The sequence below is a fragment of the Winslowiella iniecta genome (assembly GCF_001267535.1).
GTDB classification, from domain to species: Bacteria; Pseudomonadota; Gammaproteobacteria; order Enterobacterales; family Enterobacteriaceae; genus Erwinia; species Erwinia iniecta.
This window is the reverse complement of record NZ_JRXE01000012.1, coordinates 102985-146748: the sequence shown is the minus strand read 5'-3', so window position 1 is coordinate 146748 and position 43764 is coordinate 102985. Positions and strand designations below refer to the sequence as shown.

The 43764-nt window shown below is 50.7% G+C and carries 36 protein-coding genes; 14 read left to right on the top strand and 22 right to left on the bottom strand.

The window, feature by feature from the left end:
- Positions 1–88: 88 nt before the first annotated feature.
- The 7 genes from ccdA to NG42_RS10365 all read left to right on the top strand — a co-directional run bounded on the left by ccdA (position 89) and on the right by NG42_RS10365 (position 5400).
- Complete coding sequence (gene ccdA, locus NG42_RS10395) at positions 89–298, top strand: type II toxin-antitoxin system antitoxin CcdA (RefSeq protein WP_052899238.1); 210 nt, start codon at positions 89–91, stop codon at positions 296–298.
- Between the two features lie 2 nt (positions 299–300).
- Complete coding sequence (gene ccdB / locus NG42_RS10390) at positions 301–660, top strand: type II toxin-antitoxin system toxin CcdB (RefSeq protein ID WP_053115738.1); 360 nt, start codon at positions 301–303, stop codon at positions 658–660.
- Between the two features lie 679 nt (positions 661–1339).
- Positions 1340–2116 carry a helix-turn-helix domain-containing protein gene (locus tag NG42_RS10385; RefSeq protein WP_072133200.1) on the top strand — a complete coding sequence of 259 codons (777 nt, stop codon included), beginning with the start codon at positions 1340–1342 and terminating at the stop codon, positions 2114–2116.
- A 9-nt stretch (positions 2117–2125) separates the two neighbouring features.
- The gene (locus NG42_RS10380) at positions 2126–2566 is read left to right on the top strand and encodes a GNAT family N-acetyltransferase (protein ID WP_052899226.1); all 441 of its coding nucleotides are present in this window, start codon (positions 2126–2128) and stop codon (positions 2564–2566) included.
- The gene (locus NG42_RS10375; protein WP_052899225.1) at positions 2563–3021 is read left to right on the top strand and encodes a putative pterin-binding protein; all 459 of its coding nucleotides are present in this window, start codon (positions 2563–2565) and stop codon (positions 3019–3021) included. The genes NG42_RS10380 and NG42_RS10375 overlap by 4 nt, the downstream gene beginning before the upstream one ends.
- Positions 3018–4283 carry a sensor histidine kinase gene (locus NG42_RS10370; RefSeq protein ID WP_052899224.1) on the top strand — a complete coding sequence of 422 codons (1266 nt, stop codon included), beginning with the start codon at positions 3018–3020 and terminating at the stop codon, positions 4281–4283. Before NG42_RS10375 ends, NG42_RS10370 begins: the two co-directional genes overlap by 4 nt.
- Before the next feature lie 121 nt (positions 4284–4404).
- The gene (locus tag NG42_RS10365; protein WP_052899223.1) at positions 4405–5400 is read left to right on the top strand and encodes a LacI family DNA-binding transcriptional regulator; all 996 of its coding nucleotides are present in this window, start codon (positions 4405–4407) and stop codon (positions 5398–5400) included.
- Positions 5401–5451: 51 nt separating this feature from the next.
- Here NG42_RS10365 and NG42_RS10360 read toward each other — a convergent pair whose 3' ends face one another.
- The 4 genes from NG42_RS10360 to NG42_RS10345 all read right to left on the bottom strand — a co-directional run bounded on the left by NG42_RS10360 (position 5452) and on the right by NG42_RS10345 (position 12123).
- Positions 5452–6714: an MFS transporter gene (locus NG42_RS10360; protein WP_052899222.1), complete on the bottom strand. Its 1263-nt coding sequence runs from the start codon at positions 6712–6714 to the stop codon at positions 5452–5454.
- Between the two features lie 60 nt (positions 6715–6774).
- The gene (locus tag NG42_RS10355) at positions 6775–9852 is read right to left on the bottom strand and encodes a beta-galactosidase (RefSeq protein WP_052899221.1); all 3078 of its coding nucleotides are present in this window, start codon (positions 9850–9852) and stop codon (positions 6775–6777) included.
- A gap of 202 nt (positions 9853–10054) precedes the next feature.
- Positions 10055–11125: a LacI family DNA-binding transcriptional regulator gene (locus tag NG42_RS10350; RefSeq protein WP_052899220.1), complete on the bottom strand. Its 1071-nt coding sequence runs from the start codon at positions 11123–11125 to the stop codon at positions 10055–10057.
- Between the two features lie 107 nt (positions 11126–11232).
- A complete protein-coding gene (locus NG42_RS10345) occupies positions 11233–12123 on the bottom strand; it encodes a LysR family transcriptional regulator (protein WP_052899219.1) in 891 nt (296 codons plus the stop codon).
- 134 nt (positions 12124–12257) lie between these two features.
- Between NG42_RS10345 and NG42_RS10340 the strand changes: the two genes are divergently transcribed.
- Positions 12258–12983 (top strand): pirin family protein, encoded by a 726-nt coding sequence (locus NG42_RS10340; RefSeq protein ID WP_052899218.1) that lies wholly within the window; start codon positions 12258–12260, stop codon positions 12981–12983.
- A gap of 218 nt (positions 12984–13201) precedes the next feature.
- Positions 13202–14017: a lipoprotein NlpA gene (nlpA, locus tag NG42_RS10335; RefSeq protein ID WP_052899217.1), complete on the top strand. Its 816-nt coding sequence runs from the start codon at positions 13202–13204 to the stop codon at positions 14015–14017.
- 95 nt (positions 14018–14112) lie between these two features.
- Here the strand turns inward: nlpA and fetB are convergent, their stop codons facing one another.
- Both fetB and fetA read right to left on the bottom strand, forming a co-directional pair.
- Positions 14113–14886, bottom strand: a complete 774-nt coding sequence (gene fetB / locus NG42_RS10330) for an iron efflux ABC transporter permease subunit FetB (RefSeq protein ID WP_052899216.1) — start codon at positions 14884–14886, stop codon at positions 14113–14115.
- A complete protein-coding gene (gene fetA, locus NG42_RS10325) occupies positions 14873–15541 on the bottom strand; it encodes an iron efflux ABC transporter ATP-binding subunit FetA (RefSeq protein ID WP_052899215.1) in 669 nt (222 codons plus the stop codon). Before fetA ends, fetB begins: the two co-directional genes overlap by 14 nt.
- Positions 15542–15955: 414 nt before the next feature.
- Here fetA and NG42_RS10320 point away from each other — a divergent pair, with 414 nt between their 5' ends.
- From NG42_RS10320 to NG42_RS10310, 3 genes are read left to right on the top strand one after another with little or no spacing between them, the layout of a single operon-like run.
- Complete coding sequence (locus NG42_RS10320; RefSeq protein WP_052899214.1) at positions 15956–17077, top strand: MFS transporter; 1122 nt, start codon at positions 15956–15958, stop codon at positions 17075–17077.
- Positions 17070–18296 carry an aminotransferase class I/II-fold pyridoxal phosphate-dependent enzyme gene (locus NG42_RS10315; protein ID WP_052899213.1) on the top strand — a complete coding sequence of 409 codons (1227 nt, stop codon included), beginning with the start codon at positions 17070–17072 and terminating at the stop codon, positions 18294–18296. Before NG42_RS10320 ends, NG42_RS10315 begins: the two co-directional genes overlap by 8 nt.
- A gap of 56 nt (positions 18297–18352) precedes the next feature.
- On the top strand, positions 18353–19570 hold the full coding sequence (locus NG42_RS10310; RefSeq protein WP_052899212.1) for an aromatic amino acid transporter: 1218 nt from the start codon (positions 18353–18355) through the stop codon (positions 19568–19570).
- Positions 19571–19588: 18 nt separating this feature from the next.
- Here the strand turns inward: NG42_RS10310 and NG42_RS10305 are convergent, their stop codons facing one another.
- The 10 genes from NG42_RS10305 to NG42_RS10260 all read right to left on the bottom strand — a co-directional run bounded on the left by NG42_RS10305 (position 19589) and on the right by NG42_RS10260 (position 31801).
- A complete protein-coding gene (locus NG42_RS10305) occupies positions 19589–20830 on the bottom strand; it encodes a phospholipase D-like domain-containing protein (RefSeq protein ID WP_052899211.1) in 1242 nt (413 codons plus the stop codon).
- On the bottom strand, positions 20823–21473 hold the full coding sequence (locus NG42_RS10300; protein ID WP_052899210.1) for a MotA/TolQ/ExbB proton channel family protein: 651 nt from the start codon (positions 21471–21473) through the stop codon (positions 20823–20825). Before NG42_RS10300 ends, NG42_RS10305 begins: the two co-directional genes overlap by 8 nt.
- Positions 21474–21492: 19 nt before the next feature.
- Complete coding sequence (locus NG42_RS10295; protein WP_052899237.1) at positions 21493–23736, bottom strand: TonB-dependent receptor family protein; 2244 nt, start codon at positions 23734–23736, stop codon at positions 21493–21495.
- 37 nt (positions 23737–23773) lie between these two features.
- Positions 23774–24520 (bottom strand): energy transducer TonB family protein, encoded by a 747-nt coding sequence (locus NG42_RS10290; RefSeq protein WP_052899209.1) that lies wholly within the window; start codon positions 24518–24520, stop codon positions 23774–23776.
- A 1-nt stretch (position 24521) separates the two neighbouring features.
- Positions 24522–24926, bottom strand: a complete 405-nt coding sequence (locus NG42_RS10285) for an ExbD/TolR family protein (protein WP_052899208.1) — start codon at positions 24924–24926, stop codon at positions 24522–24524.
- Between the two features lie 289 nt (positions 24927–25215).
- Complete coding sequence (locus tag NG42_RS10280; protein ID WP_052899207.1) at positions 25216–27438, bottom strand: TonB-dependent receptor domain-containing protein; 2223 nt, start codon at positions 27436–27438, stop codon at positions 25216–25218.
- Positions 27435–29537, bottom strand: a complete 2103-nt coding sequence (locus tag NG42_RS10275; protein ID WP_072133201.1) for a S9 family peptidase — start codon at positions 29535–29537, stop codon at positions 27435–27437. Before NG42_RS10275 ends, NG42_RS10280 begins: the two co-directional genes overlap by 4 nt.
- 50 nt (positions 29538–29587) lie before the next feature.
- Positions 29588–30379, bottom strand: coding sequence for an energy transducer TonB family protein (locus NG42_RS10270; RefSeq protein ID WP_052899236.1), 792 nt, complete (start codon positions 30377–30379; stop codon positions 29588–29590).
- Between the two features lie 8 nt (positions 30380–30387).
- A complete protein-coding gene (locus NG42_RS10265) occupies positions 30388–31251 on the bottom strand; it encodes a ChaN family lipoprotein (RefSeq protein ID WP_241488339.1) in 864 nt (287 codons plus the stop codon).
- Positions 31252–31453: 202 nt separating this feature from the next.
- On the bottom strand, positions 31454–31801 hold the full coding sequence (locus NG42_RS10260; protein ID WP_052899205.1) for a hypothetical protein: 348 nt from the start codon (positions 31799–31801) through the stop codon (positions 31454–31456).
- Positions 31802–32058: 257 nt separating this feature from the next.
- Between NG42_RS10260 and NG42_RS23755 the strand changes: the two genes are divergently transcribed.
- Positions 32059–34005, top strand: coding sequence for a family 10 glycosylhydrolase (locus NG42_RS23755; protein WP_162231025.1), 1947 nt, complete (start codon positions 32059–32061; stop codon positions 34003–34005).
- Between the two features lie 74 nt (positions 34006–34079).
- On the opposite strand, the gene NG42_RS10250 is transcribed toward NG42_RS23755, so the two are convergent.
- Genes NG42_RS10250 through NG42_RS10230 form a run of 5 tightly spaced genes read right to left on the bottom strand, consistent with a single transcriptional unit; the run spans position 34080 to position 42064 of the window.
- Positions 34080–36278 (bottom strand): TonB-dependent siderophore receptor, encoded by a 2199-nt coding sequence (locus tag NG42_RS10250; protein ID WP_052899234.1) that lies wholly within the window; start codon positions 36276–36278, stop codon positions 34080–34082.
- A gap of 29 nt (positions 36279–36307) precedes the next feature.
- The gene (locus NG42_RS10245; RefSeq protein WP_052899204.1) at positions 36308–37630 is read right to left on the bottom strand and encodes a lysine N(6)-hydroxylase/L-ornithine N(5)-oxygenase family protein; all 1323 of its coding nucleotides are present in this window, start codon (positions 37628–37630) and stop codon (positions 36308–36310) included.
- On the bottom strand, positions 37627–39375 hold the full coding sequence (locus tag NG42_RS10240) for an IucA/IucC family protein (protein WP_052899203.1): 1749 nt from the start codon (positions 39373–39375) through the stop codon (positions 37627–37629). Before NG42_RS10240 ends, NG42_RS10245 begins: the two co-directional genes overlap by 4 nt.
- On the bottom strand, positions 39372–40319 hold the full coding sequence (locus tag NG42_RS10235; protein ID WP_173581480.1) for a GNAT family N-acetyltransferase: 948 nt from the start codon (positions 40317–40319) through the stop codon (positions 39372–39374). Before NG42_RS10235 ends, NG42_RS10240 begins: the two co-directional genes overlap by 4 nt.
- Positions 40319–42064: an IucA/IucC family protein gene (locus NG42_RS10230; RefSeq protein ID WP_052899201.1), complete on the bottom strand. Its 1746-nt coding sequence runs from the start codon at positions 42062–42064 to the stop codon at positions 40319–40321. Before NG42_RS10230 ends, NG42_RS10235 begins: the two co-directional genes overlap by 1 nt.
- 440 nt (positions 42065–42504) lie before the next feature.
- On the opposite strand from NG42_RS10230, the gene ftnA reads away from it, so the two are divergent.
- Positions 42505–43017 carry a non-heme ferritin gene (ftnA, locus tag NG42_RS10225; RefSeq protein ID WP_052899200.1) on the top strand — a complete coding sequence of 171 codons (513 nt, stop codon included), beginning with the start codon at positions 42505–42507 and terminating at the stop codon, positions 43015–43017.
- Here the strand turns inward: ftnA and NG42_RS23475 are convergent.
- Positions 42999–43764, bottom strand: a 766-nt coding sequence (locus NG42_RS23475; protein WP_241488338.1) for an aminotransferase-like domain-containing protein, incomplete at its 5' end; no start/stop codon positions are given. The genes ftnA and NG42_RS23475 overlap by 19 nt on opposite strands.

Here is a 43764-nt window from a genome sequence, read left to right as displayed (position 1 = left end):
ATCTCGGCGGCGTCAGTCCGCAGGCCTTTGAACAGGCCTCGTCGTGAGGACAGAATTTGTCTACTGGCGTGGGGTCAGTCCACTTAGCCTGTTAGTGCGTTTGCCGGGGTGGGGTCAGTCCAAAGTTTTGAGTGCTGCCGGAGTCAATATCTCTGGACTGGTGAATGATGCCATTAGCAAAGAAGCCCGCCGTATAAAGGCTGAACAGTGGAAGACGGAAAACCGCGAAGGGATGGAAGAAGTTGCGAGATTTATCGCACAGAATGGTTCCTTTGCGGATGAAAACAGGAACTGGTGATCATGCAATTCATTGTTTATCAATACAAACGAGCCAGCCACTATAAAATGCTTGTCGATGTACAGAGTGATATTGTCGAGACGCCAAAACGACGCATGGTCATTCCGCTTATCGAAGCGCATCACCTGTCTGAGAAAGTGAATAAAATGCTGTTCCCTCAGATTCGCATCGACGGCGAAGATTATCGGCTGATCACGACTGAGCTATCGCGTGTTCCTGTTGAGATGATTGGTGAAGTTCTCGCGGATCTTGGGGAATATGCGGATGAGATCAAGGATGCTATCAATCTTATGTTTTGGGGGATTAGAGAGGCATTTAGTGTGTTCGTATCGCGCCGTACGCATAGCGCTATGCACACATGAACAGGCGAAAAAATTTTCGTAAAAGCTTACTACCAAACTTGCGCTCTGCTGTTCCTTATCATTTTTCGATACGATGGTCTGCCTGCTGCTGACGGCGTCATCTAAAGCATCAACAGTCGGTAAGGTGGGTTTAAGAGAGTATTATATCAATCTATGGTCTGGCACCTGAGCCTCTGGAAAGCGTGGCCGTTTTCGAGGTTGAAAACAGCCAGATGAAAACCGCGTGGTTTTATTTTCCTTCTTAATTTGCATGTGCCGTGTCTTGATCCTCCACTCCAGCTGACCCTAAACACTCAGGGTTAGTTTCTGGTTAACTGCCCCCGGACTGACTCTCTTTTTCAAAATTTATGGAAAAAGTGCGTTTTTAATTGAATTTCCCTGGTGTTAAGCAATAAAACATTCCCTGGTATTGGCATGTCTTCCTGGACTTATCACTTCATTTTTTTATTTCCTCTTAGTTTAAAATCATACTAACACCAAAAATAATCACTTATCGAGTGTCTTTTGAGTGTTATTTTTATCTGAATTGAAGATATTGGTTAATTGTCATTAATATCAACACCCTATAGCATTAAAAAAGTAATTTTCACACTCCTGACAATGGTGTACGATTTATTGACAAATGCACATATACACTAATTATTAACAAATAACATAATTTATAGAATAAACAATAATCATGAACATTAAACAAACGAACATACAAAAAATCCAGGAGTTACTTGCACGGAGAGGTATTGATAAAAGAAAACAATCCTCAACGATAGCCGAGGTTCTTGGCATAAAATATAACAGTGCCAAGCAAAAAATTGATGGTAAACGAAGCATTACGCTAGTTGAAATCAAAAAGATATATCGCTATTTTAACGAGTCATTTGATGGTGGACGGGAATACAATTGTGTTTTTATAATGAATGACATGCATGTAAGATGCAATGTAGAGATTGAGACAGAAATCGCAGAATTTATCGAGCAAGGGGTAAACTACGCTATCAATTACAACGATAACTATATCATAAACACTAATATCAAAATTAATAGTGAAAATGCTTATAGAGTCAGAAAGCTTGATTTCTTACCCGCCCCTAAAATCGCCATACTGGATAATGATGCAGAGCTACTTGAACTCCTAAAATCCGTTTCAGCAAGATTTGGCATAGACGCGCAAACATTTCAGAATAGAGATGAAATACTGGAGGCGATAAAAAAACAGCCTTTTGATTGTTTCATTATTGACTGGCTATTAGATTACGGAATGAACTCTGAAAAGGTTATCAATGCCATCAGAGATATCAATGAAGCTTGTACAATCATCCTGCTAACAGGACAACTAAATCGACATGAAAGAGAAATTGGTGAAACGATAATGAAATATGGCGTGGATGTTATTGAAAAACCAACAAGGACATTCATCATATCGTCTATACTGCTGAATAATCTATTTTTCAAAGATTGAGGATCGTAAATGGACATTACTTTTCATAAACTACAAGAACAACATCTCAAAGAAATTTACGAGATAAGATTCTCAGTACGAGAGAATGTGGTCCACAGTCACCAAATCCAGTATTTGCTTAGAGATCAGGCAATAGAGGATATAAATCAGGCAGGTGGCTGGATCTGTAAATCAGGTGAAGAGTACGTCGGATACGGCTTTGGTATCTTTATCCCTGAACCTCTTATTGGAGCGCTGTTTGTAAAACCAGAATTCCATAATCAGGGGATTGGTTCAACAATACTTGAGCGGGTGACTCAATGGTTTTTTGAACAAGGCGTCGCAGAAATTAGTCTGACGACTGATCAAGGTTCAAAAGCGGAAATTTTTTATCAGCGGCGGGGATGGAAATCCTCAGGTCTCGATGAATTTGGACAGCTGATTTTAAAAAAGGCTAAGAACATCCTATGACAAACGCCATCCTGTTAGCCATGGCACTGGCCTTCAGCACCCTGTGTTTAGCGCATGAAAACTCGTTCAGGTTAATCAATAACGGGAATGAAATCAGCATCACCACCGCTGATTTGGAACAAATGCCGTCTTCTGAGATAAGGACGTCAACGAACTTTACGCCATTAAGTGTTTTTACCGGCGTCAGATTCAGCGAGCTGGCTGAAAATTATGCCATCGGCTCGGGAGAGATACGCGTTTTTGCGTGGGATGATTACAGCTATACCATGCCGGTTGCGGAGCTTTTACAATATAATGTAATACTGGCTTATAAAAAGAATGGCAGTTATATTGATATTTCTGCACTCGGTCCCTACGTCATCATTTATCCCAGAGATGATTATCCTGAGCTGGAAACACTGGATGTGAATGCAAAAACCGTCTGGCAGATTAAAACACTTGAGATCATAGAATGAAAATAAAATATTTCTACATTCTGATTTTGATCCTGTCATTCCTCACTATAATATTTATCACAACCAATAAATTCAATGGCATTAAAGAACAATATAATACTATAGAGCCAAATCTTGATAACTATTCTGCTGCTGAAGTTTTATTCCTTTCTTTTGAACGCATGAAAGTTGCTTTACTCTCCCCGATGAAAAACGACGATTTTTTACTCAAAAAGAAAATATTTGATTCAAAAATAATGATCCTTGAAAACAAATCAAATAATCACGAATCGTTTTTTCATGATACGTATTTCCTTACCTTAATTTATAAAATAAAATTGCAAAGTAGTGAACTGAGCGTGTTGTATGCTGATAACGTTGATAGCATAGATCTAACCTCTGATGCTATTGCTTATATGAATAAGATGCACTCTACCCTACTTGATATTCAGGAAGTTGCCTACAGAATCCAGATAAGAAATTTCAACAGAACTAAAGACATTATAAAAGATAACTCGTCTGATACTGAGTTTTATTCCCTGCTGTGCATAGTTCTTTCCTTTATACTTATTATGCTTTTATGGCGACACATTACAAAGCTCAAGGATACCTTACTGAAAAAGAACATCTTTATTTCAGCAATCTACCATGAGCTTTCTGGTTCAATTCAAAAAATACAAATATCATCTGAAATGATCGATGTACACAGTAATGTTGTTATGGCAGATAAATACATCAGCACTATCAAACTTCACTCAAATAAAATATTTCATCAAACCAGAGAGATACTGGAGTATTCTAAAATTGAAATTGGAAATTCAGAGCTCAATAACTTGCGATTTTTTATAGAAGATTTGGTAAATGAAGCCAGAGTATTCTGCGAAGAAAAAAACAAAAACCAATTGATAGTCAAAAGCAACTCTGACAAGAAAATCATCAACGCCGATAAACAAAAGCTGCTCTCAATCATAATAAACCTCATTGACAACGCTAACAAAAACACCCAAAACGGAACGATAATCCTGACAGTTAAATTATTAAACTCACGCCTTTATATGCGTGTGCAAGACAATGGATGTGGCTTTGATATAAAAAATCTGGCGTCGCTTTATCACCCTTTTAATCAGGGGGCTGAAAAAGAAACGCGACAAGGCCTTGGTTTGGGACTGACGATAATCAAGAGTTACGTTAAAATATTCAATGGGAAAATCAACGTTAAGTCAAAGCCAGGTTCTGGCTCCTCATTCCTGATATGTATTCCGGTTATTGTCATCACGGGTTAGCATCCGCAAAATGCAGCCTGAACAGCCTTGTCCTCGAGAATATAGTGACTTAGCATCACTGCGGCGTCAGAATAGTATCAGTGGCTCAGGCTAAGATTGCGCGTAACCAGGACAGATATTTATGGCATCGTTAAAAGATGTGGCGAAACTCGCCAATGTTTCATTGATGACAGTATCACGGGCGTTAAACACCCCGGAAAGGCTCAGAGCTGATACCCTGACCCGCGTGCAGGCTGCCATCGATAAACTTAACTATGTCCCCGATATTTCAGCTAAAAAAGTGCGAGGTTCGCACGCGACGCAAAACACTATCGGCGTGCTGGCGCTGGATACCGTTACCACTCCGTTCTCAGTAGAGATAACCCTTTCCATTGAAGAAACCGCCAGGGCACATGGCTGGAACAGCTTCGTCGTGAATATGTTCTCTGACGACTGCCCGGAGATGATTGTCGATCTGCTGCTGTCCCACCGCCCTGGCGGCATTATTTACACCACCATGGGGCTGCGTCAGGTGCCGGTCCCCGCCAAACTGCTCACTCTTCCCTGTGTGCTTGCCAACTGCGAAAGCCTGCACGAGGCAGTCGCCAGCTATATTCCGGATGATCAACAGGGGCAATATGATGGCGTCAGGGCGTTAATGGCGGCGGGGTATCGTCATCCGCTCTGCCTGCACTTACCGGCAAATCACATTGCCGCCGCGCGCCGACGTCAGGGGCTGGAACAAGCCTGTCGCGAAGCTGATATCGATCCAGACCGGTTGACTCACTGCTATATGGAGTTAGGGGACGAACATTATCGTGATATCCCCGCCATGGTGCTGGCCAATTTCTCGCAGGGAAACCCGGCTTTCGATTCCGTTATTTGTGGCAATGATCGCATGGCATTTCTGGTTTATCAGACGCTGTTAGCCCAGGGCGTGCGTATACCTGAAGATGTGGCCGTCCTTGGGTACGATAATATGGTAGGGATTGGCGATCTGTTTCTGCCGCCGCTATCGACGGTGCAACTTCCCCATTATGAAATTGGACGATTGAGCGCATTGCATATTATCAACGGCGACGCGCACAAAAATACCGTCTATGTTCCCAGCCCCTGGCTGCCACGAGAATCGATTTAATACAGCCCCGAAACCACGCCCCGGCTAGCCGGGAACGTGGCTCCCTCACACTTATGCCATTTTCTGTTTTTGTTTACCGAATGAGCGCAGCACGGTCAGCGGTCCGTCACCGGACAAGGTAAAGACCGACAGCACGGTAAACGACAGCGCCACCAGCCCCAGTACCAGGTAGGCACCATGGAAGCCGACGCGGTCATACATATATCCGGCAAACAGCGACATGAAAATCATTGCCAGTTGTTTGAAAAAGCAGAAACAGACCAGATAAATGGTGGCTGAGAAACGGACTTCAAACTGGCTGGTGATGTATTTAAAGCATCCGACAATCAGGAATGGAATCTCAAACATATGCAGAGTTTTCAAAATCACCACTTCTGTTGCCGTAGTGGCAAATGAAGAGCCGATAATGCGTACCGACATAATCATCCCTGCCAGCAGCAACGCATTCTTACCGCCAATCCGGTTAACAATCAGCGGGGCAAAGAACATGATGCTAGCATTAAGCAGTTCGCCCATGGTGGTGACATAGCCAAAGACACGGGTCCCCTGATCGTTGGTGCTGAAAAATGAGGTAAAGAAGTTGGCAAACTGCTGATCAAACACATCATAGGTGCAGGACACGCCGACCACATACAGCGACAAAAACCACAGTTTCGGTTGCTTAAACAACTCCAGTGCCAGACGGAATTTAAACGGCGAGTGGTTAGCCCCTAAAGAGTTCGCCACTTCCGCCGACGGCTGCGTCTGCGGCTTCGCCATAAACAGCAGAATGGCGAGGATGACTGCACAACCCGAGCCCAGCCAGAAAACAAACTGATTATTAATGGTAAACATAATGCCGGCGATAGAAGCACACAGCGCCCAGCCGATGCAGCCAAACAGACGGGCGCGGCCAAATTCAAACTCGCTGCGACGGCTGACCTTTTCGATATAGGCCTCAATCGCTGGCGCTCCGCCATTATAGATAAAGCCCAGGTAGATGCCGCCGATAATTGAACCGAGCAGCAGATTGGTTTGCAACAACGGCCCAAACACATAAATAAAGAAAGGCGCAAACATCACCAGCATGATGGTAATAAACCACAGCAGATGTTTTTTCAGGCCCAGCTTATCGGAAAGCAGACCAAAAATTGGCTGGAACAACAGCGAAAAGAACGAGATACAGGCAAAGATAATCCCGGTATCACTTTTGCTGACATGGTTAATATCATGCAGCCAAATCGGGAAGAAGGGAAAGTAGGCTCCCATAATAAAAAAGTAGAAAAAGAAGAACAGCCCGAACATCCAGAAATTGCTGTTTTTTAAGTAGTACATGGTTTTTATCCTTAGGGTACAGTGGGCAGACTGACGCCTGCCCCTGAGAAACCGGGCCGGTTAGTTACGCGCCCAGTTCACTGTGTAGTGGTAATGTTGTTCCTGTAATAAAAACTCAGGCGAGACGCTGGGACTCCAGGAGTCATCGCCGCCCACTCCCATGTGGAAACCGTCGATATTCAGCCAGCTGCCCTGCTCTTCCTGTAACAGATGGCGGTGCGAGGCTTCAAGCAACTGCTGTTGGCTGTAGCGGCTGATATTAAAGTGGAAATTACCGCGCCACTGGTTGTCACCATATTCCAGCTGTGTCGTGCCGCAGCGCAGACCGTTCTCAGTCGGGAAAACATAGGGCGTATACATCTCTGCAAGCGGGCGCTGCCAGCGGTCATAGCGTGCTGACGCGAGGCGATCCGGGTAGTTTTCATGCGGTCCGAGGCCAAGCCAGCTCACCTGCGGCTGAACCTCTGCCAGCTGGCAAGTCAGGCCGATACGCGCCGGAGCAGGCACGCCATACGCCACCTCCACATCGACGCTAATCTGCAACTGACCCTGCTGATTAATGCGATAAGTTTTGCGGCTGATAAACAAGGTTTTACCCTGCGCAATCCAGCTGTGGACGGTGCGCAGCTGCACCTCATTATGCAAAGTTTCGGCTTCACAGCTCACCAGCCGGGATTCCATTTCATACATACCCGCCGCTTTCCAGCGCTCCACCCAGGCATTTGGATCAATACGCGTCACTTCGCTGACGCCGATATCGTTATCCAGCGGCGCGCGGGTAAACTGATCCTGCAATGGCGTCAGCAGCAGATTGTTGTCAGCGCTTTTCCACTGTGTAAGCAAGCCGCTGGTGCGACTGAACTGCCAGTGCTGCGCGCCATGACGGATATCGAAAGCGTGCTCACTGCTTTCCAGCTGCGGACTTTCACCGTGCGCGGGCTTCACCGGCTCAGTTAATAATTCTGGCAGACGCCACTGCTGCCAGGCGCAGACATGTCCGGCATCGCTCCAGTCTGTGGCATCAATCTGCTGCACTTCGACATTCAGCCACAGCTGACCACTGCGAGTTGCGGTCGGCAAATTCAGTTCGATAAGCTGCTGGCCTTGTGGCGCGATATCCAGCGTCACTTCACCGCTGGCGAGCACTTCACCTTCCAGTTTTACCTTCCACACCAGACGTTCGTTATCACTGTGACGGAACAGATACTCGCTGGTCACCTCCAGTGCGGGGTTGCTGTCGGTCAGCAGACGAAACTGGAAGAACTGTTGCACCTGCTGTGCTTCATACAGCGCCGGATGCGGGGTACGATCGGCAAACACCAGACCATTCATGCAGAACTGGCGGTCGTTAGGTGTATCGCCAAAATCGCCGCCGTAGGCGGAGAAAGGCTGGCCATTCTCATCGCGCTTAATCAGTGACTGATCCACCCAGTCCCAGACAAACCCCCCCTGCAAACGCGGATGCTGACGGAATGCTTCCCAGTATTTATGGAAGCCGCCAAAGCTGTTGCCCATGGCGTGGGCGTATTCACAAAGGATCAACGGGCGTTGCTCGTCCGGCAAGCCAATCCATTTTTTGATCGACCATTTTGGCACCTGCGGATGCGGCTGATCCTGATCCACACGGGCGTACATTGGGCAGATAATGTCGGTAGCCGCACTGTTGGCACCGCCACCTTCGTACTGCACCGGCCGCGTCGGATCGTTTGACTTGATCCAGTTATACAGCGCGTCATGATTACTGCCATGACCGGATTCGTTACCCAGTGACCAGATAATGATCGACGGATGATTGCGGTCACGCACCACCATGCGGGTGACACGTTCAGTCATCGCCGGAAGCCAGCGCGGATCGTCACTTAAGCGATTCATTGGCACCATACCGTGGGTTTCAATGTTCGCTTCATCCACCACGTACAGTCCATACTGGTCACACAGGCGATACCACATTGGATGATTAGGATAATGTGAGCAGCGCACCGCGTTAAAATTATGCTGTTTCATCAACAGGATATCGCGACGCATGGTCTCGACATCCATGACCTGACCGTTTTCCGGATGATGTTCATGACGATTGGTTCCGCGAATCAGCAGCGGCTTACCATTGACCTTCAGCAGCCCGCCACTGATGTCCACCTGACGAAAACCGACATCATAAGCCTCGGCTTCAATCACCTCTTCACCGCGCTTTAATACCACCACGCCGCGATAGAGCTCAGGCGTTTCGGCACTCCACAGCAGCGGGCGATCCAGCGGTAATTTCAACGTAGTACGATCGTGGTAAGCACCGCGCTCATCAATAATCTCGCTGCCGATAACCTGCTGCTGCTCAGCAACCAGCTGGTCGCCGCGCCACAACTGGACGCCGATTTGCAGGTCAGCCAGTGCTTCGCCTTCAACCACCACTAATGCTTCCAGCTCGGCGCGACTGAAATCTTCATTAAGATGCGTCACCAGCCGCACATCGCTCAGGCGAGTCTCAGGTTTATGCAACAGCGACACATCACGGAAGATGCCGCTCATACGCCACATATCCTGATCTTCCAGATAAGAACCGTCACTCCAGCGCAGCACCATCACCGCAATACGGTTGCCGGACGGCTTTAACACCGCGCTCAGGTCAAATTCGGAAGGCAGACGGCTGTCCTGGGCGTAACCGATCCACTCGCCGTTACACCACAAATAAAACGCTGAATTGACGCCATCGAATACAATACGCGTCTGTCCGGCGGCCAGCCAGCCTGCATCGACATCAAATGTGAGCGAGTAACATCCAGTGGCATTTTCCTGCGGGACAAATGGCGGATTGACCGGGATTGGATAGGTGACATTGGTATAAATTGGCGCGTCATAACCCAGCATCTGCCAGTTGGAAGGCACCGTCAGCGAATGCGCATCGTCCAGATCGCCATTGACCCAGCTGGCAGGCACCGCTTCGGGTTGTGAGAAGTAGCTGAATTGCCACTCGCCGTTCAGACTCCGCAATGAAGTGGAAGCGGCGTCATCTCGCGCCTGTTCGGCAGAGCGCCAGCTGGCAAATGGCGGGTGGGCATTCAGCTGATTCAACTGAGTTACGGCGGGATTTTCCCAGTCACGGCGTTGCAGAATGGCGTTTAAATGAATAGCGTTGTTAGTCATCGTCGGGTTCCTTTAACATATTGCGATGCGCTCACAATTTTAAAGTAATATGATTTTGGCTAACTACGCTGTAAAGCTGATTAAGGTTATTCGGTGATAGTCGTCACAAATAAACTGCGGATTGCCGCAAATTGGACTGGCTCTCGTTCTGATGGCCGGGGCATGGGCGGCGAGAACGCCGCTCTTCGGGATGGAAGCCGGATTATTTCAGGCGCGCAACCTGCTTAGCCAGACGCGAAAGCGCCTCCGCCAGCAGATGTGGCGTGATGGCAGAAGGTGCGGCGGTAGTTTGTCGCTCAACCAGAGTGACCGGCAAGATTTCCGGCTCAATCTCTTCTTCCCTGATCAACGCCAGCAGATGGTCGACGCTAACCTGGCCTAACGCTTTGAAATCCTGCTTGATGGTGGTCAGGGGGGGAATAAAACAGGCGCTGTCTTCGGTATCGTCATAACCGACCACTGACACATCGGTGGGTACCGCCAGGCCAAACTCTGACAACGCCCGCAGCGCACCCAGCGCCATCTGATCATTTGCCACCAGAATCGCGCCCGGGTTTTCCCCGTCGCGCAATAACTGGAGCACTTGCTGATAACCCGAAAGGGAGCTCCAGTCGCCATGCATAATCGCGGCAGCGGTTAACTGATGCGCCGCAAGACACTGCTGCCAGCCTTCGAAACGCAAACGCGCCGAGATCGAGCTGAGCGGCCCGGTCAGTAATGCAATCTTCTGGTGGCCCAAGCCGACAAGGTGCTCAACGCCGAGCGCAGCGCCCATTGTTGGATCGAAAACAATATGATCGGCGGCTAACGACGGTGAAACATCCAGAAAAAGCGCCGGAACCTCGCCGCAGCGCCGCTGAATCTCCAGTGCCTCCGCATCTTCCAGCGGAATATTAACGATAAGCCCGTCCACCCGCTGAGAAAGCAGGCTGTTTACCGCCGCTTTACTCGCTTCCAGCCCTGGCTGTTCAATCATCGAGATCACCACGTTAAACTGCATTTCTCCCGCTTTGGATTTAATTGCCGCGACGATCTGCGACGGCGCATGCAGCGAAAGATTGGTGGTGGCCAGCCCGATGGTATGACTGAGTTTGCCCGCCAGCTGCTGCGCAACGCGGTTTGGCACATAGTTCAGCGCATTCATCGCCGCTTCAACTTTCAGCCGCGTTTTATCGGAAACGTGGCTGGCCTGGTTGATCACGCGCGAAACGGTCTGGTAAGAGACGCTGGCATATTCTGCCACATCGTACAGGGTCACAGACTTTGGTTTCATCACGGGCTTCCTTATCAGACAGGCTCTGGTAGCCGCTATTTTACACATTCTGCCTCGGGGTAGTGCAAACAGTGGCGTTTTAGTTCCCGAGGCGCGATCGGCAACCGTTAAAACAGCTGCGACGTTTTCAGCTGTTCCTCAAGGTATGTCAGGAAGGTTCGGTTGATTTCGCTGCGCTGACGGTGCTGTGAATAAACCGCATAAAGCCCCAGCGGCGCAGGCTGGAAAGCTTCCAGTACCGTCACCAGTTCACCGCGCTGAATCGCCGGACCGACAATAAACTCCGGCAATAACACCAGCCCCAGCCCGGCCACCGCGGCATCACGCAACACTTCGCCATTATTACTGACCACCGGACCGCGCACATCAAACATCTTGCGTTTGCCGTCCTGGAGCAGTTCCCAGCCGTTCTGCCCTTCCCGCCCGTAACGCAGGCAGGCGTGATTCAGCAGCGCTGACGGGTTTTCCGGGTGCCCGGCGCGGCTGAAATAGTCCGGGCTGCCGCAGATAACGCGTTTCAGTTCGCCGAGACGACGGGCAATCAGTGTTGAATCAGCCAGCGTGCCAATGCGTATTGCAATATCAAAACCTTCACCCACCACATCCACATATCGGTCAGCCAGCTCAACCTGAAACTGCACCGCCGGATGCTGACGCAAAAATCCGGCGATCAGCGGTGAAAGGTGGCTCATACCAAATGACATCGGCATGCTGATTCTGAACGAGCCATGCAGCTCCTGACGGCGCTCTGAGACCGCCTGTTCCGCTTCATGAATATCATCAAGAATGCGCTGGGCGTGGCGGGAAAACAGCTGCCCCGCTTCGGTAACAGAGAGTTTACGGGTATTGCGTATCAACAGACGCACGCCGAGCGAGGCTTCAAGCGCCGCCATCCGGCGGCTGACATACTGTTTGGACAGCAGCACTTGCTCTGCTGCGGCGGTAAAGCTCCCGGCTTTCACCACTGCCAGAAAAATCGTCAAATCTTCCGTCTGCATATTGTCCACCAAAACGTGACAGTCATTGTCATTTCAGCCCATTGTTGAACAAATCAGTTTACGTGTAATCTTTGTTCATCGGAAGCGCAAGCGCACTTCACTCTGATTAACGAAGAACATTTCAGGAGCACACCATGATCGAGCAACGACTTTCAGAACAACGCGGACTGGGTGATCACGGCTGGCTGCACTCCCGCCACACCTTCTCTTTTGCCAGCTACTGGGATCCAAAACAGACCGGCTTCTCCGATCTGCTGGTGATTAACGATGACCAGGTGGCAGCGTCCCGCGGTTTTGGTGCTCACCCGCACAGCAATATGGAGATTATCTCTTACGTGCTGGAAGGCGCACTGGAGCATAAAGATTCGATGGGTACCGGTTCGGTGATTGTCCCTGGTGATGTTCAGCTGATGAGTGCCGGTTCCGGCGTGACGCACAGCGAATTTAACCACTCAGCCACCGAAGGCGTTCACTTCCTGCAAATCTGGGTGGTGCCGTCTGAAAAAGGCACTGAGCCGGGCTATCAGCAGGTATCGATTCCGGCAGAAGAAAAACGCGGCAAGCTGCGTCTGATTGCCTCACCGGACGGCCAGCAGAATTCATTGCGTATCCGCCAGGATATCAAGATTTACAGCGGTCTGTTTGATGGTGATGAGCAGCAAACCGTTACCCTTGCAGAGAATCGCTATGGCTGGATTCAGGTGGCGCGCGGCAGTATCACGGTTAACGGCATCGAATTCAGAACCGGCGACGGCGCACGGGTTCGTGAAGAAGATACCCTGACATTCAGCAACGGTGACAACGCAGAAGTGCTGTTCTTTGATCTGCGCCCACTGGAAGTGAATCATCCGACCCGCTAAGTCCGTTTAGATTAGCAAAGTCATCTGCTTACCAGCAGGTGACTTTTTTTGCTGTTTAACGCGTGAATATTCGCGCCATCAGGCAAAAGCGTCACTTCCGGCACGGCCTTACAATTATTACTTATAACCGGTGCTATTTTGGCATAAGCGCGCCGTTGACTCTGCCACGTTTTTACGGTTGTTTAGAGCAGCTACCTGTCTGAATTTAAGGAAAAAACGTGAAATTTTCACTGGTTAAACCAGCAACTGTTGCCGCCTTGCTGGTGGGCTTACTGGTCAGCGGCTGCGATCAGCATAAAAATGATAATAACCACATCAAGGTCGGCGTGATTAATGGCGCCGAGCAGGATGTTGCGGAAGTTGCAAAGCAGGTCGCCAAAGAAAAATATGGGCTGGATGTCGAGCTGGTCGGCTTTAGTGGTTCTTTACTGCCAAACGATCCCACCGCGCACGGTGAGCTGGATGCCAATGTGTTTCAGCATCGCCCTTTCCTTGAGCAGGATAATAAAGCCCACGGTTATCAGCTGGTGGCGGTGGGCAATACCTTCGTGTTTCCTATGGCCGGTTATTCGAAGAAAATTAAACAGGTTTCTCAGCTAAAAGAGGGCGATACCATTGCAGTTCCTCTTGATCCGACCAATCTTGGCCGGGCGCTGCTGCTGTTGCAAAAAGAGAAGCTAATCAAACTGAAAGCCGATACCGGGCTGCTGCCAACCACCGTGGATATTGTCGAAAATCCGCTGCATCTGAAAATAATCGAGCTGGAAGGCGCTCAGCTACCGCGCGTGCTGGATGATGCGCAGGTTACGGTGGCGATTATCAGCACCACGTATCTTCAACAAACCGGCCTGAACCCGGTGCGCGATAGCGTGTTTATCGAAGATAAACAGTCGCCCTATGTCAATATCGTGGTGTCGCGCGAAGAGAATAAAGACGCGCCCAATGTACAGAATTTCGTCAAGGCTTATCAGTCACCGGAAGTCGCACAAGCGGCGGAGAAGATCTTTAATGGTGGCGCAGTGCCAGGGTGGTAGTATCCGTTTTTTTGTAGTGGCGGCGTTCTCGCCGCCTGTGCCGAAGGTTTGCACCCCGCATGCCATCAGGACGGGAGCCGAACACGGCTCCCCCACTAGCTCTTACCCACCGGATTTAACTGCGCCCGCGCATTAAAGAAACGGCGGTAAGCCAGGTAACCGGCAATGATAGTCGACAGACTGGCGGTACCCAGCAACATAAAGGTCACCATAATCTGATACTTGATCGCTTTGACCGGGTCGATACCAGCAAAAATCAGTCCCGACATCATGCCGGGCAGGCTGACCAGCCCGACGGTTTTGGCTGCATCAACGGTGGGGATCATTGCGGCGCGAATACTGTCGCGGATAAGCTTCGCCGAAGCCAGTTTAACCGATGCCCCAAGACTCAGCATTTCGAGGATTTTTTGCCGGTTATCGGCAAAGCGCTGATTAAGATTGCTGTAACACAGCCCGACCGCGACCATCGCATTACCGGCAATCATGCCGGAAATCGGGATCACCTGCATCGGCATAAATTCGATGGAGCCACTCAGCACCAGAATCGCCAGCGTCGAGGTGGTACTGACGGTGATGGCGATAAACGATATTACTAACGCGTTTTCAATATTGCTGCTGCGCTTGCGGGCATTAAGCGAGGCATTAACGCAGATAAACAGCACCATCAACACCGTCAGCCAGCCATTGTTGAGGTCGAAAATGTACTTCAGCACATAGCCAACAATAATCAGCTGAACAACCGCCCGCGCCACGCTCCAGATAATATCTTTACCCAGCCCCAGTTTCTCTTTGCCGCTGACCAGCAGGGCTATCACCACCAGCATCAGCGCCAGCGCCAGGGAATCATTCGTAATATTATGCTGGCTCATGTTCACTCCTCAGACCGGCAGATGTCAGCGTCAACACCCGCTGCGCCTGGCTTATCTCCGCGCCGTCGTGGCTGATCCACACGACGGCAACGCCCTGCTCCGCCGCCAGACTGGCAACCAGCTGATTAATAATCTGTTTGTTTTCTTCATCCAGCGCACTGGTAATCTCATCAAGTAGCAGAACATCCGGTAAAAATTGCAGGTTACGCAACAACGCTACCCGCTGTTTTTCACCGCCGGAAAGCTGTTCGGTTGTCTTATCCAGTATATCTGCTGGTAAATTGACCTTTTGCAGCCAGCTTTGCAGTTTATGCCGGTCGATTTTCTGCTGGCGGATTTGCCACGGCAGCGCGAGGTTATCAAACACCGTATCGCCAAACAGTACCGGCGTCTGGAAACAATAAGAGACCTGCTGGCGGTAGCGTTCCGCCTTGAGCTGAATAATCGGCTGGCCGTTAAACAAGATATTGCCCGTCGTGGGGGTTAACAGCGAGGCGATAATCTTTAGCAGCGTACTTTTCCCACTGCCGGAAGGGCCAGTCAGCAGCACAAAGTCGCCGGCATTCAGTGTCAGAGATACCGAAGCCAATAACGGGCTGCCGTCAGGGGAATAGCTGATTTCCTGCACATCAAGCAGAGGGAAATGGGTCAACATTTGTCGTCATCCTGAAGAATAATCAGCAAAATCATAACGCTAAAATGACTGCCCATGGCACCTTTTTGTTTCGCACCAACTTAAGCCGTTTGCTCAAATGTTTTTCTTCGCGCGGAAATAAGCCGCCACGCCGCGCAGCTTAAAAAGAGAGCAATCACATTAGCTTTAATTTCAATATCATCAGAAAAACTCATGAAATCAATAAATAAAAATAGTATAAAAAAACAAAAACCAAAAGATCAAAAAACAACCACAACCCATCAACACACTGTTTTTCAAGAAATAAAGATATAACATCGCCAGCTATTTACTGAAGTTATTATTTAATTACATTAAATTAACTAAATTTGTATTTGATAAGAATTATTACTATGATAAGTTTTTCTTATTACAAATGGACTTACTGCTTAAAAAATGAACTCACGGTTTCACATTTATTTAGTTCTTGCGGCATCAGTTTCAGCTCTTGCAACTGATATGATCGTTCCGGCAATACCCGATATTCAAAAAGGATTTGATGTACCTTATACATATGTACAATTATTGATAAGTGGTTTTCTGATTATCTATGCCCTGAGTCAACTGGCAGCAGGTTTTATTGGTGAAAAGCTGGGCAAGTTAAAAGTTCTGACCTGGAGTTTCCTGATATTTACCGCAGGGAGCCTGACGTGTTTTCTGGCAAAAGATGTTAATGGATTATTTATCGGAAGGCTTATTCAGGCTCTGGGAGCCGGCGCTGGCCCGGTTCTTTCAAGGGCGTTAGCCAAGGATAACTTTCCTGAGGAAAGTTTAAAGAAAACCCTTTCAGATATCTCTTCAGCAAGTGCAGTGGTTCCCCTGATTGCACCATTACTTGGTGGATTTTTATTGGGCTACTTAAACTGGAATTTCATTTTCTTATTTATGTTTATTTTTGGTATAGGCACGGTACTGCTTACACCACGCGAGTTAACTTCTCATAAAATAGAGGCTGAAACCAGCAGTGAGAGCTTCGTTACCCCAAGCTTTATTACCGGAACGGTGCTGGTGTCATTGATGCTAAGCTCGCTCTTCTGTTTTATCTCTTTATCTCCGGGTCTGTTTATCGGAGAATTGAAATTAAGCCCTTTAGCATTCTCATTTGTTTTTTCCGCCTCTGTTCTTTTCTTTATCATTGGTAACCAACTATCAAAAATTAGTTTTTTTGAAAAGCCATTATTTCTGTTTATTATCAATGCTTTAACTGCTATACCTTTTCTCCTTTCGATTAATAATATCGCCATATACCTGATTTCTCTGGTTATTTATAATGTGACATTAGGCATTTATTACCCCAGTGCCTGGTTCTTGTCACTAAAAATAAAAGGTAACAAAACCGGTATTGCATCAGCCATCACTGGATTTACCCAAACCGTCAGTGCTGGGGCGGTTAGCCTGATATTTGTTAGCCTGGAAGGGAGTCATTTCTCTTTTGATAAAATATTAGGATTCAGCATTTTTATTATGGCAAGTGTTTCATTGTTAGTCTGTGTTTACAAAAGGAAATTTAATGAGTAACTGGCAGAAAGCGAAGATAGAGAAATCTTATAAATATCAATCCAGGGTTTTTTCCGAAAATATCAATGATCTTACGGTCGTTTCCAGAGAGGGTAAAGAAATTACCCTGAATGACGGAAGGAAAATGACCGAGTTTGTTTCCTGTTCTTATCTGGGGCTGGAGACTCATCCTGATTTAAAACAGGCAATTATTGAGTCAGTCGAACGTTTTGGCGCGCAGTTGTCGGTGGCAAGAACAAGAATAAAAGTCGACCTTTTCCCCTCGCTGGAAAGCAAACTTTCGGAAATCATGTTTGGTGCCCATACGTTAACCTTTAACGCCGTCACCCCTTGCCATCTTGCGGTGCTGCCATTGCTTGCTTCGGGTGAGTTACCTGAATACAAATTCAGCAACACGCCCTATTTTATTATGGAGAAAACCGCGCATGCTACATTGCAAATTAACCGCGGTCTGTTGCAGCAATTTGGCGAGGTTAAACGCGTCGACTTCCAGGATAAGAACGCCATTAGTGAAGCTTTTGAGTTTGCGCATAAAAACGGCTTAACACCAGTATCAATTTCAGACAGCGTAGGTTCCATGGGCGGCGTTGCACCCGTAAAATTTATTGTCGAAATGGCGCACACGTTTAACGGTTATGCTTATATCGATGATGCGCACGGCACTTCAATCTTTGGCAAAAATGGCTCAGGCTATGTGATGGAATGTCTGGATCATAAGCTTGATGATCGGGTCATTATCGCTGGCTCGTTATCGAAAGCCTTTGGATCACATGGCGGGTATATCGCCTGTAACCATAAAAGTACTATCGACTTTATCAAAGCCTATGGCACCACCTACACCTTTGGTGGCCCGCCAAGCCTTCCGGGAATCGCAGCTTGTGTCGCTGCCGCCGATCTCCATTTAAACGGCGTGGTTGAGCGCAGACAGCAGGATCTTAATAATCGAGTCCGTTACTTTGATGAAGTTTTCAATGATGTGGAAGTGATCAATAAAGGTACAGCGATGCCAATCAGAGGGATACTGATTGGTAACGAAGATAAAGCGATCAGTATGTGTGCCAAAATGCACAGCCGTGGCTTTGCGACAACCGTGGCGATGTATCCTACGGTTGAAGAGGGTCGTGCCATTCTTCGTTGTGCTCTTTCGGCGATCCATACCAGAGAATCAATCGATGCGCTCTATTCAAATTTCAGCAGTGCTTTAAGCGAATTGAGTTAGAATAAAGAAATAATGCCTGGTTTCCAGGCATTATTTCTTCAGGCAATAGGTTGAGTATGAAAGATAAACCAGAAAAAAAGATCGGTACAGTGAGTGGTGTTTGCCTGATTGTGGCAACGATTGTTGGCGGAGGCATGTTCTCTCTCCCGGTCGCATTAGAGGGTGTATGGTTCGTTAAAGGCATTATGCTGTTGATATTTTCCTCAGTCATCATGCTCCTCACCGGGCTAATGATCTATGAAGTTAATTTAAAATTCCCGCTGGGAAGCAGCTTTCATTCATTCTCAAAAGTGTTACTGCCGAGAAGCCTGAATATTATTACTGGAATAAGCTTTGCTTTCGTCCTTTATTGCGTCACTTACGCTTATATTTCCGGCGCGGCATCATCTCTGGACAACACACTTCATTATCTGACCGGCGTCAACTTAGGTCGATGGTCTGTTGCTGTTATCTTTCTGCTGGTCGTTTCAGTTATGCTCTGGGCGGGAAAACGGATAGGGAAAATATTATCCGTGCTGATTATCGGTAAGTTTACGTCCTTTATTTTGACTTTCTCGGGCATGATCGGCAGTGTGGATACGAACTTGCTGTTCAGCCAGTATTCAATCCCTCACTTATCCACCTGGTTAATCGCCTTACCCTTCTGCATTATTTCCTTCGGTTTTCACGGCAGCATTCCCAGTCTGGTGAACATCTACGGCAAACAGAACAGTAAAAAGATCATCAAATCGATTGTTATTGGTGTCTTTATCTCCTTGTTTATCTATGTTTTCTGGTTGTCCGTCACCATGGGTAATCTGAGTAAAACCATGATCGACACGGTGGTCGCCAAAGGGGGCAACATTGGCGACTTCCTTGACGCATTGCGCGCCGATTCGCAAAGTAGCTATTTCAAAATACTGTTACTGTTTTTTGGTAACTTTGCTATTTCTGCATCCTTACTCTCCGCCACAATCGGGCTTATTGATTATATAAAGGATTTATTTAAGCTTCATCTACGGAAAAATGGCAATAGCACGGCGCTCATGATCACTTATCTTCCGCCCTCTGTTTGTTGCTTTTTCTTTCCGAATGGCTTTGTTCCGGCAATCGCCTATGCCGGTATCGGATTAACCATCTGGAGCATTTTATTGCCGCCTTTACTGGTAAGAAAATCCAGGCAGACGCTGACTGATGGTCAATATCGTCTGCCCTTTGGCAATAGCTTCTTTGGCCTGTTCTTTATCATCGGCTTATTGATTTTTACCATGGTTTGCTACGCCACCTTTGTCTGAGTTTCGCCAGACCCAGCATTACCCACCCGGCTTTAGCGGTGGATAGTCATAATCAATGCGCAACGGAGCAGCGTAATTGCTGCTCCACAACTGTTGATACAGTTTATCCACCCGCGCAGCCATTGATGGGTTATTCAGTATCAGCTCCAGATTACGTGAATTATCCAGGTAACCGCCGCTCCAGTTGCTGGTACCAATCCAGGCAAGCTCGCCATCGATTGTCATAATTTTACTGTGAATCACCCTGGCAAACGGAATAAAACCGCTGCTGGCGGGCGGGATGGTCACCACTTTAATCTGGATATTGGGCAGCAGCGCCAGGCTTTTCAGATAATCAATCGCCGGTTTTTTGGTATTCCAGTCTGCGACCATCAGCTCAATCTGCACGCCACGCGCCGCGGCACTGCGCAGAGCATTATCGATAAGGGCATAGTAAGGCCGGGTGCGCTGCGGGCCATATGAAAGTGGAGCATACTCCATCACCTGCACGCGAATTCGCTGCTTAGCCGCCGCCAGCAGACGCGGCAGTTCGCTTTGCGAGTCGATAACCCCTGGCGGATTAAAGGCGCGCGGGCTGGCAACCAGATAATTATCATATGTCTGGCCATCGGACTGATCACTCCGCTCGGGCACCGTTTGTTGCGCAGCCAGTAATGCCTGCGCCTGCCAGTCCTGGTCAAAGATCGCCTGAATCTGCGACACTACCCGGTTGTCGCTAATCAGCAGGCCGGTTTCCTGGATATGATCGAGGGCGCGCCAGTCAAAATTCTGACTGCCGACAAAGGCTTGTTTACCGTCCACCAGCAGATATTTGGCATGCAAAATACCGCCGCTTAGCTGACGATAATCAATCACCCGCATTTCAAGGCCAGGGATGGTTTTCAGCTGTTCCAGCGTCTCGGCGGTCGACATTGTCACGCCTTTCTGTTCCAGCAGAAAACGGATTTTCACCCCGCGCTCGCCGGCGGCGCGCAACTGCGCCAGTACGCCATCCAGTCGCGCACCGGATTGATTCGCCACGTAAAACTGCGCAATATCAATCTGCTGCTTCGCCCCGGCAAACATCTGCTGCCAGACGTCGGCACTGTCGCGCAGGTCATCATTTTGCAGTGTGGTTTCCTGCGGCGCGTTGTACACCAGCTCATAGCCAGGAACGTCAAACCGCGCGGCGGCGTTGTGGCTCAATATCAACAGGCCACTCCCCCATAGTGCGGCAATCAGGCGGCGCAATGGCCGCCGCAAGTTATGATAATCAGGCATAGCGCTGCGCCCCATTTTCCAGCCACTGTCCGTCGGCTTCACTGTCCGGACGGCTGCCCGGCGTGCCGGCACGAATCAACAGCACTTTCAGTAGTTCGTTAATTCGCTCCATGCAGCTTTGCAGGTAATTGTTGCCCACCAGGCACAGCAGCGCAATGGCAATTCCCAGACCGGTAGCATAGAGCGCCGTGCCCATTCCGGCAGAAACCAGGCTCGGTTCGGAAACGCCGGAAGCCGCCAGCGCTTTAAAGGTTTCAATAATCCCCATCACCGTGCCGAGCAAACCCAGCAGCGGCGCGGCGGTGACGATGGTTTCCAGCAGCCACAAGCCGCGCCCCATCATCGGTTTACTTAACAGATACTGCGCATCAATGGTATCGCCCAGCGCCTCGCGATCGCCGGCATAACGCTTCTGTTCCAGCACCGGCAGAATAACCGCTAACGGCAGGCTGTTACGCTGCGTCAGGCTGTGCGGCAGATCGGCCGCATGGCGCACCTGCGGCGTCAGCGCCCGCTCCAGCTTGCGCGCCTGCCGTTGGGTGTAAGCAAAGTACAGCGCACGTTCGGTCATAATCACCAGCGCAATCGCCAGCGAGGCATACATGACGTAGAAAATAATATCGTGTAATAAGTTGGCATCCATCAGGCTACTCTCCGGTTAATTAAAAGGTGGCTTCCAGCGAAACACTAAACGTCCGCTCTTCCCCAACGTTGTAATACGGCGTACTGGCGCGCACGCCGTCATAAGGCGCGGCATTGAAAGTGGTGGAGCGCACCGAGGTCAGATACGCCTTGTCAAACAGGTTGCTGATGCCAAAACGCAGCGCCGCACTTTTGACAATCTTTTTGTCCACCGGCAGATGCACCCCGGCCGCCAGATCGAAAACCGTGCGGCCACCGATCTTCTCGTCATTGGTCAGATCGCCGTAAAACGCGCCGACATATTTGCTGCTGATGCTGCCGTAATAGAGGCCATCGTCATAACCGAGCGTCAGGTTTAGCAAGTTATTCGGCACGTTAGTGACATCTTTGCCGGACGTCGGCAGCGGTTTGCCGCCATTGGTCACCAGGTCATCCTTCTGACGCGAATCGGTATAGGTGTAAGAGGCGTAGTAGTTGAAGTTATGCGGCAACAGACCACTCAGCTCCAGCTCCAGCCCTTTATTCTCGACGTTGCCGATATTCATCATCTCGTAGTCGCCATCGGCGTTGGTGGTGGAAACCTGCCGGTCGCTGTAACGCATATAGAACAGCGTGGCGCTGAACAGCATCTGATCTTGCTGGAAGCGCCAGCCCAGCTCGTGGTTCCAGCTCAGTTCCGGTTTGGTGCTGATGGAGTCGCCGACGTTATACAGCACGTAGTTTGGCGGCGTGCGCATATTGCGCGTCAGGTTATAGAACAGTTGGTTTTGCTGGTTCACCTTATAGCTGGCGCTGAAATTCGGCAGGAATTCGTGATAGCTGGCGCGACGGTTTTCCGGCGCGTTATACAGACTGCCGCGATTTTCACCGATACGTTCCACATGCTGATAAGCCAGCCCGGCGACCAGCGTCCAGTCCGGCGAAACAAACCAGGTATCCTGCAACCAGATTTTCTGCGCCGGTGTGACGGTGTACTGATTACGGCCCTGCACGGTTCTGCCATTAGCATCCTGTACCTGATTGCCACTCCCCGGCTTACCCCACAACTGCGACGGATTACCGTCCGGGTTGATGCTGATAAACGGCTGGGTTTGCAGCTGACGCGCGCGCTCGTACCAGTAACCAATATCCAGACTGTGCTCTTCGTTGATATCCCACTTCAGCCTGGTGGTCACGCCGGGACGCCAGGTCTGCGTCCAGGAAGGCCTATAATAGGTATTGGAGGTCAGGTTGCTCAGGTCATATTGCCCGGCTTTGTCCGACGTCGATGAGAGCACCGAGGCGCTCTGACCGCTGAAACTGCCGCCGTTGCCCCAGTAATAATAGGGTTGCAGCGTCAGCGCGAGGTTATCGCGCAGTTGCAGCTTCTGGGTAAACGACAGGGTAAAGTTTTCAAACGGGTTGCGATGCAGTTTGTAGTATTTGGTCAGCTGACCATTGCTGTTGTATTGCGGCGTGGAGGAGTAGTCATAATCGCGGCCTTCCTCGTCAAACTGCGCCTTGCTGACGGTGTTGTAATTGGTGTTATCCTGGCGGTTGTACTTCATCACCAAATTACTGCTGTTGCCGTTACCGTCCTCATACAACGAGTTCATCTCAAATTTATCAGAATACTGTCGCCCTTCACCGCGCCATTTTTTGGCTTCGGTATGGGAATAAGAGAGCCAGTTGCTGAAACCGTTATATTCGCCGGTTTCCAGGCGGGCAAAGGTTTTGCTGAGATTATTGCTGCCCAGCGTCTGTTTAACAAAGCCACCAAACTCTTTCGCCGGACGTCGCGTAACCAGCCCGATATTGCCGCCGCTGGAACCAATATGCGGGCCATCCACTTCTGATGCCCCCTGAGTGACAAATATCTCTTGCAGGTTTTCCGCATCGCCCAAGAGATTGGGGTAAACGTTATAGTTGCCGGAATCGTTAATTGGAATGCCGTCCATCGACAGACCGATTTGGTCAGAGTTCATGCCACGCATGCTGTAATCGACGCCGCTTAGCCCGCTGGCATCGTTACTGTTTACATTCAGGCCAGGGGTATATTTCAGCTTATCGATGGCGTTACCGGCGGCGGGCATTTTATCCAGCGCATCCTTGGTGACAGTCGATCGCGCTTTGGCGCTGTCATCCTGCACCATCATGCCGCCGCCGAGCACTTGCCCCTGTACATTAATGGTACCGACGTCGGTACCCTCTTCCGCCATCAGTACGCCCGGCCACAATGCCGACATCACCGACAGGTAAATCCCAGAGTGTTTGAACGCTTTCATGGTTTCCATCCAATAAAGATAAAAGTGAACTCAGGTTTCAGGGCGCCTGATAGTTAAAGGTTGCGGTAAAACGTTTTTTTGCCTGCCCGGCAAAAGCCTGTTCGGGGAACGGCTTCACCTGGCTGATACTCTGTAAGCTGCTGCTGGCGGCGCGGTTCAGCAGCATGCTGCGCGCTTTATTGGCAATGCCCGAATCCAGCACCCGACCGCTGCGATCGACCTCCAGCCAGATTTCCACTTCTCCTTCCGGCCGCTCCAGCGAAGACTGTCGCCCGGTCGGATAGCGTTTGCGCTGCTCCAGCTCGCGGCGCATCGCCTGCAAATATCCGTTTTCCACCGCCTGAGCATTGACCGGCGGCGCAGCCGGGCGAGCCGGTGCGGCAACTGCGGGTTTCGACGTCGCCGTCACCGCGCGCGGCGCAGGGGTAACCGGACGCGGTTTTTCTACCGGCCGCGTTTTCTCAGGCTGTGGTTTAGGTTTTGGCTTCGGTTTAGCCGCGATAACCGGTTCCGGGGCGACAACTACCGCGTCGACGACCGGCTCCGGCTCGGGGACTGGTTCTAATTCTGGTTCTGGTTCTGGTTCTGGTTCCGGCGGGGGTGGCTCAGGCACTTCTGGCTGCGGTATTGACGGAGGTTCCACCAGCGCCAGTTCCATAGTGGCTTCGTCATAATGTGGCTGAATCTTCAGTGCCGCCTGCTGGCTGGCAATCAGCAGGCTTCCGGCAACCAGCAAGGCGGGCAACCAGCTAAACAGATGACGTGAACGATAGAGCAGATACATGTCACAGCTTCCGGGTTGCAATGGAGACGGAGAAAAAACCACCCTGACGCAGGTTATCCATCACGGCCACCAGCCGCTCTACCGCCACGCCCTTATCACTGTTGACGATAATGGTGGTCGTCTGGTCGCCCTGTTGCTGTTTTAAGCTGGTGACCAGCGCATCCAGCGCCACCGGCTGACCATCCAGCTGTAATTGTTCATCCGCCCCCAGGGTAATAATCGCCTTCTTCTGCGGTTTTAACTGCTGTGCGCTGGCCGCGCCGGGCAACTGGGTTTTCAGCCCCAGAGCAGGGATAACGTTCAGACTGATCAGCACGAAAAACACCAGCAAAAACATCATCACGTCGATCATCGGAATCAGTTCGATATGAGCTTTGTTCTTCTTTGGTTCATTCCAGTTACGCATGGCACTCCCTCCCAAAAGCAAAGCAGTCAATATAGAGAGGGTTTGTTTATTTTTTGTTACAGTTAAGTGATCTTATTTTCACAGTGAAGGTTTTTTTGCGAGAATTTTTTCAACCGCAAGGGGGAACAGCGCAGGAAGAAATGCCTTAGCAGACAATCAATTTCAGCATCAGAACAAGGTTTGACGCGGTATTAGCAGGATTAAGCCTGTGGGATTAGATGTTAGAATTACAACATCCGGTTATGCGGTTGTCAGCTTCCCTGCTGACAACCCGCAGGGTAATAATCTGTCAGAAACGCACCTCACCGCCAAACACCCAGGTACGGCCACGTGCGCTGGTGTTTACCGACTTACCGTCATCGCCACTGTAGTAATAATCCTGATTTAGCTTGTTCAGCGCCTCAGCATAATTTTTATTACCGAGGTTCTGTACGCTTAAGCGCAATAACACATTGTCTGTCAGCTGATAATTACTGTAGAGATCAATGATGGTCGGAATATTCGGCAACTGTTCTTTTGGCAACTGCCCGGTCTCATAGTCATAGCCATTAACACTTAAACGCTTTGATTTACCGGTGAATTTAAACAGGCTGCCCACCACCAGTTTTTTATCGAGAAAGCGCGCACCAATATCCAGCGTGGCATAGCTGTCAGGTAAATCACTGATATCACCGTAACCCATACCACCTTGCGTGCTGCTGGCGACCGACGTCGGTTGATCGGTGTGCTGCTTACTCCACGACAAATTGACATAGGCATATTCAACGTCATAACTGGCCTCAATTTCATAGCCATCGCTGTGAACTGGCGTCAGCGAGTTGGTATGCAAATAGGCGTTAAAATCCGCTGAAGAGTTGTCGATATCGTGACAGAGCGTACCGTCATAACAGAGGAAGAAAGACTGACTGCTGATGTAATTTTTAATCCGCGACTGGTAAGCCAGCGCTTTCAATCTGAAGGTATCCTGCTCGAACAGCAGGCCGTTTTTAATGATATTAAACCCGGCCTGATAAGTTTCGGCTTTCTCTGGTTTCAGGAACGGGTTCATTGAACCGCCGCCTTCGTTAGCAAAAAATACTTCCTGAGGATTCGGCGCGCGTGAAGAGTGGCTGTAGCTAACAAAAGGCTGGAGCCAGGGAGTCACTTGCGCCGATAATGCCACCGAAGGGTTAAACGCCCGATCATTCAGATTTAAGATTCCCTCGCCCTGGGGGAAACATTTCTGCTTAGCGGAGCAGGCGGGCTTGAAACCGTTAACTTTAGTCTCGCTGTAATTTAAATTCAGGTCCAGTTGATAAATATCTTTATTAATCGTCAGCCCCGTATATAACGCTGCAATGTTTTGCTTACCCGAGGGAGCGAAACCATTGGACTGGTTAGTCTCACTGTTATCAAAAGCACGGGTATATTTTGTATCCATCACCTTGCCACCGAGCTGCCAGGAAAAATCATAATCGCCGAGCGAAAAACGGCTGGTATTACTTAAATCGACAGCTTCAGATTTATTGGTGGTTGAGGCATGGTTGGTACTGCTTAACGAGCCGGGATTGTAGGTCTGACTGGAACGACTGGTACTGAGCAACATCTTCACATCGATTAGCTCAGACAATGGCGTATAATCATATTTCAGATAGTAGTCATCGCTGGTGATATTACGCTGGGTAAAATTGTTATGGTAATTACGGCCGCCAAACTCAAACTTAGTATAACGGTCGGGGTTAATATTCAGCTTATACAGCTGTGAATTCGGCTTCTGTTTCATAAAACTGTTATCATTGCCGAGAAACTCATCGCTTTTTATTCCGGCACCATTCTTATAGGTCGCATACTGGACGTTATCACTAAAACCAGCCAGCCCACCAATACTGCCGCCATCGCCGAACACTTCAGATCTGCCGGCGACGGCAATCATGCCACTGCGGCCAAAGCCATTATCGCCAACGGTAAAACGTGTCAGGACACCGGTCTGACGATTCTTCCGCACTATATCGTCAATGCCAATGGTACGCATATTGGCACTTCCCGCCAGCGCATTAACCCCCTGCGATCCGGCACTGTTACCACGGCTTATATCGACACCGGCGAGAAAATTCTGGTCAATTAACACTCCGGAGGCGCTGTTAGCGCCACCATGATAGCTGGAAGGTGCCATACCGTAATAAGTCTGACTGACACCATCGACCATGGTATTGACGCGGCCAAAGCCGCTCATACCGCGAATATTTACATTCACCGCCCCTTGCAACGCATCCTGCTGGGTAAACGTCCCTGGCATGGTACGTAAAGTCGCATCCAGACTTTGCAAGTTTTTATTCATTTTACGCGAGCTAAAAGCTCCCGGTTTGCTGTAGGTTTCCGCATCGGAACCGGCGTTACCGTCCTCCTGCTGCGCATTATCAGCAACATTTAATGTTGAGAAAGTCGATTCCCCTTTCTGTTCCGCGGCATGAGTAATACAAGGAAAAATAACACAGCTGGCCAACGCACAGTTGGCGATATTTTTATACTTCAAGGTAATGCTCCTGAGGTTTTATTTTTTTCTTTATCAAGGTAAAGCAGAAAGCTGAATGCGCTGGCCGAGTCGCGCAGCCGGGAATAGCGTCCGGCATCGCCACCATGCCCGGCGTGCATATTGGTAGTAAGCAGAATTTTCGCAGCGCGGTTTTGATTAACGGCACGCAGGCGCGCAACATATTTCGCGGCTTCCCAGTAGGGTACCTGTGAATCATTTAATCCGCTGGTCACCAGCATATCGGGATAGTGTTGAGCAGAGAGATTCTCATAAGGGCTGTAAGCTTTAATCACCGGATAATCGGAAGCGGTCGCCGGATTGCCCCACTCTTCATATTCCTGCTGCGTCAGCGGTAGCGATGCGTCCAGCATGGTGTTCAGCACATCAACAAATGGCACCTGTAATACCACCGCGGAAAATAGTTCAGGAGCCTGATTCAGCGCGGCTGCCAGCAGCAGGCCACCGGCGCTTCCCCCCATGCCATAAACACGTTTTTTCGCACCGTAGCCCAGCGCTACCAGCCCGCGTGTGGCATCGATAAAATCATTAAAACTGTTTTGCTTATGTGCCTTCTTGCCGTTGAGATACCAGTCAACACCCTTCTCGCCGCCGCCACGCACGTGAACCAGAGCAAAAACAAAACCCCGGTCGAGCAGACTCAGACGCGGCGCGCTGAATGCCACATCAAGACTGATGCCATAGGCACCATAGCCATAAACCAGCAACGGGTTATGCCCTTGCTGAAAGCGATCCTTGCGATACACCAGTGAAACCGGGATTTGCTGACCATCACGCGCGTTAATCTGCACCAGCTCACTGGCATAGTGTTGTTGCTCAAACTGCGCAATATGTTTCTGATGCACCAGTCGGGTGCGATGGGTGGCTAAATCCCACTGGTAATAGCCCAGCGGTTTATCCAGCGATGAATAGAGATAATTAAATACTGCTGCGTGGCTGGAGGGATTATTTCCCACCCGCGCCATATAACTGGCGTCGGGGAATGGCAGACTTTGCCATTCCCCGCTGGCAAATTCCATGCTGGCAAACGCCGTTTGCCCCTGCGCGCGCTTGACCACCACCAGCCAGCGCTCGAACAGGTTAAAACTTTCAATTTCGACATTTTCTTGTGCGGCGACCACCGTTTGCCAGCGGTCACCCGGCTGGCGCACAGAATAAATCCCGAAGTTTTTATTCAGCGCATTACTGCGGATAAAGAACTGCCCGTTTAAATGGTCAACATAGTACTCAATGCCTTTGCGGCGCGGCTGTATCAGTTGAGGTGTCGCCTGCGGCGTGGCGAGAGGTAATATTCTGACTTCAGAAGTGTCGTTACCACTGGAGGTAATCAGCAGATAGTGGTCCGATGCCGAACGTGAAATGCCGGTATACAGCGTGTCATCCGGCTGCTGATACACCCGCTTATCCGGCCCGCTATCATGCAGACGATGCTGCATCACCTTATACGGCGTCAGGGTTTGCGGATTATTCAGCACATAAAACAGCGTCTGACCATCCGCGCTAAATACCATATCGCCCGAACTGTTGGCGATAGTGTCAGGCAGCCATTTACCGCTTTGCATATCCAGCAATGCCAGCTGATTCTGCCCGTCGCCACGATAATCTTCGGCAATCGCCAGATAGCGATTATCCTCACTGACGACATAACGCGAGAGACGGTAATAATGGTGCCCCTGGCTACGCTGATTCAGGTCAACTACGCGTTGCCAGCCCGCTGCACCCATTTCCTGGCGCATCAGTTGTGGATAATTGGCCTGCTCCGCGAACTGACTCTGGTAGCGATACCCCTTTATTTCATAGGGTGGGGAATATTTATCCTGTGCTTGCCGCTGGCTCATTTCGGCATAAACTTGCTCACTCAGTGGCTGCCAGCGTTGTGAAATTGTGGTGGCGTAATTATTTTCTGCCGTAAGATAATCCAGCACGGGTTTATTTTTCCGCGAATCATCGCGTAACCAGTGATAGTTATCCGTGCGGGCTTCTCCCTGAGTGACGATGATTTCTGGTTTAATTTCTGCTACCGGCGCAGCTGGCTGAGCGGCAGCCACGGCGAAATGCATGGCTAATAATAAATTAGCCATAACGACCCAACGAATATTCAGCATTAAATAAAACTCTTAGATAGAAATAATTAATTAGCCTGATTCAAGTCAAAACTTACCGGCATGGTCACTTTATAAATACCGCCGGTTAATATTTCAGCCGGAGGCTGAGGAAAAGGCTGGGCACGATCAATCATCGCCAGGGATTCTCTGTCGAGCGACAGCGTTTCTGCTGAACGAACAAGCTGCCGGGAAATCACGCGACCATCGGCAGCGACCACAAATGACACCAGCGCAATGCCCGATCGGCCACGTCGTCTGGCGTCTGCCGGGTAGGCTTTAACCAGATTCAGCTTTCCTTTGACTAAACCTTCCCAGCTCAGTTGGCTGTTGCTGACTTTAGCCGCATCACTGGCTACCGGTGCCGCAGTGGTGCTGGCGATCTTTAGCTGAGGTTTGGGTGCCGCGCGGTTAGTCACCTTTGCATTACCTTCCACCGCTTCCTGCGGTAGCAGGTTGTTCTGCTTCACATCATGTTGTTTGGTCGGCTTTGGCGTAGCCTTTTGCGGCGTAGACTGATGGATCTCAGCATTATCCGCCATCACCACCCGATGCATCTGTTGCTTTTTCGGCGTGTTTTCCACCCTGGCGGCGTCCACCTTCTGCTGCTGATTAATCCCCAATGGCATATCTGGCTGACGGCTGGTGACCTGAAATTGTTCGGAAAATTCCAGCATCACCACCGCCGGAGGCGTAATTAGCGGCGTGTTATTGCGCCAGGTGGTGATAAAAAGCGCCACCAGCAATAAGTGGGCGATCACACTGCAACATACACCGGCGCTCCAGCGCGGACGGTGTGGATAATTTTCGTTGACCAACATCATCGACATCAGCGCGCAACGACGGCGACGTACCAGACATAATCCGCTTGCCCGGCAGTGATCTTCATCCCCTGCTCCGCAAGCATCAGCACCAACGGACGGGCCTGTTTATCCAGGTCCCGCAGGTGTAGAGGCACGCCAAGATTGCGGGCTGCGTGATAACCGCCAGCGATCAGCAGCGCCGGTTTTGGCGCAGCCAGTAGCTGCTGTGCCATAAAGCGATCGCGGTTCTGCTGCACCGCCAGCATGGATGCCAGACGATCGGCATCGATCTGCCCGTCATGCATCGTCACAATCAGCGTCGACAGTGCATCAAGCACCGGTTGCTGCGAGGAAAGTATGCCTGCCGGCATCTGCTTAGTTTGATAAATCTGCTTCACTTCGCTGGCGCTAAGGTTGGCGGCCAGCAACGGAGCGTTGCCTTTTAGCGCAGTCGTCACCACTGCGCCATACAGCGACCATGGCCAGCCGTTATTCCACTGCAACAGCTGTTGCAGGCGCTCATCACGAATATAGGGAGAACTTTTCAGTCCCTGTTGCAGTTGATTCACCGCATCCTGTTGATCGCTGGCGATCATCTCCATCAGCACACTACCTTGCGGCCTTTTGGCCGCCAGCTGGCTGATTAACCACTGTTCAATACGATGGTGATCGGCGTTGTCATGCTTTTCACCGACGATCACCATAGGCGCAGCGCTGAGTCTGTTCACCAGTTCAGCAGTGGAAAGCGGCTGATTATCTCGCAGTGATTCAATGCGCGAAGAGAACGCCAGGGACTGCTCCAGCTGCGGTTCAGATTGCCTGGCGCTCTGCTGGCAGGCAGACAGCAGTGAAATCAGTAACCCTGCGACTAACAACTTAGTCTTTATCATTGTTTGTATGGCCTGAAGAGAGGTGCAAGTGAAGTTGGTGTTAACAGTCAAATACGGAAGCGAATGATAATAATTATCATAATCACGATCAATATAATTATCATTTCCATACGGAATCTTAACAGATCGGCTCAGGAGAAGGTTCAGAACGGAGTGGCTATGGGAAATCAGAAACAGTGGGAAACTAAGGGTGAATGGCCGGTTACCCGGCCATTTTTGCGCTAATCAGCTGACGACAAGCCGTTGCATTGTCTTTCAACATGCTGCGCTGCGCGTCTGTCAGTTTACTGACGGTATTCAGCACATTATCTGCCGCTCGCAAATTAAATTTTTTACGATCCAGCGCGTAATCACTGTTGCCAGCGTCAATCATTGCGCGCATTGCATCACGGTATGATGGCGTATCAGGCGTTTTGACTACCTGACAATACACCGCAACGTAATAAGCCTGTTCCTGACTTTCCACGCGTGATAACGACATATAACCCATTATCGCAGCCAAAATAATCACCGGCAGGATAAATTTTATCAGGGCATTTCTTTTATTCATCAACTTTACCAAATCAGAGAACCTGTATTCGACATCGGCACACAGGGTAGCGCATTGCGCACCCTAAAGTGAGAACTTTCTTGCTTTTATTATAAATTCATTGAGGAAAAATATCACGTTATGCTAATCCTATCCATTTAATAAACCAATAGTATCAGCAAGTCATCACTTTTCAGAATACGCAGCTGATTGATTGCACCATTCAATATAAAAGGTGTTAACTGCAGTCTCCATAGCTAATGCAAGGATGTATTAATATGTACACTATTGACTATAACAGTTACCGTTCCGTCAAAGGTTTTAACTCGCGCGTCCGCTTTTTGGTTATCCACTATACCGCGCAGAATTTTGCCTCTTCGATGGTATCGCTTACCGGACCTTTAGTGAGCGCTCACTATCTCGTTCCCGACCCTGAAGATAAAAGCTATATTTCTGCCGGTTTCAAAAACCTAAGGATTTTTAACCTGGTCAGCGAAGAGCAGCGCGCCTGGCATGCTGGCGTCAGTTCATGGGCAGGACGCAGCAATATTAACGATACCTCAATCGGAATTGAAATCGTTAACCTCGCGACCGATAATCAGGGCGAATTGACTTTTCCGCCCTATAATAAAGCGCAAATCGAGGCGGTTAAACAGCTGATAATTAATATTATCCAGCGTTACCCGGATATCACGCCAAATAATATTGTGGCGCACAGTGATATTGCCCCCAACCGAAAAAGTGATCCCGGACCTGCATTTCCATGGCAGGCGCTGTATGAAGCCGGTATAGGTGCCTGGTACGATCAGGCGACGCAACAAAAATATCTGCGAGAATTCAGCAATAAGCTGCCGGACAAAGCACAGTTGATCAATAAATTGCAACGCTGGGGCTATGATATTACTCTCGCCAGTAATGAACAGGGATATTGGCAACTTATCCGCGCCTTTCAGCTGCATTTTCGCCCGGCTAATTATGACGGCGTGGTCGATGCTGAAACCGCAGCCAACTTATTCGCGCTGTCAGAAAAATACTTTCCTGCGGAGAAACCCGTCGTAAAGGAGTTTAGGGCCAGCTGGGTTGCCACCACGCTTAACCTTGACTGGCCGTCAAAACATACTCTGACGCTTGAAGATGACCAGCAACGAATGGCGGCGCAAAAGCAGGAGCTGGTAACCCTGCTTGATGATGCCAGGTCATTGAATATCAACGCGGTAATCTTTCAGGTGCAACCCTGTGCAGATGCGCTTTATGCTTCCCGGTTGCTCCCCTGGTCACGCTGGCTGACCGGCAAGCTGGGCAAGGATCCGGGTTTTGATCCACTGGCTTTTGCCATCGAACAGGCGCACTGCCGTGGCATCGAGCTGCACGCATGGTTAAACCCTTATCGCGTTTCGATGGATGCCAGCCAGGCCACCATTGATGAGCTGAACAACTCTTCCCCGGATTCGCCTGTCAGCGTTTACCAGCAGCATCCGGAATGGATCAAAACCGCAGCCAATCGCTTTGTACTGGATCCGGGCATACCTCAGGTCAGAGGCTGGCTGAGCAATATCGTTGCTGAGCTGCTGCAACACTATGATGTTGATGGTATTCAGTTTGATGATTACTTTTATAATGAATCGGCAAATTCACCACTCAATGATGAAGCCAGCTATCAACAGTACGGCGCAGGCTTTGCCAGTAAGGGTGACTGGCGGCGTAATAATACTTACCGTCTGATTTCTGACGTGTCGCAATGCGTTAAACGCTTTAAGCCGCAGGTTCAGTTTGGCATCAGTCCCGCTGGCGTCTGGCGTAATAAACAGGATGATGCGTTGGGATCCGATACCCGCGCGGGCATACCCAGCTATGACGTGGCCTATGCCGACACCCGGCAATGGGTACTGGAAGAGCTGATTGACTATATTGCGCCGCAAATCTACTGGCCATTTGCTCAGCCCGCCGCACGTTATGATGTGGTGGCAAAGTGGTGGGCAGAGACGGTGAAAACCAGCAACACCAAACTGTATATCGGCATGGCGCTGTATAAAGTCGGCAGCCAGAGCAACAGCGAACCTGACTGGGCAATTGACCATGGCGTGCCAGAAATCACGCGTCAGCTCGATCTTAACCAGCAATTACCGCAGGTCGCGGGATGCCTGCTGTTCCGCCATCAGTTTTTGCATCAACCGCAGACCCAGCCGGTGGTTGAGACTCTGCGTCAGCGATGGAAAGAGAGCTAAGCATCTTCGTTTGAGGCGGGTAAATCAGTGAAATGGGCGACATTTCGTCGCCCACAGAAGATGTGTTAATGCGCTTAAAACACCACTGAATAATTCAGACCAAAGGTACGGCCACGCCCTTTGTAGCTGTATAGATCGGGCGAACCATAAGTCGGGCTGTAAAGCAGCGGTGCGCGCTGCCCCCAGAGCGTGGTGTAATCCTTATCCAGCAGGTTTTCCACACTAAAGCTGACTTTGCCCACCGCTAATGCATAGCTACCCAATAGGTCGATGGTGTTGTAACCCTCAAGCTTATTGCCTTTTTCATCTGATACATCAAAGGTCTGCTGTGATTGCAGCCGCAGGTTCCAGTCGCCCGGAGCCCAGCCAATATACGCGGTAGCCTTCGACGGACTGGCGCTGTCGACCGTCAGTTTATTCCACTGCCCATCCACCCGGGTCTGCGACTTAATCAGATTAAAGGTGCTGCCAACGCTCCATTCGCTGTTATCAAAGAAATAATCCAGCGCCCCTTCCATTCCATAAATACGGCGTTTGTCGTCGTCGAGGTTAATGGTCATATCGGTTTTATTGATGGAAATGGTTTTATTCGACAGGGAATAATACGCCGCCAGCTGAGTCCGCAAATTATCGCCGGTATAGCGCCAGCCCAGTTCCCACGAATTAACCTTAATTCCGTCGAGTTTCGAGTCGTTAACGTTGACGCTGTTTTCCAGCTGATAATGACCGTTCACCAGCTTATAGTTGCCGGAACCATAATATTTCGCCAGATCGGGGATTTCAAAACCCTGCGAGAAATTAAACCACGCCTGCTGACGCTCAGTCAGATGCGCCAGCAAACCGGCATTCAAAAGTACATTGTTGTAACTGGTCTTGCCGCCAGGCACCGCATCGGCCGAGGTCGCCAGTCCGTTCGCAATCGCCTGCTGCTGGGCATAACCAATAAAATCATCCACTTTGTTTTCGGTGTACTGATAACGCGCCCCGCCGCTCAGCGTAAATACCGGATTGATGTCGTAGCTGGCCTGCATAAACGGCGCGAGATTCGTGGTGGTATAACCCGGATATCGGCCAACTCTAAAGGCATTCTCCAGCGTCATCCCGCCGGACTGCTGCGCCTTCGCCAGATTGAAAAATTGTTGATTGGCGTTAAAGCTCTCATGCTCTGCGTCAACTCCCCAGGAGAGCGTCAGGCTGTCGATCGGCTGACTGTTCAGCGTCAGCTTGCCACCCCAGAAATCGGTTTTCTGCTGCGATGCGCCAATGCTGGTGACCTGGCCTTTGCTCAGAGTGGGAAACGGATAAAAGGTTAGTGATTCATCGCGATAAAATATCTGCGCCACTAAATCCTGGCCCCAGAACTCAGTGTTGGAATACTGCAAACTCAGCAGATGACGTTCAGTACCGGGAATGCGGTCTGAGTTAAGTTTATTGCTGTTGGCAGCCGTGCCGGAACCGGTCACCGCCGAAAAGTTTTCGCCGAGATAAAGCCCATGTTTGCCATCCGACTCACTGTTAAAATATTGTGCGGTCAGCTGGAGCTGCTGGTGCTCATCAATATTCAGCGTCCCGGTGCCCATCAGGTCAATACGGTGCGAATACTGCAAACCGGTCTGAGTATTATCGATTAAAACTTCATTGCCTTTACCGTCATACCAGCCGCCATAGCGTTGATATGACAGCGACAGCCGCCCTGACGCCTTTTCATTACCGCCGCCAATCGCGGCGGCAATATTCTCATCATGATCGTTATGGCTGCTAAATCCAGTTTTGCCGCCCAGTTGCAGTTCAACCTGCTTTTCCGCCTGACCTTTTTTGGTAACGATATTGATTAACCCGCCGGTACTGCCGCCGCCGTACAGCGAGGTCGCACCGGAAATCACTTCAATATGGGCGATATTAAACGGATCGATGGCGTCCAGCTGACGGCTGTCGCTGCGTGATGAGTTAAGCCGTACACCGTCAATCATCACCATCATCGCGCGGCCACGCATATTCATGCCGTAGTTGGTGCGCCCCTGGCTGCTGACGTCCATGCCCGGAATTAACTGGGCGAGGATCTCTTTCAGCTCTTTGCCGCCCTGCACCTGCTGCTCAATCTCCTGACTTTCAATCACCCAGCTGGTTTGCGCCATTTCTGCCACGGTACGGTGCGCACGACTGGCAGAAACCACCATCTGATTTTCACTACTGGCTGGCGTTTCTGCCGAGGCAGCGGGTGACAACATCAGCAGTAAGCAGGGGTTAACGACCCAAAGCGTATTTCTTTTTATCATTTTCCACTTTTCCCTTAAAAGTATGGTTACAAAGGCATGTTTTCAAACTGGCTCGGGTCATTACGGGTAACCGGGCACTGGCTTCGCCAGTGGATCAGCGATGGGCTGGGGGTCAAATCGAACTGCGGACGCCCCAAAACCCGGTTGAGAATACGTGCCGAACGCCAGGCCATCAGGCTGAGCTGCGGTTCGGCAATGCCATGACTGTGCATGCTGGCATTGACGGCAAACAGGCAATTGTCCTGCGGGCCATCCCAGTGCAGGGTGAAATCCGGGGTAATCTGATACTGCCGATCGGCGGTCAGTTGCAGCCGATGCGCTATCGGGTTGAGGAATGCCGGGCGATACTGCTGATAGCCGGTGGCAAAGATCACCACATCACTGTCGAAATGCTCGCGGCCCTGGTCGAGATGATGCTGCGTCACCAGCCGATAACCCGTTGACTGCCGGTGCAACGCGGTCAGGCTGCGGCTCGGCAGCAGGTGCGCCCAAACCGGCTCACGCAGTACCTCAAAACGATGGTACATGGCGCGGTAAATCGTCAGCAGCGATTCACTGGTAATGCCATCGGAGGTCATCTTTTGCTCGGCGAGGATCTGCTGTTTCGCTCCGTCGTTCAGGGTGAAAAAACTCTGCACATAGTCCGGCGTGAAATACTCATTGGCGAACGCCGCTTCATCCAGCGCCTGATAGTTATTACGCCGGGATAACCAGTTAAGCTGCTGCGGCAGCCCCCACTGTGCGCGAAAAATATTGAGAAACAGATCGGCACCGCTCTGCCCACCGCCCACGATAGTGACCCGTTTTCCACTGAGATCCGGATTACGCAGCGCCATTTCACTGGCATGAAAACAGTGCGCACTTTGCTCGCTGACGCACTCCGGCAGCAGCGGCTTTTTGCCGATGCCGAGACAAATATGGCGCGCGCAATGCTCCCCCTGCGGCGTGGTCACCACAAACAGCCGCTGCCGATCATCAAAATCCACGCGCTCAACCTGCTGACTGAAGGCCAGGGAATCGAGGCGGCTGGCGACCCAGTCAAGATAGTCGGCGAACTCTTCACGCGACACGGTGCGCTGCTCGGTGGTCAGGAAGCGGTAGAATTTTTTGTGCTGTACCAGATAGTTAATAAAGCTGTAGTAATTGGTGGGTGATACCGCGCTGACCAGATCTTTGAGAAAGCTGGTCTGCATCTGACACTCCGGCATCATCATGCCGGGATGCCAGGAAAACTGCGCTTTGCTTTCAAAAAACTGACCGTTGAAATCAGCGACTTCGCTGCCGAGCGCAGCGATACTGAGATTGAACGGTCCAATACCAATACCAATAAAATCAAGAGGCTGCTTCAATGATCCTGCTCCATGCTGATCAAATACAATGGGTTATCGAGATCCTGTCGATACTGCGGCAACATACGCTGGCCCTGATCCTGCTCTGACCAGGTCAGCTTCACCGGATTCAGCACTACCCGCAAAATTTGTGGTTTAAACAGATCAAACTGCGCAAAACGATCCGCCAGCTGCGGATGCTGCGCCATATATTCCCGAAGTACCTGCGCCAGCAGCTGATAGAAACGCACTTCGCTGATACCGCCAGCGGCCATCAGCGGCGAGATAAATCGTAAGACGGTAACAAAATGCCCGGTTTGTAAGTCATGAATCAGGTAGTCCGCCGGGAGGCGCGTGGTGACCTCTCTGACCTGCGCGGGCAACGAGGCAGCCTGCGGAAAATCCTGATCCACTAACCGCATATCACCCTGAAAATCTTTCAGAAAAATACGCTGAGGCTGATGGTCTTTTATCACCAGCGTGATGTTTTGCCCATGGGCAATCAGCCCCACGCCGTAACAACACATCAGGTGATAAAGCGGCACAACCACGCAACGAAACAGTTGCAGCAGCCACTGTTCCGCACTCAGTGCTGACGCGGTGATCCACGCTTCAATCAGCGGATTGCCCTGGTTATCACACTCCATCAGAGCCGCCATCAGCACCGCCCGCTCCCCTTGCTTCAGATAACTGCCGGGATTTTCACGCCAGATAATGCCGAGCATCTCCTGATAGCGATAGGGCGCGTGCCTGAGCATGGCGTAGGTCGGATGCGCCATATAGCCCGCCGCCGGTTCGGCAAGAATCGTCGCGCCGCTACTACGCAGGGTACTGTCCTCGGCAAAAATCTGTTGCAGCCAGTGGGAAGCGGCAGGCCCGGCGCTGATATATTTACCGGGAATACCGCGATAACAGGAAGTGTTATAGATCGTCAGCGGCAGCTTGATGTCGAAGGCGACATGACGGCTGATATTGGTCAGGGTGCGCAACGATTGCTGAGCAAGATAAAGATCGCCAAACTCCCCCAGTTCCACCAGATCCCCCTTTGCCAGCTGCGGCAAAAAATGCAGCGCGATTTTTTGCTGCCATTGCCACGGATGAACCGGCAGTGGGATCCACTCATCATCCAGCTTCAGCTGACGCCAGCAGTAGTTGAAGCGCTGACGCTCAGCCTTATCCATTGCGCTATTGAGCAACGCATCCAGTGAGTGAAGCCGGTCCGCACACCAGACAAAATGCGTGCGCCGCGCCGCCAGCCAGCACAGACGGAACTGCCCCTGATATTCCGGAGCATACTGCTGTAAGGCGCTCAGCCCCCAGCCACGCCGCGCTTTGTTAAAGATAAATTTCGGATGCCCGGCCAGCAGGCACTGCAACGCGTCAGGATCGAGGGCGATCAGATCCGCAGCACTCATCCCGTGGCGCGTAAACAGCAGCTGTATATCACCGCGCAGCGTGGCATAAAGATCTTCCAGGTGCTCGGCGATCTGCGCATCATTCATGTTCAGCATGCTCGCCAACTGGCACAGCAGCTGATCGGCTTCCAGCGGAGAGCGATCGCAGCTCAGGCTGGCCACCTCAATATGCAGCCATCCCCAGATGCCACGTGCCGCACTGAAACGATAATCCGCCGCACCGACCCTGATTTGCCACGCGCCGTCGCGCTCAACAGCCTGCAACAGTTGCTCATATTCCAGTTCAGCCAGCATCCGCGCGATCATCTGGCGGTTAACCTGTTGCCAGTCAGGGTAGTCAACATTGTTCATCGGCCGATCCCCCGAAAGAAGGCTTCGCGCTGATTGATAATCAGCCGCGAACGCTTATGGGGAAAATCGAACTCTTTCACCGTTTTATAACCTGCGGCAGGCAAGTGACGGAATAATCGCTGATTATCGGCACGCGGCTCTGCCACTACCCGCGTGGTGCGGATCTCATCAAGATAAAGGTAATGGGTCAACCCGCTCAGCCAGCTGCGAATATACTGCGCACCACGCCAGTTCTCTTCGCCGACCAGCATATGCAGGCCACGGTCAAACGGTAGCCAGCGATAGTGCTGACCAATACGATCTTCCGCCGCCCAGTAAACCTCGAAATAACCAAATGGCTGGTCATCGAAACAACCCAGTAGCGGATAACCGTAGCCTGAATCCAGCTGGCGTTGCAGATAGGCAACCTGCTGCTCCAGCGGCCCGCTCATTTCCCAGAACGCCTCAACGCGCGGCGCATTCATCCAGCGGGTAAACTGCTCAGCATCGTGCGCCACGTCCGGCAAGCGGAAGCTTAAGCTGCGTTTGATCTGTGGATCGAAGCGGCGATACACCTCACCTTCGGGCCGTGGCGCACGTTGTGGCAACCACAGTTCACGGCTGGCGTTGTAGTGCATCGCATCCGCTGCCGGTTGTGGCGCTGCCGTCAGCCACAGCGGCAGCTGGTAGAATTGTTCGCGCGGCAGATAATCGCCGTAAACCAGGCTAAACAGCGCCTGTGCCTGTGGCTCATTACGCCACTCGGCATACGGCAGCATAATGCCGCTCAGCTCGGGGGCAGCCACGAGCAATTGATCGCATGCGGCAACCAGCCAACCCGCAGGCAATACGCCCGGCGAGTGCAGCACTGCGCTGCCATCCCGCCCGAGGCTGAGCGCCAATTTTTTCTCCAGCCGCTCACAGTAAAAGCCACTGCTGGCATGCACCACTCTGGCAGACGGCATCACAGGGTCACCTCCGCATGCAGTGGATTTGTCAGCGAAAAGTAGATATCAGCCGGTTCGAGCAGCGTGTTTTCATCGTGTCCACGCAGATAGCAGAAAAAGTTGCCTTTACAGCGCCACTCGGCGCTATCCAGCACATAATCAAGGCATAACGGATTGCTGACCGTCGTCCGCAGCTGGCTGAGTGTATCGCGTACCCGCGCGATCAACTGGCTTTCCGCAGCAAACCCGGCGGCAGCCAGCGCCGCAGTGACGGCCAGTGCCGAGTTAACGATCAGGTAATAAGGGAAGTAGCGCAGCAGTTGCTGTTCGCTGAAGCAATTTTCCGCGCTGGCATCATCAATCTGCGCCAGCCAATTGCCAGCGACGGCGCTAAAACCACTGCCCTGACAATCGCGATACATCATGCCAACCGGTAGATCCTGCTGCATCACCACCAGGATATTCTGTTGATGCGCCAACAGCACCAGCCCGTCATCTGCTTCACAGCTGAACAGCGGCACCAGCACCTGCTGGCACCAGGCATCCAGCCAGCGCTGAGCCGCCTGCAACAAAGAAATCTCCAGCCGTGACGCCAGCCGACGCACCGTGGCTGCCAGCAGGCTGTCGCCACCATCCGGAGCCGCCTGGGTCAGGCTTGCCAGCACATTAATCTGGCTTTGTGGCTGCTCAAACAGCAAATTAACCCGCAGCGCCAGCAGACTTTCCGCCTGTAAATGGCCCTCCGCATCATATAACCCCGCCCAGCCATCTTCCTGCATCACTTGCAGCGTGGGAAAACGCGCCTGTAACTGTTGCCAGCGCTCAGTGCGCGCCAGCCGTGCCAGCCGCATCCCGCGCTGTAACTCTTTTAACGATAATGTCCGCACTGAATTGGTCAGTTGTACGCTAAGAGAAAACTTCACCATATCGCGGCTGGAGGCACAGTAAATCGAACGGCAAGAGCTGGTGGCTGACCAGTATTGCCCGGCCTCCCCCAAATCACGCAGCCGCTGTTGTGCGACCAGTTGCTGGCACCAGGGTTGCGCCAGCAGGCGTTCGGCCTGCCACGGATGCATCGGTAACAGCCAGATATCATCGTGAAAATGCACCAGCAGCTGCGGTGCATTTTCCGCGGCAAAGCGATACAGCCGTTGCTGTAGCGTCAGGCCAAGGCTGTCACCCGCCAGATTACGCTTATCGACGGCAAACCAGCGCAACGGAAACGCGGCGGCATACTCAGGCAGATAGCGACGTGCCTGCTGTTCGGTTAAAGGCTGATGGGATTTTGGTGCCGGATGAAAGGCATGCCCCACCAGCAACGCCTGTTCTGCTTCGACAAAGTTGAGCGGTTTGTCACGCAGCGCGGGCCAGTCCGCACGACTGGCAATCGCCTGATGGGTATAAAGATGGCTTTCCAGCACCCGCTGGCGAAAGCGCGCCAGCTGATGCTCACTCACCGTTTCCGCAATCGCTGGCTTAGCCAGCAGCAGATCAATCAACTGTTCCGCACTCAGCATGCAGCCTTCTTGCTGGCCGTCGAAATGCAGACGCGCCGGAAACCGGTAGTGATGATGCTGAGTCAGCGAACAAAAGCGCAAATCAATGCGTAACGTGCGGGAAGATGAAAGCGGAATTTGCAGTTGCGCATACTGCTGTGCTGCGCCAGCCGGGATGATTTGCCAGTCCCTGGTTTCACGCGTTAATGCATTCAGAAAACACTGCGCAGCAACATCCGTGATGGATGCTGCATGTTGAATGGTCATAATCCTTGACTCACCCTGATATCCTTGAGAATGATTCTTATATCAAGAGCGATTTACATTATCAACTAATTAGCGCCGCTTTCTTAAACAGGCTGTGGGACCCACACATTTTGCTCTGAAAAAATGGCTCTGCTTTGGCGATAAAAAACTGATACTCCTAATTATTCAATATGACTAATTTGATAATGAAAACTAATATCACCTTGAACGATAAAAGTGATTACCGCTGAATATTTACTGTATTTTCAGTGAATTAAACCCGGTATTCCCCAGCCAGCAATGAGAATCAATAGCATTCAAAAACCGGACTAATTACAATTAAAAACAACAGGATAGAATTATCTGCTTTTACATTATAAATATATCTCTTTGCTATTTGATGATGCATACTTCGTGCAATCAACTAAATATAAATTTTATTCTCATATTATGGAGCTGCCATGCTGACTAATGAAATGACCGCGCGCCTGAATGATCAGTTAAACCTGGAATTCTACTCAGCCAATCTTTATCTGCAGATGAGCGCATGGTGTGGCGATAAAGGCTTTGAAGGAGCCGCCTCATTTCTTAAAGAACACTCACGCGAAGAGATGCAGCATATGCAGCGTCTGTTTGATTATCTGAGTGATACTGGCTCAATGCCGGTGCTGGGCAGCATCGCCGCACCACCGGTATCCTTTAACTCACTGGCAGAAGTGTTTGAGCAAACCTACGAACACGAGCAGCTGATTACCGGTAAAATTAATGAGCTGGCACATTACGCCATGACCTCACAGGATTATTCGACCTTCAACTTCCTGCAGTGGTACGTGTCCGAACAGCACGAAGAAGAGAAGCTGTTTAAATCGGTACTGGATAAACTGGCGCTGGTTGGCACCAGTGGCAAAGGTCTGTTCTTTATTGATAAAGACCTCGCCAAAATGGGTGCGGAAAATCACGGTCCCGCGGCCTGATGATGGTCAGCGCGTGATGCCACGCCGTTTTTCGCCAGGCAGTCACGCAGCACGTTGAACGCGGGTAACATTACCCGCTCTTCAACGCAGGCAAAACCCAGCAGTAATCCGCGTCGTGCCTGCGGTTGCATATAATATTGCGACAGCGGGCGCACCTTCACCCCCTGGCGCAATGCCCTGGCGGCAATGGCCACATCATCGCAGCCATCCGGCAGATTCAGCACCAGATGCAGTCCGGCTTCATGGTTAAACTCGCGCAGAAAATCAGGCCCCAGATAGCGCTGGATCAGCGAAATCAGAAACGCGCGGCGTTTGCCATACAGCAGCCGCATGCGACGAATATGCGCGGCGTAGTGTCCTTCACGAATAAATTCCGCCAGCGCCCGCTGAATCAACAGATGTCCGCCGCGATACAGCTCGGCTGCCGCAGTGCGCAGCGGCGCAATCAGCTGTTTTGGCACAATCATGTAGCCGATGCGCAGTGCCGGATAGAGCGTTTTGCTAAAGGTGCCCATATAGATCACCGGCGCATCCGCTTCCAGCCCCTGCAAAGACGGGAAAGGCTGGCCGGAAAAACGAAACTCGCTGTCATAGTCATCTTCCACAATCCAGCTGTGATGGCGTCGTGCCAGTGCCAGCATCTGCTGACGTCGCGCCAGGCTCAGATGCGATCCCAGCGGATACTGGTGTGAGGGCGTGACAAACATCAGCCGTGGTGGCGCGCGGTCGGCATCGCTGGCAGGAATT

What these genes read in the sequence shown, in the direction of transcription:
- NG42_RS23755 (WP_162231025.1), top strand. Translation starts at nt 32,059, where the DNA reads ATGTACACTATTGACTATAACAGTTACCGTTCCGTCAAAGGTTTTAAC.
- NG42_RS10360 (WP_052899222.1), bottom strand. Translation starts at nt 6,714, where the DNA reads ATGTACTACTTAAAAAACAGCAATTTCTGGATGTTCGGGCTGTTCTTC.
- NG42_RS10300 (WP_052899210.1), bottom strand. Translation starts at nt 21,473, where the DNA reads ATGGATGCCAACTTATTACACGATATTATTTTCTACGTCATGTATGCC.
- NG42_RS10290 (WP_052899209.1), bottom strand. Translation starts at nt 24,520, where the DNA reads ATGTATCTGCTCTATCGTTCACGTCATCTGTTTAGCTGGTTGCCCGCC.
- NG42_RS10270 (WP_052899236.1), bottom strand. Translation starts at nt 30,379, where the DNA reads ATGTTGGTCAACGAAAATTATCCACACCGTCCGCGCTGGAGCGCCGGT.
- NG42_RS10295 (WP_052899237.1), bottom strand. Translation starts at nt 23,736, where the DNA reads ATGAAAGCGTTCAAACACTCTGGGATTTACCTGTCGGTGATGTCGGCA.
- NG42_RS10230 (WP_052899201.1), bottom strand. Translation starts at nt 42,064, where the DNA reads ATGACCATTCAACATGCAGCATCCATCACGGATGTTGCTGCGCAGTGT.
- fetA (WP_052899215.1), bottom strand. Translation starts at nt 15,541, where the DNA reads ATGTTGACCCATTTCCCTCTGCTTGATGTGCAGGAAATCAGCTATTCC.
- NG42_RS10345 (WP_052899219.1), bottom strand. Translation starts at nt 12,123, where the DNA reads ATGCAGACGGAAGATTTGACGATTTTTCTGGCAGTGGTGAAAGCCGGG.
- NG42_RS10285 (WP_052899208.1), bottom strand. Translation starts at nt 24,926, where the DNA reads ATGCGTAACTGGAATGAACCAAAGAAGAACAAAGCTCATATCGAACTG.
- NG42_RS10350 (WP_052899220.1), bottom strand. Translation starts at nt 11,125, where the DNA reads ATGAAACCAAAGTCTGTGACCCTGTACGATGTGGCAGAATATGCCAGC.
- ccdB (WP_053115738.1), top strand. Translation starts at nt 301, where the DNA reads ATGCAATTCATTGTTTATCAATACAAACGAGCCAGCCACTATAAAATG.
- NG42_RS10275 (WP_072133201.1), bottom strand. Translation starts at nt 29,537, where the DNA reads ATGGCTAATTTATTATTAGCCATGCATTTCGCCGTGGCTGCCGCTCAG.
- NG42_RS10265 (WP_241488339.1), bottom strand. Translation starts at nt 31,251, where the DNA reads ATGATAAAGACTAAGTTGTTAGTCGCAGGGTTACTGATTTCACTGCTG.
- NG42_RS10315 (WP_052899213.1), top strand. Translation starts at nt 17,070, where the DNA reads ATGAGTAACTGGCAGAAAGCGAAGATAGAGAAATCTTATAAATATCAA.
- NG42_RS10370 (WP_052899224.1), top strand. Translation starts at nt 3,018, where the DNA reads ATGAAAATAAAATATTTCTACATTCTGATTTTGATCCTGTCATTCCTC.
- NG42_RS10365 (WP_052899223.1), top strand. Translation starts at nt 4,405, where the DNA reads ATGGCATCGTTAAAAGATGTGGCGAAACTCGCCAATGTTTCATTGATG.
- NG42_RS10380 (WP_052899226.1), top strand. Translation starts at nt 2,126, where the DNA reads ATGGACATTACTTTTCATAAACTACAAGAACAACATCTCAAAGAAATT.
- NG42_RS10320 (WP_052899214.1), top strand. Translation starts at nt 15,956, where the DNA reads ATGAACTCACGGTTTCACATTTATTTAGTTCTTGCGGCATCAGTTTCA.
- NG42_RS10355 (WP_052899221.1), bottom strand. Translation starts at nt 9,852, where the DNA reads ATGACTAACAACGCTATTCATTTAAACGCCATTCTGCAACGCCGTGAC.
- NG42_RS10240 (WP_052899203.1), bottom strand. Translation starts at nt 39,375, where the DNA reads ATGAACAATGTTGACTACCCTGACTGGCAACAGGTTAACCGCCAGATG.
- NG42_RS10260 (WP_052899205.1), bottom strand. Translation starts at nt 31,801, where the DNA reads ATGAATAAAAGAAATGCCCTGATAAAATTTATCCTGCCGGTGATTATT.
- ftnA (WP_052899200.1), top strand. Translation starts at nt 42,505, where the DNA reads ATGCTGACTAATGAAATGACCGCGCGCCTGAATGATCAGTTAAACCTG.
- fetB (WP_052899216.1), bottom strand. Translation starts at nt 14,886, where the DNA reads ATGAGCCAGCATAATATTACGAATGATTCCCTGGCGCTGGCGCTGATG.
- NG42_RS10385 (WP_072133200.1), top strand. Translation starts at nt 1,340, where the DNA reads ATGAACATTAAACAAACGAACATACAAAAAATCCAGGAGTTACTTGCA.
- NG42_RS10235 (WP_173581480.1), bottom strand. Translation starts at nt 40,319, where the DNA reads ATGCCGTCTGCCAGAGTGGTGCATGCCAGCAGTGGCTTTTACTGTGAG.
- NG42_RS10375 (WP_052899225.1), top strand. Translation starts at nt 2,563, where the DNA reads ATGACAAACGCCATCCTGTTAGCCATGGCACTGGCCTTCAGCACCCTG.
- NG42_RS10310 (WP_052899212.1), top strand. Translation starts at nt 18,353, where the DNA reads ATGAAAGATAAACCAGAAAAAAAGATCGGTACAGTGAGTGGTGTTTGC.
- NG42_RS10340 (WP_052899218.1), top strand. Translation starts at nt 12,258, where the DNA reads ATGATCGAGCAACGACTTTCAGAACAACGCGGACTGGGTGATCACGGC.
- NG42_RS10305 (WP_052899211.1), bottom strand. Translation starts at nt 20,830, where the DNA reads ATGCCTGATTATCATAACTTGCGGCGGCCATTGCGCCGCCTGATTGCC.